This is a genomic window from Methylobacterium litchii, from assembly GCF_038442315.1.
Classification (GTDB): domain Bacteria; phylum Pseudomonadota; class Alphaproteobacteria; order Rhizobiales; family Beijerinckiaceae; genus Methylobacterium; species Methylobacterium litchii.
The window spans coordinates 167,599-221,803 of the sequence record NZ_JBBXMY010000005.1 but is presented as its reverse complement, the minus strand read 5'-3'; the positions used below and the strand labels follow the sequence as shown (position 1 = coordinate 221,803).

Annotated in this window: 58 protein-coding genes and 1 pseudogene (2 of these 59 running past the window's edge); 38 read left to right on the top strand and 21 right to left on the bottom strand. The window is 70.3% G+C overall.

The window, feature by feature from the left end; translation table 11 throughout:
- The 6 genes from cyoA to scpA all read left to right on the top strand — a co-directional run.
- Positions 1-1,103, top strand: partial view of a ubiquinol oxidase subunit II gene (cyoA, locus tag AAHF99_RS12145; RefSeq protein ID WP_342164708.1) — the 3' portion only. 28 nt of this gene lie to the left of the window's left edge; 1,103 of the gene's 1,131 nt are visible here — the last part of the coding sequence; the start codon falls outside the window, past its left edge; its stop codon occupies positions 1,101-1,103.
- Positions 1,104-1,209: 106 nt separating this feature from the next.
- On the top strand, positions 1,210-3,210 hold the full coding sequence (cyoB, locus tag AAHF99_RS12140; RefSeq protein ID WP_342164577.1) for a cytochrome o ubiquinol oxidase subunit I: 2,001 nt from the start codon (positions 1,210-1,212) through the stop codon (positions 3,208-3,210).
- A 4-nt stretch (positions 3,211-3,214) separates the two neighbouring features.
- Complete coding sequence (gene cyoC, locus AAHF99_RS12135) at positions 3,215-3,847, top strand: cytochrome o ubiquinol oxidase subunit III (protein ID WP_243952954.1); 633 nt, start codon at positions 3,215-3,217, stop codon at positions 3,845-3,847.
- The gene (gene cyoD, locus AAHF99_RS12130) at positions 3,844-4,239 is read left to right on the top strand and encodes a cytochrome o ubiquinol oxidase subunit IV (RefSeq protein ID WP_342164575.1); all 396 of its coding nucleotides are present in this window, start codon (positions 3,844-3,846) and stop codon (positions 4,237-4,239) included. Before cyoC ends, cyoD begins: the two co-directional genes overlap by 4 nt.
- 8 nt (positions 4,240-4,247) lie before the next feature.
- On the top strand, positions 4,248-5,012 hold the full coding sequence (locus tag AAHF99_RS12125) for an SURF1 family protein (RefSeq protein WP_412759876.1): 765 nt from the start codon (positions 4,248-4,250) through the stop codon (positions 5,010-5,012).
- 55 nt (positions 5,013-5,067) lie between these two features.
- On the top strand, positions 5,068-7,233 hold the full coding sequence (scpA, locus tag AAHF99_RS12120; protein WP_342164574.1) for a methylmalonyl-CoA mutase: 2,166 nt from the start codon (positions 5,068-5,070) through the stop codon (positions 7,231-7,233).
- Between the two features lie 42 nt (positions 7,234-7,275).
- Here the strand turns inward: scpA and AAHF99_RS12115 are convergent, their stop codons facing one another.
- A complete protein-coding gene (locus tag AAHF99_RS12115; RefSeq protein ID WP_342164573.1) occupies positions 7,276-8,379 on the bottom strand; it encodes an alpha/beta hydrolase in 1,104 nt (367 codons plus the stop codon).
- Between the two features lie 195 nt (positions 8,380-8,574).
- Between AAHF99_RS12115 and AAHF99_RS12110 the strand changes: the two genes are divergently transcribed.
- The 3 genes from AAHF99_RS12110 (at position 8,575) to rpsD (ending at position 12,368) form a co-directional block, all read left to right on the top strand.
- Entirely contained in the window at positions 8,575-10,206 is a 1,632-nt protein-coding gene (locus AAHF99_RS12110; protein ID WP_342164571.1) for an alpha-D-glucose phosphate-specific phosphoglucomutase, read from the top strand.
- Between the two features lie 128 nt (positions 10,207-10,334).
- The gene (locus AAHF99_RS12105) at positions 10,335-11,549 is read left to right on the top strand and encodes a DUF2252 family protein (protein ID WP_342164569.1); all 1,215 of its coding nucleotides are present in this window, start codon (positions 10,335-10,337) and stop codon (positions 11,547-11,549) included.
- A 201-nt stretch (positions 11,550-11,750) separates the two neighbouring features.
- The gene (rpsD, locus tag AAHF99_RS12100; protein WP_243952947.1) at positions 11,751-12,368 is read left to right on the top strand and encodes a 30S ribosomal protein S4; all 618 of its coding nucleotides are present in this window, start codon (positions 11,751-11,753) and stop codon (positions 12,366-12,368) included.
- 83 nt (positions 12,369-12,451) lie between these two features.
- Here the strand turns inward: rpsD and AAHF99_RS12095 are convergent, their stop codons facing one another.
- Positions 12,452-12,751, bottom strand: a complete 300-nt coding sequence (locus AAHF99_RS12095) for a hypothetical protein (RefSeq protein WP_342164567.1) — start codon at positions 12,749-12,751, stop codon at positions 12,452-12,454.
- An 80-nt stretch (positions 12,752-12,831) separates the two neighbouring features.
- Here AAHF99_RS12095 and AAHF99_RS12090 point away from each other — a divergent pair, with 80 nt between their 5' ends.
- The 8 genes and pseudogenes from AAHF99_RS12090 (at position 12,832) to AAHF99_RS12055 (ending at position 16,940) form a co-directional block, all read left to right on the top strand.
- Positions 12,832-13,185 carry a DUF2293 domain-containing protein gene (locus AAHF99_RS12090; RefSeq protein ID WP_342164565.1) on the top strand — a complete coding sequence of 118 codons (354 nt, stop codon included), beginning with the start codon at positions 12,832-12,834 and terminating at the stop codon, positions 13,183-13,185.
- A gap of 76 nt (positions 13,186-13,261) precedes the next feature.
- Positions 13,262-13,471 carry a TOBE domain-containing protein gene (locus AAHF99_RS12085; RefSeq protein ID WP_243952944.1) on the top strand — a complete coding sequence of 70 codons (210 nt, stop codon included), beginning with the start codon at positions 13,262-13,264 and terminating at the stop codon, positions 13,469-13,471.
- Between the two features lie 82 nt (positions 13,472-13,553).
- A complete protein-coding gene (gene tsaD, locus AAHF99_RS12080) occupies positions 13,554-14,609 on the top strand; it encodes a tRNA (adenosine(37)-N6)-threonylcarbamoyltransferase complex transferase subunit TsaD (RefSeq protein WP_342164563.1) in 1,056 nt (351 codons plus the stop codon).
- Positions 14,606-14,896: pseudogene (locus tag AAHF99_RS12075) on the top strand (GNAT family N-acetyltransferase); the annotation flags it as partial. The gene tsaD and the pseudogene AAHF99_RS12075, both read left to right, overlap by 4 nt.
- Before the next feature lie 11 nt (positions 14,897-14,907).
- The gene (locus tag AAHF99_RS12070; RefSeq protein ID WP_342164561.1) at positions 14,908-15,900 is read left to right on the top strand and encodes an NAD(P)H-dependent glycerol-3-phosphate dehydrogenase; all 993 of its coding nucleotides are present in this window, start codon (positions 14,908-14,910) and stop codon (positions 15,898-15,900) included.
- A gap of 27 nt (positions 15,901-15,927) precedes the next feature.
- Positions 15,928-16,344, top strand: coding sequence for an EVE domain-containing protein (locus tag AAHF99_RS12065; protein ID WP_342164560.1), 417 nt, complete (start codon positions 15,928-15,930; stop codon positions 16,342-16,344).
- 67 nt (positions 16,345-16,411) lie between these two features.
- Entirely contained in the window at positions 16,412-16,660 is a 249-nt protein-coding gene (locus AAHF99_RS12060; RefSeq protein WP_243952940.1) for a type II toxin-antitoxin system Phd/YefM family antitoxin, read from the top strand.
- On the top strand, positions 16,650-16,940 hold the full coding sequence (locus AAHF99_RS12055; RefSeq protein WP_342164558.1) for a type II toxin-antitoxin system RelE family toxin: 291 nt from the start codon (positions 16,650-16,652) through the stop codon (positions 16,938-16,940). The genes AAHF99_RS12060 and AAHF99_RS12055 overlap by 11 nt, the downstream gene beginning before the upstream one ends.
- A gap of 18 nt (positions 16,941-16,958) precedes the next feature.
- Here AAHF99_RS12055 and AAHF99_RS12050 read toward each other — a convergent pair whose 3' ends face one another.
- The 3 genes from AAHF99_RS12050 to AAHF99_RS12040 form a co-directional block, all read right to left on the bottom strand.
- On the bottom strand, positions 16,959-17,327 hold the full coding sequence (locus AAHF99_RS12050; protein WP_342164557.1) for a DUF6481 family protein: 369 nt from the start codon (positions 17,325-17,327) through the stop codon (positions 16,959-16,961).
- Between the two features lie 102 nt (positions 17,328-17,429).
- Entirely contained in the window at positions 17,430-17,639 is a 210-nt protein-coding gene (locus AAHF99_RS12045; protein WP_243952937.1) for a cold-shock protein, read from the bottom strand.
- A 230-nt stretch (positions 17,640-17,869) separates the two neighbouring features.
- Positions 17,870-19,426, bottom strand: a complete 1,557-nt coding sequence (locus AAHF99_RS12040; protein ID WP_342164555.1) for a sensor histidine kinase — start codon at positions 19,424-19,426, stop codon at positions 17,870-17,872.
- A 226-nt stretch (positions 19,427-19,652) separates the two neighbouring features.
- Here AAHF99_RS12040 and AAHF99_RS12035 point away from each other — a divergent pair, with 226 nt between their 5' ends.
- From AAHF99_RS12035 to AAHF99_RS12010, 6 genes are all read left to right on the top strand, one after another.
- Positions 19,653-20,111 (top strand): (2Fe-2S)-binding protein, encoded by a 459-nt coding sequence (locus tag AAHF99_RS12035; protein ID WP_342164554.1) that lies wholly within the window; start codon positions 19,653-19,655, stop codon positions 20,109-20,111.
- 59 nt (positions 20,112-20,170) lie between these two features.
- The gene (locus AAHF99_RS12030) at positions 20,171-22,366 is read left to right on the top strand and encodes a xanthine dehydrogenase family protein molybdopterin-binding subunit (RefSeq protein ID WP_342164553.1); all 2,196 of its coding nucleotides are present in this window, start codon (positions 20,171-20,173) and stop codon (positions 22,364-22,366) included.
- Positions 22,367-22,504: 138 nt separating this feature from the next.
- Positions 22,505-23,122: a uracil-DNA glycosylase family protein gene (locus tag AAHF99_RS12025; RefSeq protein ID WP_342164552.1), complete on the top strand. Its 618-nt coding sequence runs from the start codon at positions 22,505-22,507 to the stop codon at positions 23,120-23,122.
- Positions 23,123-23,163: 41 nt separating this feature from the next.
- Positions 23,164-23,952 carry a glutathione S-transferase family protein gene (locus tag AAHF99_RS12020; RefSeq protein ID WP_342164551.1) on the top strand — a complete coding sequence of 263 codons (789 nt, stop codon included), beginning with the start codon at positions 23,164-23,166 and terminating at the stop codon, positions 23,950-23,952.
- A 31-nt stretch (positions 23,953-23,983) separates the two neighbouring features.
- Positions 23,984-24,673, top strand: a complete 690-nt coding sequence (gene pyrF / locus AAHF99_RS12015) for an orotidine-5'-phosphate decarboxylase (protein ID WP_342164550.1) — start codon at positions 23,984-23,986, stop codon at positions 24,671-24,673.
- An 11-nt stretch (positions 24,674-24,684) separates the two neighbouring features.
- Positions 24,685-25,029, top strand: a complete 345-nt coding sequence (locus AAHF99_RS12010) for a DUF1330 domain-containing protein (protein ID WP_342164548.1) — start codon at positions 24,685-24,687, stop codon at positions 25,027-25,029.
- Here AAHF99_RS12010 and AAHF99_RS12005 read toward each other — a convergent pair.
- From AAHF99_RS12005 to AAHF99_RS11995, 3 genes are all read right to left on the bottom strand, one after another.
- A complete protein-coding gene (locus AAHF99_RS12005; protein ID WP_342164547.1) occupies positions 24,966-25,649 on the bottom strand; it encodes a TetR/AcrR family transcriptional regulator in 684 nt (227 codons plus the stop codon). The genes AAHF99_RS12010 and AAHF99_RS12005 overlap by 64 nt on opposite strands.
- Positions 25,650-25,723: 74 nt before the next feature.
- A complete protein-coding gene (locus AAHF99_RS12000; protein ID WP_243952929.1) occupies positions 25,724-25,921 on the bottom strand; it encodes a hypothetical protein in 198 nt (65 codons plus the stop codon).
- A 134-nt stretch (positions 25,922-26,055) separates the two neighbouring features.
- A complete protein-coding gene (locus AAHF99_RS11995; protein WP_342164546.1) occupies positions 26,056-27,165 on the bottom strand; it encodes a Gfo/Idh/MocA family protein in 1,110 nt (369 codons plus the stop codon).
- A 99-nt stretch (positions 27,166-27,264) separates the two neighbouring features.
- On the opposite strand from AAHF99_RS11995, the gene AAHF99_RS11990 reads away from it, so the two are divergent.
- From AAHF99_RS11990 to AAHF99_RS11980, 3 genes are all read left to right on the top strand, one after another.
- Positions 27,265-27,516 (top strand): DUF4926 domain-containing protein, encoded by a 252-nt coding sequence (locus AAHF99_RS11990; protein ID WP_342164545.1) that lies wholly within the window; start codon positions 27,265-27,267, stop codon positions 27,514-27,516.
- Positions 27,513-27,845 carry a DUF6883 domain-containing protein gene (locus tag AAHF99_RS11985; protein WP_342164544.1) on the top strand — a complete coding sequence of 111 codons (333 nt, stop codon included), beginning with the start codon at positions 27,513-27,515 and terminating at the stop codon, positions 27,843-27,845. Before AAHF99_RS11990 ends, AAHF99_RS11985 begins: the two co-directional genes overlap by 4 nt.
- Positions 27,846-27,962: 117 nt before the next feature.
- The gene (locus tag AAHF99_RS11980) at positions 27,963-28,184 is read left to right on the top strand and encodes a hypothetical protein (protein WP_342164543.1); all 222 of its coding nucleotides are present in this window, start codon (positions 27,963-27,965) and stop codon (positions 28,182-28,184) included.
- Positions 28,185-28,193: 9 nt separating this feature from the next.
- Here the strand turns inward: AAHF99_RS11980 and AAHF99_RS11975 are convergent, their stop codons facing one another.
- From AAHF99_RS11975 to AAHF99_RS11965, 3 genes are all read right to left on the bottom strand, one after another.
- Positions 28,194-29,993: an NADPH-dependent assimilatory sulfite reductase hemoprotein subunit gene (locus AAHF99_RS11975; protein ID WP_342164542.1), complete on the bottom strand. Its 1,800-nt coding sequence runs from the start codon at positions 29,991-29,993 to the stop codon at positions 28,194-28,196.
- Positions 29,994-30,047: 54 nt separating this feature from the next.
- Positions 30,048-31,817: a diflavin oxidoreductase gene (locus tag AAHF99_RS11970; RefSeq protein WP_342164540.1), complete on the bottom strand. Its 1,770-nt coding sequence runs from the start codon at positions 31,815-31,817 to the stop codon at positions 30,048-30,050.
- 110 nt (positions 31,818-31,927) lie between these two features.
- On the bottom strand, positions 31,928-32,443 hold the full coding sequence (locus tag AAHF99_RS11965; protein WP_342164539.1) for an Lrp/AsnC family transcriptional regulator: 516 nt from the start codon (positions 32,441-32,443) through the stop codon (positions 31,928-31,930).
- A gap of 267 nt (positions 32,444-32,710) precedes the next feature.
- Between AAHF99_RS11965 and AAHF99_RS11960 the strand changes: the two genes are divergently transcribed.
- The 3 genes from AAHF99_RS11960 to cysN are packed head-to-tail and all read left to right on the top strand — an operon-like array spanning position 32,711 to position 35,885.
- On the top strand, positions 32,711-33,529 hold the full coding sequence (locus AAHF99_RS11960; protein ID WP_342164537.1) for a phosphoadenylyl-sulfate reductase: 819 nt from the start codon (positions 32,711-32,713) through the stop codon (positions 33,527-33,529).
- On the top strand, positions 33,526-34,473 hold the full coding sequence (gene cysD / locus AAHF99_RS11955) for a sulfate adenylyltransferase subunit CysD (RefSeq protein ID WP_342164535.1): 948 nt from the start codon (positions 33,526-33,528) through the stop codon (positions 34,471-34,473). The genes AAHF99_RS11960 and cysD overlap by 4 nt, the downstream gene beginning before the upstream one ends.
- Entirely contained in the window at positions 34,473-35,885 is a 1,413-nt protein-coding gene (gene cysN, locus AAHF99_RS11950; protein WP_342164534.1) for a sulfate adenylyltransferase subunit CysN, read from the top strand. The genes cysD and cysN overlap by 1 nt, the downstream gene beginning before the upstream one ends.
- 73 nt (positions 35,886-35,958) lie before the next feature.
- Here cysN and AAHF99_RS11945 read toward each other — a convergent pair whose 3' ends face one another.
- Genes AAHF99_RS11945 through AAHF99_RS11935 form a run of 3 tightly spaced genes read right to left on the bottom strand, consistent with a single transcriptional unit; the run spans position 35,959 to position 37,612 of the window.
- The gene (locus tag AAHF99_RS11945; protein WP_342164533.1) at positions 35,959-36,951 is read right to left on the bottom strand and encodes an LLM class flavin-dependent oxidoreductase; all 993 of its coding nucleotides are present in this window, start codon (positions 36,949-36,951) and stop codon (positions 35,959-35,961) included.
- Between the two features lie 45 nt (positions 36,952-36,996).
- Positions 36,997-37,338 carry a type II toxin-antitoxin system RelE/ParE family toxin gene (locus AAHF99_RS11940; RefSeq protein WP_243952998.1) on the bottom strand — a complete coding sequence of 114 codons (342 nt, stop codon included), beginning with the start codon at positions 37,336-37,338 and terminating at the stop codon, positions 36,997-36,999.
- Entirely contained in the window at positions 37,331-37,612 is a 282-nt protein-coding gene (locus tag AAHF99_RS11935; RefSeq protein ID WP_342164532.1) for a ribbon-helix-helix domain-containing protein, read from the bottom strand. Before AAHF99_RS11935 ends, AAHF99_RS11940 begins: the two co-directional genes overlap by 8 nt.
- Positions 37,613-37,729: 117 nt before the next feature.
- On the opposite strand from AAHF99_RS11935, the gene AAHF99_RS11930 reads away from it, so the two are divergent.
- The 3 genes from AAHF99_RS11930 (at position 37,730) to AAHF99_RS11920 (ending at position 40,795) form a co-directional block, all read left to right on the top strand.
- Complete coding sequence (locus AAHF99_RS11930; protein WP_342164531.1) at positions 37,730-38,932, top strand: pyridoxal phosphate-dependent aminotransferase; 1,203 nt, start codon at positions 37,730-37,732, stop codon at positions 38,930-38,932.
- 434 nt (positions 38,933-39,366) lie between these two features.
- Entirely contained in the window at positions 39,367-39,705 is a 339-nt protein-coding gene (locus AAHF99_RS11925; RefSeq protein WP_342164530.1) for a hypothetical protein, read from the top strand.
- A 154-nt stretch (positions 39,706-39,859) separates the two neighbouring features.
- Complete coding sequence (locus AAHF99_RS11920) at positions 39,860-40,795, top strand: DMT family transporter (protein ID WP_412759875.1); 936 nt, start codon at positions 39,860-39,862, stop codon at positions 40,793-40,795.
- Between the two features lie 37 nt (positions 40,796-40,832).
- Here AAHF99_RS11920 and AAHF99_RS11915 read toward each other — a convergent pair whose 3' ends face one another.
- On the bottom strand, positions 40,833-41,129 hold the full coding sequence (locus AAHF99_RS11915) for a hypothetical protein (RefSeq protein ID WP_409564624.1): 297 nt from the start codon (positions 41,127-41,129) through the stop codon (positions 40,833-40,835).
- A gap of 294 nt (positions 41,130-41,423) precedes the next feature.
- On the opposite strand from AAHF99_RS11915, the gene ileS reads away from it, so the two are divergent.
- The 5 genes from ileS to AAHF99_RS11890 all read left to right on the top strand — a co-directional run bounded on the left by ileS (position 41,424) and on the right by AAHF99_RS11890 (position 48,654).
- Complete coding sequence (gene ileS, locus AAHF99_RS11910; protein WP_342164528.1) at positions 41,424-44,408, top strand: isoleucine--tRNA ligase; 2,985 nt, start codon at positions 41,424-41,426, stop codon at positions 44,406-44,408.
- A complete protein-coding gene (gene lspA, locus AAHF99_RS11905; protein ID WP_342164526.1) occupies positions 44,372-44,914 on the top strand; it encodes a signal peptidase II in 543 nt (180 codons plus the stop codon). The genes ileS and lspA overlap by 37 nt, the downstream gene beginning before the upstream one ends.
- Positions 44,915-45,074: 160 nt before the next feature.
- Positions 45,075-45,734 (top strand): hypothetical protein, encoded by a 660-nt coding sequence (locus tag AAHF99_RS11900; protein WP_342164524.1) that lies wholly within the window; start codon positions 45,075-45,077, stop codon positions 45,732-45,734.
- Positions 45,735-45,906: 172 nt separating this feature from the next.
- Entirely contained in the window at positions 45,907-47,316 is a 1,410-nt protein-coding gene (locus AAHF99_RS11895) for a M16 family metallopeptidase (RefSeq protein WP_412759874.1), read from the top strand.
- 54 nt (positions 47,317-47,370) lie between these two features.
- Positions 47,371-48,654 (top strand): M16 family metallopeptidase, encoded by a 1,284-nt coding sequence (locus AAHF99_RS11890; RefSeq protein WP_342164523.1) that lies wholly within the window; start codon positions 47,371-47,373, stop codon positions 48,652-48,654.
- Positions 48,655-48,661: 7 nt separating this feature from the next.
- Here the strand turns inward: AAHF99_RS11890 and AAHF99_RS11885 are convergent, their stop codons facing one another.
- The 6 genes from AAHF99_RS11885 to AAHF99_RS11860 form a co-directional block, all read right to left on the bottom strand.
- Positions 48,662-48,982 (bottom strand): HigA family addiction module antitoxin, encoded by a 321-nt coding sequence (locus AAHF99_RS11885; RefSeq protein WP_342164522.1) that lies wholly within the window; start codon positions 48,980-48,982, stop codon positions 48,662-48,664.
- A gap of 34 nt (positions 48,983-49,016) precedes the next feature.
- The gene (locus AAHF99_RS11880; RefSeq protein ID WP_342164521.1) at positions 49,017-49,301 is read right to left on the bottom strand and encodes a type II toxin-antitoxin system RelE/ParE family toxin; all 285 of its coding nucleotides are present in this window, start codon (positions 49,299-49,301) and stop codon (positions 49,017-49,019) included.
- A gap of 75 nt (positions 49,302-49,376) precedes the next feature.
- Positions 49,377-50,243 (bottom strand): DUF1206 domain-containing protein, encoded by an 867-nt coding sequence (locus AAHF99_RS11875; protein ID WP_342164520.1) that lies wholly within the window; start codon positions 50,241-50,243, stop codon positions 49,377-49,379.
- 50 nt (positions 50,244-50,293) lie between these two features.
- The gene (locus AAHF99_RS11870) at positions 50,294-50,635 is read right to left on the bottom strand and encodes a hypothetical protein (protein WP_243952912.1); all 342 of its coding nucleotides are present in this window, start codon (positions 50,633-50,635) and stop codon (positions 50,294-50,296) included.
- A 93-nt stretch (positions 50,636-50,728) separates the two neighbouring features.
- Positions 50,729-51,856, bottom strand: coding sequence for a M23 family metallopeptidase (locus tag AAHF99_RS11865; RefSeq protein WP_342164519.1), 1,128 nt, complete (start codon positions 51,854-51,856; stop codon positions 50,729-50,731).
- Positions 51,857-52,005: 149 nt separating this feature from the next.
- On the bottom strand, positions 52,006-52,473 hold the full coding sequence (locus AAHF99_RS11860; protein WP_243952910.1) for a peroxiredoxin: 468 nt from the start codon (positions 52,471-52,473) through the stop codon (positions 52,006-52,008).
- A 253-nt stretch (positions 52,474-52,726) separates the two neighbouring features.
- On the opposite strand from AAHF99_RS11860, the gene AAHF99_RS11855 reads away from it, so the two are divergent.
- On the top strand, positions 52,727-54,205 hold the start of the coding sequence (locus tag AAHF99_RS11855; RefSeq protein WP_342164518.1) for a YhdP family protein. 1,908 nt of this gene lie beyond the right edge of the window; 1,479 of the gene's 3,387 nt are visible here — the first part of the coding sequence; its start codon is at positions 52,727-52,729; the stop codon falls past the right edge of the window.

The following is a 54,205-nucleotide window of genomic DNA, read 5'->3' as shown; positions in this document are numbered from 1 at the left end:
TGGTGATGCAGCCGGCGGGCTTCATCGCCGAACAGCAGCGCAACCTCGTCCTGGCCTCCACCGGCCTGATGCTGCTCATCATCGTGCCGGTGATCGCCTGCACCCTGTTCTTCGCGTGGCACTTCCGGGCGTCGAACGAGGACGCGGTCTACGATCCCGACTGGCACCACTCGACCCAGCTCGAAGTGCTGATCTGGACGGCGCCGCTCCTCATCATCATCGCGCTGGGCGCCCTGACCTGGATCGGCACCCACACCCTCGATCCGTTCCGGCCGCTGACCCGCCTGGACGCCAAGCGCGAGCTGCCGGCCAATGTCGAGCCGCTGCAGGTCGAGGCGATCGCCATGGATTGGAAGTGGCTGTTCCTCTACCCGCAATACGGGATCGCCACGGTCAACGAGCTGGCCATCCCGGTGGACCGGCCGGTCACGTTCAAGATCACCGCGACGGACGTGATGAATACGTTCTACGTGCCGACGCTGGCCGGCATGATCTACGCCATGCCCGGCATGGAGACGAAGCTCCACGCGGTGGTCAACAAGGCCGTCGAGTCGGAGGGCCGCTCGGCGCATTACAGCGGCGCCGGCTTCTCCAACATGTTCTTCAAGTTCCGCGGCGTGGCGGACAAGGACTTCGACGCCTGGGTCGCGAAGACCAAGGCCGAGGGCTCCGACCTCAACCAGGACGCCTATCTGAAGCTCTCCGAGCCGACGGAGTCCGAGCCGGCCCGCTACTACAAGTCCTATGCCGAGGGCCTCTACGGCAAGATCGTCGGCCTGTGCACGCGGCCCGGCCAGATGTGCATGTCGGAGATGATGGCCATCGACGCCCGGGGCGGCCAGTCCGGCCCGGAGGGCGAGGAGAACTACAAGCGGCTGCAATACGACAACCATTTCGCCCGGGAAGGCCACGAGGCGCCGGGCGCGACGGGGCCGGCCTCCGGGACTGGGGCGCACGGGCAGACGCAGCCGGAGGGCATGAAGCCGCGCCCCGACATGGGCAACCCCGACTCGCGTAGCCCCGAGCCTGATAAAGCAAAGCCTGAGACCGGAAGCGGTTCGCCCAACGGCGGGCAGATCGCTCCCAAGCAAATCAGTCAGTGACGCCACTCAACCAGTGACGAAGTGAACCAGTGAGGCGGGCCGGCGCGAAGGATATCTAAGATCCAACGCGACGGTCGCCTTCGAACCTTCTGAACGGTCGGATTCAATGTTCGATAACGTCAATCTCCAGCAGCTAATCTTCGGTCGGTTTACGCTCGACCAGATTCCGTATCACGAGCCGATTCTCATCGGCACCTTCGCCGGCGTGGCGGTGGTGGGCTTGGCCGTGCTCGCCACGATCACCTATTTCCGCTTCTGGGGACCCCTGTGGCGGGATTGGGTGACGTCGATCGACCACAAGAAGATCGGCATCATGTACTGCATCTTCGCGCTGATCATGCTGCTGCGCGGCTTCGCCGACGCGCTGATGATGCGCGCGCAGCAATCCATCGCCTTCGGCGACCAGCAGGGCTTCCTGCCGCCCCACCACTACGATCAGATCTTCACCGCCCACGGGATGATCATGATCTTCTTCGTGGCGATGCCGTTCGTCACGGGGCTCATGAACTTCGCCGTGCCGCTGCAGATCGGCGCCCGCGACGTGGCCTTCCCGTTCCTGAACAACTTCAGCTTCTGGATGACCGTGTCCGGCGGCATGCTGGTGATGGTCTCGCTCTTCATCGGCGAGTTCTCCCGCGCCACCTGGCTCGCCTACCCGCCCCTGTCGGGGGCGGCGATGAGCCCCGGCGTCGGCGTCGATTACTACATCTGGGCGTTGCAGATCGCCGGTGTGGGCACGACGCTCTCGGGCATCAACCTGATCGCGACCATCGTGAAGATGCGCGCGCCGGGCCTGACCATGATGAAGCTGCCGATCTTCGTGTGGTCGTCGCTCTGCACGAACATCCTGATCGTGGCCGCCTTCCCGATCCTCACCGCCGTTCTCGTGCTCCTGTCCCTCGACCGCTACCTGGGGTTCCACTTCTTCACGAACGACCTCGGCGGCAACTCGATGTTGTACTTCAACCTCATCTGGATTTGGGGTCACCCGGAAGTCTACATCCTGATCCTGCCGGCCTTCGGCGTGTTCTCGGAGATCACCTCGACCTTCTGCGGCAAGCGGCTGTTCGGCTACACCTCGATGGTCTACGCGCTGGTGGTCATCACCATCCTCGCCTACCTCGTGTGGCTGCACCACTTCTTCACCATGGGCTCGGGCGCCGACGTGAACTCGTTCTTCGGGATCACGACGATGATCATCTCGATCCCGACGGGCGCGAAGATCTTCAACTGGATGTTCACGATGTACCGTGGCCGCATCCGGTTCGAGGTGCCGATGATGTGGGTGGTGGCGTTCATCGTCACCTTCGTCATCGGCGGCATGACCGGCGTGCTGCTCGCCGTGCCCCCGGCCGACTTCGTGCTCCACAACTCGCTGTTCCTGATCGCCCACTTCCACAACGTGATCATCGGCGGCGTGCTGTTCGGCATGTTCGCGGGCGTCACCTTCTGGTTCCCGAAGGCGTTCGGCTTCAAGCTGGACGAGTTCTGGGGGAAGATGTCCCTGGGCTTCTGGGTGACGGGCTTCTACGTCGCCTTCATGCCGCTCTACGTGCTCGGCCTGATGGGCGTGACCCGCAGGATGCAGCATTTCGACGATCCGTCGCTGCAGCCCTGGTTCATGGTCGCGGCCTTCGGCGCGGTGCTCATCGCCTGCGGCATCGGCAGCCAGATCATGATGTTCGTGGTCTCGATCCGCCGCCGCGAGGAGCTGCGCGACCTGACGGGCGATCCGTGGGGTGGCCGGACGCTCGAATGGTCGACCTCGTCGCCGCCGCCGGACTACAACTTCGCCTTCACGCCGGTGGTGCACGATTCCGACGCGTGGTGGGACATGAAGGCCCGCGGCTTCAGCCGGCCGACCGGCGGCTACCGGCCGATCCACATGCCCAAGAACACGGCGGCGGGGGCGATCCTGGCGGCGCTGAGCTTCATCTGCGGCTTCGCCATGGTCTGGTACATCTGGTGGCTCGCCGCCCTGTCCTTCGTGGCCCTGATCGTCACGGCCATCGTCCACACCTTCAACTACGACCGCGAGTACTACATCCCCGCCGAGACGGTCTCGCGGGAAGAGGCCAAGCGGATGCGCGAACTGGAGCTGGCGTAATCCGATGATGCACACCGACACCGCACCGCCCGGTACGGCTGCGCCGGTCTTCTACGTCACCGACGAGGAAGGCCACCACAGCGAAGGCTCGACGATGCTCGGGTTCTGGCTGTACCTGATGAGCGACTGCCTGATCTTCGCGACCCTGTTCGCGACGTACGGCGTGCTCGGGCGCAACTACGCGGCGGGGCCTTCGCAGAAGGACCTGTTCGACCTCACGGGCATCGCGGTGAACACCGCGATGCTGCTGTTCTCCTCCATCACCTATGGCTTCGCCATGCTGGAGATGGACAAGGACAACCAGCGCCGGACGCAGCTGTGGCTGGCCGTCACCGGCCTGTTCGGCGTCGCCTTCGTGGCGCTGGAAATCCGTGAGTTCGTCCACCTGTTCCACGAGGGCGCGCCCCCGTGGCGCAGTGCCTTCCTCTCCTCGTTCTACACCCTGGTCTCGACCCACGGGCTGCACGTCTCGTTCGGCATCCTCTGGCTCGTGACCCTGATGATCCAGGTCCAGAAGTACGGGCTGGTGGCGGCCAACAAGCGCCGCCTGATGTGCCTGTCGATGTTCTGGCACTTCCTCGACCTGATCTGGATCGGGGTGTTCACCGTCGTCTACCTGATAGGAGTGCTCGAATGAGCGCGGATTCCACCCACGCTCACGGCGCTCCCGACCACGGCCATGCCCACACCGAGGGCGGCCACGGCAGCGTGAAGGCCTACGTGACGGGCTTCGTCCTGTCCGTGATCCTGACGGTGATCCCGTTCTGGCTGGTGATGGGCAACACCCTCGACAACAGCCTCGTCACGACCCTGGTGGTGCTGGTCCTCGGCGGCGTGCAGATGGTCGTGCACCTCGTCTACTTCCTGCACATGAACACGAAGTCCGAGGGCGGCTGGACCTTCATGGCGATGATCTTCACCGTCACGCTGGTCGCCATCCTGCTCTCCGGCTCGGTGTGGGTCATGTACCATATGAACCGGAACATGATGCCGGCGGCCCACCACGAGTTGCTGCAAAAGATGCGGTGACGGGCCCCGTGCCACGTCCCGGGGGCGGCCGTGCCGCCCCCTCCTCCGTCCCCACGCCGCTCCGCCGGGTCGTCTTCGGCCTCGGGGCGGCGTTCGTGTTCCTGACCCTGCTCGGCCTCGGGACGTGGCAGGTCCAGCGCCGTGCCTGGAAGCTCGACCTGATCGCCCGGACGGAGGCGCGGGTCCACGCGCCCGCCGTGCCGGCGCCCTCCCCCGCCGCGTGGGCCCAGGTCGGCCCCGACGACGCCTACCGGCACGTTACCCTCTCCGGCCGGCTCCTCAACGACCGGGAAACCCGGGTCCAGGCGGTGACCGAGTACGGCGCCGGCTTCTGGGTGCTCACGCCCCTGCGGCGGGAGGACGGAAGCCTCGTCCTCGTGAACCGCGGCTTCGTGCCGGGGGACCGGAAGGATCCGGCGAGCCGACCCGAGGGGCAGGTCGCGGGGCCGGTGACGGTCACGGGCCTGCTGCGCCTCACCGAACCCGGCGGCGCCTTCCTGCGCGCGAACGATCCGGCGGCGAATCGCTGGTACTCGCGGGACGTGGCCGCCATCGCCGCCGCGCGGGGGCTCTCCGACGTCGCCCCCTATTTCGTGGATGCCGACGCCGCGCCGAATCCCGGCGGGCTTCCCCTCGGCGGGCTGACCGTGGTGTCCTTCCCGAACAGCCACCTCGTCTATGCGGTCACATGGTACGGGCTGGCGCTGATGCTCGGCGGCTTCTTCGTCTATCGGCGGGTCATGCGGCGCGAGAGCCCGTCTTTCGGGGAGTAGCCCGCGCCGAACGCCCGGCTATAATGGCCTGACAAGAACGGACACGAGTCACGCCATGACCTCCCGCATCCCGGATTTCGCCACGTTGCCCTTGTCCGGCGATCCGCTGGCCGTCGCGGCTCCCCCCGTGGGCGAGCCGTGGATGACCCCCGAGGGCATCCCGGTGAAGGGCCATTACGGGCCGCAGGACCGGGAGGGCATCGAGTTCCTGAACACCTGGCCCGGCCTCGCGCCGTTCCTGCGCGGCCCCTACCCGGCCATGTACGTCACCCAGCCCTGGACGATCCGGCAATATGCCGGCTTCTCCACGGCCGAGGATTCGAACGCCTTCTACCGGCGCAACCTCGCGGCCGGGCAGAAGGGCCTGTCGGTGGCCTTCGACCTCGCCACCCACCGGGGCTACGATTCCGACCATCCCCGCGTCTCCGGCGATGTCGGCATGGCGGGCGTGGCGATCGATTCGATCTACGACATGCGCACGCTCTTCTCGGGCATCCCGCTCGACGAGATGACCGTGTCGATGACGATGAACGGCGCGGTGCTGCCGATCCTCGCCCTCTACATCGTGGCAGCCGAGGAGCAGGGCGTGCCGCCCTCGAAGCTCGCGGGCACGATCCAGAACGATATCCTCAAGGAGTTCATGGTCCGCAACACCTACATCTATCCCCCCAAGGGATCGATGCGGATCATCTCGGACATCTTCGCCTACACGTCGAAGAACATGCCGAAGTTCAATTCGATCTCGATTTCCGGCTATCACATGCAGGAAGCCGGGGCGACGAACGACCTCGAACTGGCCTACACGCTGGCGGACGGCGTCGAGTACATCAAGGCCGGCCTCGCGGCCGGGCTGACCATCGATCAGTTCGCCCCGCGCCTGTCGTTCTTCTGGGCGATCTCGACCAACTTCTTCATGGAGGTCGCCAAGATGCGGGCGGCCCGCCTGATCTGGGCGAAGCTCGTGAAGGAATTCGATCCGAAGTCGGACAAGTCCCTGGCGCTGCGCACCCATTCGCAGACGTCGGGCTGGTCGCTCACCGCGCAGGACGTGTTCACCAACGTCACCCGCACCAACATCGAGGCGATGGCGGCCACCCAAGGCGGCACGCAATCGCTGCACACCAACGCGCTCGATGAGGCGCTGGCCCTGCCGACCGACTTCTCGGCGCGCATCGCCCGCAACACCCAGCTGTTCCTGCAGCAGGAGAGCGGCACCACCCGGATCGTGGATCCGTGGGGCGGCTCCTACTACGTCGAGAAGCTCACCGCCGACATGGTGGCCCGCGCCTGGGAGCACATCCGCGAGGTCGACGGGCTCGGCGGCATGGCCAAGGCGATCGAGGCCGGCATCCCGAAGCTGCGCATCGAGGAGGCCGCCGCCCGCGCCCAGGCGCGGATCGATTCCGGCCGCCAGACCATCGTCGGCGTGAACAAGTTCCGGGCCGACGACGAGATGGCGATCGAGCTGCTGCGGGTCGACAACGGGAATGTCCGCCGCCTGCAGATCGACAAGCTGAAGCGCCTGCGCTCCGAGCGCGACGAGGCGGATGTCGCGAGCCGGCTCGACGCCCTGACGACAGCCGCCGAGGGCAGCGGCAACCTGCTCGAACTCGCCGTGGACGCGGCCCGCGCCAAGGCGACGGTGGGCGAGATTTCCGAGGCGCTGGAGAAGGCCTGGGGCCGCCACCGGGCGGAGATCCGCTCGATCTCCGGGGTCTACAAGCGCGAGGTGGGACACATGTCGCCGGTGGTCGAGGAAGTGCGCACCCTGGTCGAGGCCTTCGAGGAATCGGATGGGCGCCGTCCGCGCATCCTCGTCGCCAAGATGGGCCAGGACGGGCACGACCGCGGCCAGAAGGTCATCGCCTCGGCCTTCGCCGACCTCGGCTTCGACGTGGATATCGGGCCGCTCTTCGCCACCCCGGCCGAGGCCGCGCGGCAGGCGGTGGAGAACGACGTGCACATCGTCGGCGTCTCGTCGCTGGCGGCGGGCCACCTCACCCTGGTGCCGGAGCTGAAGGCGGCGCTGGCCGAGCAGGGCCGGGACGACGTGATGATCGCGGTCGGCGGCGTGATCCCGCCGGGGGATTACGATGCGCTGCGCGCGGCCGGCGCCTCCGCGATCTTCCCGCCAGGCACGGTCATCGCCGAGGCGGCGGTGCACCTGATCCGCGAGCTGAACGCACGCCTCGGCTACGAGACGCGGGAAGCGGCGGAGTAAGGTACGCGCCCCGCCCGCCGAAGCGGGCGGGGCGTGGCCGGCTCAGTTCAGCGCCTGCGGGTCGCTCTCGGTGAGGAAGGCGGCGATCTCGCGGAGGAACTGCATGCGGTTCTTCTCCATCATCACCGTGTGCGTGCCCTCGCCGAGTTCCACGAACCTCTTGTAGGGGGCGTGGGTCAGCTTCGCGAAGTATTCCTGCGCCTGATAGCTCGGCAGGTCCGCGTCCCACTCGGCGTGGATGATCAGCACCGGCACCGTGATGGCGCCCGGATCGTACAGGGGCTTGCCCGCCGCCCAGTACGCGTCCTTGTCGGCCACCGTGCCGTTCGGCGCGCGCAGCACCGGCGGCGATTGCTTGGCCCCGACCGCGTCGGTGGCGAAGGTGGCGTCCGCCCATTGCTCGAACCAGCCCGGCGGGATCAGGTCGGCCTTCTTGTCCTCGGGCACGCCGGTCAGCCAGCGGGTCTTGGCGCTGTCGCGGCTGACGCTGCGATAGGCGGGGGTCGGGCCGCCGCCGCCGCCCGCCGCCATGAGCGCGGGCGTGCGCGCCAGCCATTGCGGGGCGTAGAGCACGAGGCGGTTCACCGCGTCGTTGTGGGTGCTCGTGTAGAGGCCCATGGTCGAGGTGCCCCAGGACCAGCCCATCAGGTCGATCTTGTCGACGCCGCGCCGCTTGCGGATGAAATCCACCACCTGACCGACGACGGCGGCCGCGTCCGGGGTGCGCATGAAGGCCGGGTTGTCGGCGGCCGGGGCGCTCATCTGCGCGGGGCGCCCGGATTGGCCGTAGCCGGGAAGGTCGACGAGATAGACGTCGAAGCCCTGAGCGGCGAGGTAATCCATGGCCGACATCCCCGCCAGCGGCAGGTCGAAGGCCGTGGAGGCGGGGTAGGTCGAACCGTGGACGAAGAGCAGGATGCGCTCGCCGGGGAAGGTGTTCTGCCCCGCCGGGTGCTTGTTGCGCACGTAGATGTCGACGCCCGCCTCGCCCGCCCACGGCAGGCGGAACTCCTCCCGGTCGAGGCGCCCGGCCGGCGCCGCGCCTGCGGCCGGGGCGATCGTCGCGGCGAGGCCGGCGGCCGCCAGGGTCCCGAACAGGCGGCGGCGCGGCATCGCCGGCCCCTGGCCGTCATGTGATCGATCCATGGAATCCTCCCATCCGCCTCTGCGGGCGGATGGGCGGGATCGAAGCCCGTCGGCGCCGGTAACGCAAGGAGAAGCCGGGGCGATACTTCGGCAGGAATGACCGCCTGTCACCACAGGAAGCGGGTGACAGGCGCCCCTCCGGGCTGGCACAAGCGCCCTACCTGAGCAGGTAGAGCGACCCGGAGGCCCGCACCGATGACGCCGACGACGATTGAGACGACGCCGTACGCGGACCAGAAGCCCGGCACCTCCGGATTGCGCAAGAAGGTGCCGGTGTTCCGGCAGCGGCACTACGTCGAGAACTTCGTCCAGGCGATCTTCGATTCGATCCCCGACAAGGCCGGCAAGACCCTGGTGCTGGGCGGCGACGGGCGCTTCCTCAACCGCGAGGTGGTGCAGACCATCCTGAAGCTCGCCGCCGGCAACGGGTTCGGGCGGGTGCTGGTCGGGCGCGGCGGGCTGCTCTCGACGCCCGCCGCCTCCTGCGTCATCCGCAAGCACAAGGCGATCGGCGGCATCATCCTCTCGGCGAGCCACAATCCCGGCGGGCCGGAGGGCGATTTCGGCATCAAGTTCAACGCCGCGAACGGCGGCCCCGCCCCGGAATCCCTGACCGACGCGATCTTCGCCCGCGCCAAGGCGATCACCCGCTTCACCCTGGTGGAGGCCCCGGACCTCGACCTCGACACGCTCGGCGAGACGAGCCTCGGCGCCATGGCGGTGGAGGTGATCGACCCGGTCGCCGACTATGCCGAATTGATGCGCGAGCTCATCGACTTCGAGGCGGTCTCCCGGATGTTCGCCTCCGGCTTCCGCATGCGCTTCGACGCGATGAGCGCCGTCACCGGCCCCTACGCGACGGCGATCCTGGAAGGGATGCTCGGCGCGCCGAAGGGCACGGTGGTCAACGCGGAGCCGAAGGAGGATTTCGGCGGCCACCACCCGGACCCGAACCCGGTCCATTGCCACGACCTCTACGACCTGATGCAGGGGCCGGACGCCCCCGATTTCGGCGCCGCCTCGGACGGCGACGGTGATCGCAACATGATCGTGGCCCCCGGCCTGTTCGTGACCCCGAGCGACAGCCTCGCGCTCCTCACCGCCCACGCCCACCGGGCGCCGGGCTACGCGGAGGGCCTGAAGGGCGTCGCGCGCTCGATGCCGACGAGCCGCGCCGCCGACCGGGTGGCGGCGTCCCTCGGCATCCCCGCCTACGAGACGCCCACCGGCTGGAAGTTCTTCGGCAACCTCCTCGATGCCGGGCTCATCACCCTGTGCGGCGAGGAGAGCGCGGGCACCGGCTCGAACCATGTCCGCGAGAAGGACGGGCTCTGGGCCGTGCTGCTCTGGCTCAACATCCTCGCCGCCACGGGCGAGCGCGCCGACGCCCTGGTGCGCGCCCACTGGCAGGCCTTCGGCCGCGACTACTACGCCCGCCACGATTACGAGGAGGTCGATGCCGACGCCGCCAACGGCCTGATGCAGGCGCTGCGCGACAAACTCGCGAGCCTGCCCGGCACGCGGATCGGCGATCTCACGATCTCCACGGCCGACGAGTTCGCCTATCGCGATCCGGTCGACGGCTCGCTGACCGAGCGCCAGGGCCTCCGCATTGCCTTCGCCGAGGATGCGCGGGTGGTGTTCCGCCTCTCCGGCACCGGCACCGCCGGGGCGACGCTGCGGGTCTATCTGGAGCGCTACGAGAACGATCCCGCCCGCCTCGACCGCCCCGTGGCGGAGGTGCTGGCCCCCGTCGTCGCCGCCGCGCGGGCCCTCGCCGAGATCGAACCGCGCACCGGCCGGGCCGAGCCGAGCGTCGTGACCTGAGGCGCCTGCGTCCTTTTAATCCCATCGCTGACAGGAAATTTAATGTCGCCGTCTAGGTTGAGTCCTACATGACGAAACCATGACACCTGCGCCCGATGCGGGTGTCGGGCACGGGGTGCAGGCGAGCGATGAACGTCCATGTCTGGCCGATCGAGGGGCGCGAGGCGGAGCTCCTGCGGACGCGGCGCCTGTGCAAGATCGCCGCGTCGCCCCTCTCCTACGTGAGGGGATCGACCGCCCGCTTCTACGAATGGCTCGCGGACTTCCCGCCCGACGCCCTCCCCGAGGGGCCGCCGGTCTGGATCTGCGGCGATTGCCACCTCGGCAACATCGGCGCCCTGGCCGACACCGAGGGACGGGTGCGGATGCTGATCCGCGATCTCGACCAGACCGTCGTCAGCAATCCCGCCTACGACCTCGTTCGGCTCACCCTCTCGCTGGTGACGGCCGGCCTCACCGCGCCGCTCTCCGGCATCGCCGTCGCGCGGATGATCGAAGCCATCGCCACGGGCTACAGCGCGGGCCTCGAGGATCCCGAGGGGGAGGACGAGGGGGACGAGGATTCCGCCATCGTCGAGACGACCCGGAACCGGGCCCTTGGCCGGCGCTGGCGCCACCTCTCGGACGAGCGCCTGCGGGGCAAGTCCGCGCGCCTGCCCCGGGGCAAGCGGTTCCTCGACCTGTCGCCCGACGAGGAGGCGGCCTTCGAGGCTCTCCTGAGCGAGCCCGGCTTCCGCACGCGGGTCCTCGGCCTGGAGCGCGGCGGCGACGAAGCGGTGTCGCTCATCGACGCCGCCTACTGGATCAAGGGCTGCTCGTCGCTGGGCAAGATGCGGCTCGCGGGCCTCGTGCGGATCGCCGGGGCCAAGGGCCGCTCCAAGGTGGCGCTGATCGACGTGAAGGAGGGCGTGCCGTTCCTCGCCCCGGCCGCGACCGGCGTGACGATCCCCGAGGACCCCGCCCGGCGCGTCGTCGAGGGGGCGCGCGCCCTGTCGCCGGCCCTGGGCGAGCGGATGATCGCCGCCTGCATCGGCGAGACCCCGGTGATCGTGCGCGAATTGCTGCCGCAGGATCTCAAGATCGTCGCCGAGCAGTTCTCGAAGGACGAGGGCGTGCGCGTGGCCCGCAGCCTCGCGGCGGTGGTCGGGCGGGCGCATGGGCGGCAATTGTCCCCCGAGGCGCGGCGGGCGTGGCGCAGCCGCGTCGAGGCCGATGGCTGGCACGAGCGCGCGCCGCACTGGCTCTGGACCTCCGTGACCGAGCTGATGGGGCTGCACCAGAGCGGCTACCTCGCCCATTGCCGGGACGTCGCCCGCGACAAGAGCCTCGCCGCCTACCTCTGAGCACCCCGCGCGGCGGCGGGCGGTTGACCGCGCCCGCCGTCTCCCGTATGGAACCGACCGTCGACGGGGCTCCTCAACGGGGCCCCGCGGCGTTTTACGCGCACCCGTGGGCCGGCTCCGGCCGCCCTGTCGTCCCGGACCTTCGGTGTCGGGAAGAGGAGGGCGCGTTCCTCAATTCTCATCCCGAGAGGACGCGAAGTCATGTCGAAGCGAATTCAGGCGAAGCACAAGCTCGACCGCCGCATGGGCCAGAACATCTGGGGCCGCCCGAAGAGCCCCGTGAACCGCCGCGAATACGGCCCCGGCCAGCACGGCCAGCGCCGTAAGGGCAAGATGAGCGACTTCGGCACGCAGCTGCGCGCCAAGCAGAAGCTCAAGGGCTATTACGGCAACATCACCGAGAAGCAGTTCCGCCGTTACTACGCCGAGGCGATCCGGCAGCGCGGCGATTCCGGCGAGAACCTGATCGGCCTGCTGGAGCGTCGTCTGGACGCGGTGGTGTACCGCTCGAAGTTCGTCGCCACCCCCTTCGCCGCCCGCCAGTTCGTGAACCACGGGCACATCAAGGTGAACGGCGTGCGCGTGAACATCCCGAGCTACCAGGTGAAGGCCGGCGACCTGATCGAGGTCAAGGAAGCCTCCCGCCAGCTCGAGATCGTCATCGTGGCGAGCCAGCTCGCCGAGCGCGACGTGCCGGACTACATCGAGGTGGACCACGCCAAGATGACCGCCCGCGTCACCCGCGTGCCGGGCCTCTCCGAGGTGCCCTACCCGGTGCAGATGGAACCGAACCTCGTGATCGAGTTCTACTCGCGCTGAGGTCCACCCGGATCGGACGGAACAGGGGGCTGCCTTCGGGCGGCCCCTTTTTCGTTGGGACCGGCCCCCTCAGCACCCGTCCCTCAGCATCCGTGGCAGATGGAACCCATCGTCCGGTGCATCTTGGTGTCCCAGGCCTTGGAGCGGGTTTCGGCGGCCTTCTGGGCCTTCAGCATCTCGGCCTCGCTGGCGGTGGGCTTGGCGGCGGCCTCCGCCGGGGCGTTGCGAGGCTTCGGCATGGTCCGGCCCGTTGCGGAGACGGAGCGGCCGGGCGCCGGGACGGCGGCGCCCGCGTCCGGCTTGGCGGCTTGGGCCTGCGCCAGGACCGGGCCGGCGGCGAGGAGCGCCACGAGGGCGAGGCTGGACGAGACGAACGTGCGCATGAGACCGTACCCTTGGCGGATCACCGTCTGTGATCGAGCCTGCGCCCGATGTTATCTGATCGCGCTGTGAAGGCCATGGCATGACGTGGACAAACCCACCCCCGGCGGAGGGGCCCCCGAACCGGCGCTCGGCCGTGGCGGGCGCCCTCCTCCGCCTCGCCCCGCGCCTGCCGTCCTTCGAATCCGGCGTCGTGATCGACCGGGCGCTGGCGAGCCCCGGCCTGCGCGGGGCCGCGCCGGAGACGGCCGCCCGCCTTGCCCTGATCGCCTATGCCCGCCACGTCTTCACCGAGTACGACGACCTCCTCGCGGAGGGCTACGACCGCGACAGCGCCCGGCACTTCGTGCTCGACGACCTTAATGAGGCGCTGTCCGGCTGGGGCGCGGCGCCCGTGCCGGAGGATGCGGAGGACGCAGCCGAGGGCGACGCGTGAGCCGGTCGCCACCCGGCCCGCGATGGGGTAGGAGCCCGCAGCGCCTCGCGGCGCGCCTGCAGGAGAGTTCGACCTCATGAAGATCAGCGCACGCAACGTCCTCAAGGGCACCGTCGTCTCGATCGACAAGGGTGCCACCACCGCGCATGTGAAGATCGAGATCAGCCCCGGTCAGGTCGTCACGGCCTCGATCACCAACGAATCCGTCGAGAGCCTGAAGCTCGTGACCGGCGGCCCGGCTTATGCCGTCGTCAAGGCGTCCGACGTCATGGTCGCCGTCGACTGAGCCGCATGACCGCGCAACCGTTCCCGCGCCCGGCGGGGGCGGTTCGCGCCGAAGGGGTTCGGGATCGCAGGGAGTCCGCCACGTGAAGACCGTACTCGGCATCGAGACCACCTGCGACGAGACCGCCGCCGCCGTGGTCTCGCTCGATCCCGATGGGGCGCCGGTGATCCGCGCCAACGAGGTGCTGAGCCAGATCGCCGAGCATGCGGCCTATGGCGGCGTCGTGCCGGAGATCGCCGCCCGCGCCCATGTGGAGGTGCTGGACCGGCTGATCGCCCGCGCCCTCGAACGGGCCGGGACGCGCCTTTCCGACCTCGACGGCATCGCCGTCGCGGCGGGGCCGGGTCTGATCGGCGGCGTGCTGGTCGGCCTCGTCACCGCCAAGACCCTGGCGCTGGTGGCGAACAAGCCGCTGCTGGCGGTCAACCATCTCGAAGCCCATGCCCTCACCGCTCGGCTGACGGACGGGCTCGACTTCCCCTACCTGCTGCTGCTCGCCTCCGGCGGGCACACGCAGCTCGTGGCCGTGCGCGGCGTCGGCGATTACGTGCGCCTCGGCGGCACCATCGACGACGCCATCGGCGAGGCCTTCGACAAGGCCGCCAAGCTCCTGGGCCTCGGCTATCCCGGCGGGCCGGAGGTGGAGCGCATGGCCGAGTCCGGCGATCCCGAACGCTTCGCCCTCCCCCGGCCGATGCTCGGGCGGCGGGAGGCCGACTTCTCCCTCTCCGGCCTCAAGACCGCCCTGCGGATCGAGGCCGAGCGCACCGCGCCCCTGGCCGAGCGCGACGTGGCCGACCTCTGCGCCGGCTTCCAGGCGGCGGTGGTCGATGTGGTGATCGACCGCACCCGCGTGGCCCTGCGCGGCTTCTCCGACCGGGCCGGGCGGCCGACCGCCCTGGTCGCGGCGGGGGGCGTCGCCGCCAATGGCGCGATCCGGCGGGCGCTGGCCGCGCTGGCGGGGGAAGCCGGACTCGCCTTCGTCGCCCCGCCGCTGCACCTGTGCGGCGACAACGGCGCGATGATCGCCTGGGCCGGGCTGGAGCGCCTGCGGCTCGGCCTCGTGGACGACATCACCGCCCCGGCCCGCCCGCGCTGGCCGCTGGCGGCCGAGCCCGCGCCGGTCACGGCGGCATGAATGCCCCCGACCGGCGCGCGCAGTGGCGCGACCTCGTGGAGCGCCGCCTGCCGGAGGCGGCGCGGACCCACCGGGACTGGCCGGTCCGCCTCGACCATTGCTTCGCCCGCATCCTCCTCGACCATGCCTGCGGCGGCCCCTGGCGCGATCACGTCGCGCCGCCGGCCCACGCGAACCTGCCTGCCGACCGGCTGGAGACCGCGATCGCGCTGGGCGAGGCGGTGCTCGCGGGCGAGGCCGACCTCCACGCCCTCAACCGGCGCTCGCTGGCGTGGCGGGGCAAGCTGAGGCAGACCGCATGAGCACATCCGTCAACGTCGTCGGCGGCGGGGCCTGGGGCACGGCGCTCGCCAACGCGGCCGCCGCCGCCGGCCATCCGGTGACCCTCTGGCTGCGCGATCCGCAGGCCGCCGCGCGGATGCAGGCCGAGCGCGAGAACCCGCGCTACCTGCCCGGCGTCCCCCTGCATCCGGCGGTGCGCGCCACGGCCGAGGCGGACGCGCTGGCGGGCGCGCGGGCGACCCTCCTCGTGGTGCCGGCGCAGACGGTACGCGGGGTGCTCGGGCACCTCGCCGCGCCACTGGCGGCGGCGGGGCCGGTGATCCTCTGCGCGAAGGGCATCGAGCGGGGCAGCGATAGCTTCATGAGCGCGGTCGCCGCCGAGGTGCTTCCCGTCGGCACGCCCGTCGCCGTGCTGTCCGGCCCGAGCTTCGCGGCGGACGTGGCCCGCGGCCTGCCGACCGCCGTGACACTGGCCAGCGCCGATGCCGGCCTCGCGGCCTCGCTCTCGGCGCTGATCTCGGGGCCGACCTTCCGGCTCTACCACACCGACGACGTGCGCGGCGTCGAGATCGGCGGGGCGGGCAAGAACGTGCTGGCCATCGCCTGCGGGATCGTCGCGGGACGGGGGCTCGGCGAGAGCGCGCGGGCCGCCCTCATCGCCCGCGCCTTCGCGGAGCTGATGCGGTTCGCGCGTGCCTTCGGCGGGCGGCCGGAGACGCTGATGGGGCTGTCGGGCCTCGGCGACCTCGTGCTCACGGCGGGCTCGCCGCAATCGCGCAACTTCGCCTTCGGCCAGCGCCTCGGCGCCGGGGCGAGCCCGGACGAGGCGTCGGGCGGCAAGCTCGCGGAGGGCGCCTTCACCGCCGCCGCGCTGACCGGCCTCGCCCGGGCGCGGGGCATCGAGATGCCGGTGGCCGAGGCGGTCGCCGCGCTGGTGGCGGGTGAGACCGATGTGGATACGGTCGCCGCCAAGCTTCTCTCCCGGCCCCTGCGGGGCGAGATGGATTGAGGCGTCAGGAATCCCGACGAGACGACGATGGCGTATTGGTTGTTCAAGTCCGAGCCCGCGACCTGGTCGTGGGCACAACAGGTCGCGGCCGGCGCGGAGGGCACGTTCTGGAACGGCGTGCGCAACCACCTCGCCAAGCAGCAACTGATGGCGATGCGGGTGGGCGAGCGGGGGTTCTTCTACCACTCGAACGAGGGCAAGGCCGTGGTCGGCGTGGTGGAGGTGATCCGCCCCTATTATCCCGACCACACCGACGAGACCGGCCGCTTCGGCATGGTCGACGTCCGCGCCGTCGAGCCGATGCGCGTGCCCGTCACCCTCGACGCGATCAAGGCCGAGGCGGCCCTGAAGGACATGGTCCTCGTCAACAACTCCCGGCTGTCGGTGCAGCCGGTCAGCGACGCGGAATGGGCGCTGGTGCGGGCGATGGGCGGATTGCCCTAGGGCGCGGCCGGTTCTTCCTCGCGACCGGTTCCGGGTGCTATGGAAGGCACGAACGGGAGCCCCTGTCATGCCCCATGCCGTCCACGCCGCCACCGTCGCCAGCATCTCCGATCTGAAGAAGAACCCGATGGGCACCGTCGCCGCCGGCGAGGGGTTTCCCGTCGCGATCCTCAACCGCAACGAGCCGGCGTTCTATTGCATCCCCGCCAGGGCCTACGAGGAGCTTCTGGAGCGTCTGGAGGATCTCGAACTGAACGCCCTCGCCGACGCGCGGGAGGGGCAGGCGATCCACCGCGTCTCCCTCGATGAGCTATGAGCTCGCCTTCCTCGACGCGGCGCTGAAGGAGTGGCACAAGCTCGATGCGAGCGTGCGGGATCACTTCAGGGCCAAGCTCGCGGAGCGGCTTCAGGCACCGAAGGTCGCGTCCGCGCGGCTGCATGGCGCCAAGGAGCGCTACAAGATCAAGCTGCGGAGTGCCGGCCACCGGCTGGTCTACGAGGTGCGAGACCGGGAACTGGTGGTGCTGGTCGTCGCGGTCGGCAAGCGCGAGCGCGACGAGGTCTACAGGAATGCGGCACGGCGGACGGGCGATTGAGCCCGTCCCGCGCGTTCCTTATCCGCGACGCTGGGCCTTGGCCTTGCGGGCGAGGTAGCGGGCGTCGCGCTGAGCCTTCATTTCGGCCTGCCGGGCGATGGCGCGCTCCTCGGCGGCGAGGCGCTCGGCTTCGACGCGCTCGGCTTCCGCCAGACGGGCGGCTTCCGCCGCGGCGGCGGCGCGGGCGACCTCGACCAGGCGCTCGGCCTCACGGGCGGCGGCGCGGGTCTCGCGGGCGTCGATGATGGCGCGGCGGGCCGAATCGCGCGCCAGCACGGCCGGATCGTCGGCCGGCGGCCGCGCCCGGAAGCGGGCCAGGGTCTCCGAACGCGCCTTCGAGGAGGCGGCGAGGCGGTCGGTCAGGGCTTGGCTGTTCTGGAAGCTCACGCAATCTCCGGATCGGGCGGCACGCACGCGCGCGGCCCCTTAGGGGTCGACATAAGGAAGCCGCCCCGGTGGGGGCGGCTCGGTCGTGAATCCTGGATAGGATCAGGCGGCGCGGAGCTGGCCGGCGGCCTTCTTGCCGCTGCGACGGTCGGTCTCCAGCTCGTAGGAGACGCGCTGACCTTCGTTCAGCGTGCCGAGGCCGGCGCGCTCGACGGCGGAGATGTGCACGAACACGTCCTGGCCCCCGTCCTCAGGCTGGATGAAGCCGAAGCCCTTGGTCGCGTTGAACCACTTCACGGTACCGGTAGACATGGATACGTCTCGATCTTCGCAGGGTCAGGAATAAACAACGCCCGTGTCGGGACACGGAACATCGGGTCGAACGATAACGATAGGAGTGAGAGAACCGCCCTGCGAAGGAAATACGGCCCAAAACATCCAAGAACGTACCGACAAATCGAGCCTATGCCCGTGAGCTAGCTTTTGCAAGGCCAAAGAAATTCTGAATAAACACTCTGGAAATTCAGTCGCTTCGACCTGTCTCAGGCTGCGCGGCTCACCGGCCGCGACGATTTCGCCTTGGGCTTCGGTTCCGGCTCGGGTTCCGGCTCGTCGAACGATTCGGCGGCGAGGGTGTCCATCACCCGCGCGGCGGGAAGCGTCACGATCACCTCGGTACCCTGCCGGGGGCGCGATTCCAATTGGAACTGGCCACCATGCAGTTCCACGAGGCCCTTCACGATGGGCAGGCCGAGGCCGGAGCCCTGCTCGGCGGTCTTGATCGCCAGGGCGCCCCGGCCGAACGAGGACATGACCGTGCCGAGTTCGTCCTCGGGGATGCCGGGGCCGCTGTCGCGCACGGAGAGGTACTGGCCGCCCCGCGCCGTCCAGCCGACCTTGAGCCAGATCTCCCCGCCCGGCGGCGTGAACTTCACCGCGTTGGACAGGAGGTTCAGCACGATCTGGCGGAGCGCCCGCTCGTCGGCCCAGAGGCGCGGCAAAGTCATGTCGACCATGTCGTGCACGGTCTGGCCCTTCGCCTTGGCCCGGAGCGCCATCATGTGGCGGCACTCCTCCACGACGCTGGAGAGCAGCACTGGCTCCTCGTTCAATTCGTAGCGCCCGGCCTCGATGCGCGAGAGGTCGAGGATCTCGTTGATGAGGTTGAGCAGGTGCATCCCGCTGTCGTGGATGTCGTTCGAATATTCGCGGTAGGCCGGCGCCGCGTGCTGGCCGAACACCTCGTTCTTCATCACCTCCGAGAAGCCGAGGATGGCGTTGAGTGGCGTGCGCAGCTCGTGGCTCATCGTGGCAAGGAAGCGCGACTTGGCGAGGTTTGCCTCCTCGGCCCGGCGGCGGGCCTCGTCGGAATTGGCCTTGGCCTGTTCCAGTTCGCCGAACACCGCATCCTTCTCGGCGCGGGAATGCAGGGCGCCCACCGTCGACGCGTAGAGGCGCCGCGACAGGCCGAGGAAGAAGATCTGCGTGCCCCCGGCCATGGCCACCAGCGCCAGCGCATCCATGCCGCTGGAGAAGGCCGTGAGCGAAACGGTGGCGATCGAGAGCGGCAGCAGGGCCGCCACCGCCGCCACCGGCACGGTCGCCGCGAGCATGGTCGTGACCGCCGAGGCGATGACGAGGGCGAACAGGGCGAAGGTCCAGCCCCCCGTGCCGCCGAGCGCCACCATCCCCGACCAGCACAGGCTCTGCAGCACCTCGCCGATCACGAAGCGGCGGCGCCAGCGGCCGAGGTCGATGTGCTCCGGCTCCGTCGCGAGGAAGGCGCGACTCATCATGGAGTTGAGCGTGATCATCATGAACACGCACAGCGCCCAGGCGGCGGCGATCACCAGGGGCACCCAGAAGGTCGCCGCCCCCGCGAGGGCGACGGCGAACAACCCCAGGGCGATGCCGGAGCCGGCCCGGTACTGGGCGTAGTGGCGCAGCAATTCCTGGTCGAAGGCGCGCTCCAGCCCGGTGCGCGAGGTCAGCCGCTCCCGCGCCGAGCGGATGTCGCGGGCGACACCGAGGCGCCGGGCGGCCTCCTCCGTCGAGGGACCACGCCCGCGCTGGACCATCTCGACGGTGAGATCGGACATGCGCTGCAGGTTAACCGGGCTATTCGGGATTTATTGACGAGAGACAGCCAGGATGTCGCCAAACTCTTAAGAAGGGACTGCCGGGAACCGTTCAATCGATTGCATTCGGGGGGCTGTCCCATTTACCGGGGGTTTGTGTGCGCTGGCGCACAGCCCGAGGGGCATTCCCGCGCGCAATGCTGGCATCTCGGGCCGGATTCGGTCCCCCCGCATTCCGAAGTCCGTCATGCCCCAGATCACGATCAACGGCGTGCCGCATGCGGTCGATGCCGATCCGGACACGCCGCTCCTCTGGGTGCTGCGCGACCACCTGACGATGACCGGCACCAAGTACGGATGCGGCATCGGCCAGTGCGGCGCCTGCACCGTGCATCTCGACGGGCAGCCCGTCCGCGCCTGCCAGACCCGCCTCGGCGATGTCGGCGCGGGGCAGCAGGTCGCCACGATCGAGGGCGTCTCGGGCCGCGTCGCGGAAGCGGTGCAGACCGCGTGGCGCAAGCTCGACGTGGTCCAGTGCGGCTATTGCCAATCCGGGCAGATCATGTCCGCCATCGGCCTCCTGTCGAGCAACGCCCGCCCGACCGATGCCGACATCGACGGCGCCATGGACGGCAACATCTGCCGCTGCGGCACCTACCAGCGCATCCGCGCGGCGATCCACGAGGCCGCGCGCTCCCTCGCCTGACCGCTCCGCTGCCCTGCGAAGCCGCCTCCTTTCACGGTCCTGACCGGAGCATCGCCGCCATGCTGAACGTCCGTCGGCCGATTCAGACACCGCCCTCCCCCCGTCCGAGCCGGCGGGGCTTCCTCGCCGGGGCGGGGGCCATCGTCGTGGCCTTCCGGCTCGATGCCGGCCCCGCCCGCGCCGCCGGGCTCGACCCCGCCGGCATCAAGGCCGACCCGAACGCGTTCGTGCGCATCGGCGCCGACGACACCGTGACCGTGGTGATCAAGCACCTCGACATGGGCCAGGGGAACACGACCGGGCTCGCCACCATCCTGGCGGACGAACTCGGCGCCGACTGGTCGCGGGTGCGCACCGAATTCGCCCCGGCCGACGCCTCGCGCTACGCCAACCTGCTGATGGGCCCGATCCAGGGCACCGGCGGCTCGACGGCGGTGGCCAATTCCTGGGTGCAATTGCGCAAGGCCGGCGCCGCCGCCCGCGAGATGCTGGTGGCGGCCGCCGCCTTCCAATGGCGGGTGCCGGTGGCCGAGATCACCGTGGCGGACGGCATCGTGCGCCACGCCGCCTCGAACCGGCAGGCGCGGTTCGGCGAGCTGGCGGCCTCCGCCGCCACCCTCCCCGTCCCGGCCGAGCCCCGGCTCAAGGACCCGAGCGAGTGGACGCTCATCGGGAAGAAGGTGTCGCGCCTCGATTCCACGGCCAAGACCGACGGCTCGGCCGTCTACGCCCTCGACATCCGCCGGCCTGGCCAAGTGACGGCGGTGATCGCCCGCGCCCCGTGCTTCGGCGGCACCGTGAAGGGCTTCGACGCCGCCGACGCCCGCAAGGTGCCGGGCGTCCTCGACGTCGTGCAGGTGCCCTCCGGCGTGGCGGTGATCGCGAAGGACACGTGGTCCGCGATGCAGGGCCGCAAGGCGCTGAAGGTGACGTGGGACGAGTCCGCCGCTGAGACGCGCTCCTCGGACGCGATTCTCGCCGAGTACCGGGAGAAGGCCGCCAAGCCCGGCCTCACCGCCTCCAAGCGCGGCGAGCCGGAGGCGGCCCTGAAGGGCGCGGCCAAGGTGATCGAGGCCGAGTTCACCTTCCCCTACCTCGCCCACGCGGCGATGGAGCCCCTGAACGCCACGATCGAGAAGGCAGGTGACGGCAGCTACGACGTCTATGCCGGCTTCCAGTTCCAGACCGTGGAACAGGCGACCATGGCCGCCCTGCTCGGCGTGACGCCGGACAAGGTCCGCCTGCACACGACCTGGGCCGGCGGCTCGTTCGGGCGCCGGGCGACCCCCACGGCGGATTACGCCGCCGAGACCGCCGCCGTGTTCAAGGCGAGCGGCGAGGCGGCGCCGGTCCACCTCGTCTGGACCCGCGAGGACGACATGACCGGCGGCTATTACCGCCCGAGCGTGTTCCACAAGGTCCGCGCCGGCCTCGACGCCAAGGGCGCCATCGTCGGCTGGGACCATGTGATGGTCGGCAAGTCGATCATGATCGGCTCGCCCTTCGAGGCGATGATCGTCAAGGACGGCATCGACGCCACCACCGTGGAGGGCGCCTCGGACACGCCCTACGCGCTCGCCGCCTACCGCTTCGGCGTCCATAACGGCCGCGAGGGCGTGCCGGTCCTGTGGTGGCGCTCGGTCGGCCACAGCCACACCGCCCATGTGATGGAGGTGATGATCGACGACCTCGCCCATGCGGCGGGGGCCGATCCGGTCGCCTACCGGCTGGGGCTGCTCGGCAACGCGCCGCGCCTCGCAGGCGTCCTGCGGCTCGCCGCCGACAAGGCCGGCTGGGGCGCCGCGCAACAGAAGGGCAGCGGGCTCGGCGTCGCCGTGCACGAATCCTTCGGCTCCTACGTCGCCATGGTGGCGCAGGTGAGCGCCGCCGAGGGCCACGTGAAGGTCGAGCGCATCGTCGCCGCCGTGGATGTCGGCGTCGCCGTCAACCCGGACGTGATCCGCGCGCAGGTCGAGGGCGCGGTGGGCTTCGCCCTGTCCTCGGTGCTGCGCAACCGCATCACCCTGAAGGACGGACAGGTGCAGGAAGCGAATTTCGACGCCTACGAGCCCACCCGGATCAGCGAGATGCCCAAGGTCGAGGTCCACATCGTGTCGAACGCCGCCGCGCCGACCGGCATCGGCGAGCCCGGCGTGCCGGTCCTCGCGCCGGCCATCGCCAACGCGGTGTTCGCGGCGACGGGGCAGCGGCTGCGCTCGCTGCCCCTCGACCTGTCGGGCACGAAGGGCGCGTGAGGAAACGCACAATATTTCAGCGTGGGGGAGCGTAGACCGAAGAGGCCTTCCCCCAAGGCACGAGACTCCACTCAAACGGCGCGGCGCGACCCGCGCCGTTTCTTTATGGGCGGTCGCCTTGGGCCCTATATCCGCCCGATGCCGCCCTTCGAAGACACCGCCGCGCGGTTGCGCGCCTGCCGCCTCTGTCGGGACAGTCCCCTTTACGGGCCGCCCCTGCCGCAGGAACCCCGGCCGATCATCCAGGGCTCGACCGGCGCGCGGCTCTGCGTGGCGAGCCAAGCGCCGGGCACGCGGGCTCACCGCACCGGCATGCCGTTCATGGACCCCTCCGGCGTGCGCCTGCGCTCCTGGCTCGGCCTAAACGAGGCGCAGTTCTACAACCCGGAAAAAATCGCCATCGTGCCGATGGGCTCGTGCTTCCCCGGCCTCGACGCCAAGGGCGGCGACAAGCCGCCCCGCCGGGAATGCGCCGAGCGCTGGCGGGAGGAGCTGTTCGCCGGCCTGCCGAACCTCGACCTGATCCTCGTGATCGGGTCCTACGCGCAGGCGTGGCATCTCGGGAAGCTGGAGGGCGGCCTCACCGGCACCGTCCGCCGCTGGCGGGCGATCCTCGACGAGCCGCGCCGCCCGCGCGTCCTGCCCCTGCCCCACCCGTCCTGGCGCAACAACGGCTGGCTCAAGCGCGAGCCGTGGTTCGAGGCCGAGTTGCTGCCGGTCCTGCGGGACGAGGTGGCGCGGGTGCTGGCCGTGTGAGCGCCGCGCGTCATCTATCCTGCGCGAACCCGGAGACGCCCATGCTGCTCTACGAGCACCCGCTCTCGTCCTATGCGCAGAAGGTCAAGATCGCGCTGCGCGAGAAGGGCGTGGCCTTCACCGCCGAACTGCCGGAGAGCTTCGGCACCGGCAGCCAGGACGGCCCCTTCGCCACCGCCAACCCGCGCACCGAGGTGCCGGTGCTGATCGACGGCGCCGTGACGCTCTTCGAATCGACCGTCATCCTCGAATACATCGAGGAACGCTTTCCCGATCCGCCCCTGCTTCCGCGCGAGCCGGCCGAGCGTGCCTTCGCCCGGATCACCGAGGAGGTCTGCGACACCCAGTACGAGGCCGTGAACTGGGGCTTCGGCGAGATCCTGTGGTTCCGCCGGGCGGAGGGCGACCTCGCCGCGCATCTGCGCGCCCAGGCCGCCGCGCAGACGCGGGTGCTGCAAGACTGGCTCACCGGGCGCCTCGGGGCGGCCGCATGGTTCGGCGGACAGGACTTCGGCTGGGCGGACGCGGCCGTTGCGCCGATGGTCAACCGCTCGGTCCATTACGGCCTCGGCCCGGAGGCCGGCAGCCCGCTCGCCCTGTGGCACGCGCGGGTGCGGGAGCGCCCCTCGGTGGCGCAGACCTTCGCGGAGTTCCACGCGGCCGCCGCGAAGATGGCCGCCGCTTCCGACCTCTACACGACCGGCGGGCGCCGCCGGGAATACCGCGACCACCGCCTCGAATGGATGGTGAAGTCCGGCGGGGTCGAGGTGGTGCTGGCAGGGCTGCGGGACGGGAACATCCGTTTCCCCTGGCCCGGCGGCGCGCATTGACAGCCCGCCCGCCCCCGTGATCGGTGCCCCCATGACCGTGACCGACCCGCGAGACCGCCTCATCGTCGCCCTGGACGTGCCGGGCGTGCCCGACGCCGAGGCGCTGATCGACCGCCTGGGCGACGCGGCGACCTTCTACAAGATCGGCTACCGGCTGGCCTATGCCGGCGGGCTGGCGCTGGCCGAGCGCCTCGTCGCGCGGGGCAGCAAGGTCTTCCTCGATCTCAAGCTGCACGATATCGGCAACACCATCGAGGAGGGGGTCCGCGCGGTCTCAGGGATCGGCGCGACCTTCCTGACGGTCCACGCCTACCCGCAGACCATGCGGGCGGCGGTGAGGGGCCGGGGCGAGAGCCTGAAGATCCTCGCCGTCACGGTGCTCACCTCCTACGACGACGCGGACGCGGTGGAGGCGGGCTATGCTCTGCCCGTGGCGGAGCTTGTCGCCCAGCGCGCCGCACAGGCCGCCGCGATCGGCATCGACGGGCTGGTCTGCTCGGCGGCGGAGGCGGCCGGCGTGCGCGCCATCGTTGGGCCGGACCGTCTGATCGTCACCCCCGGCATCCGCCCGGCGGGCGCCGACGCGGGCGACCAGAAGCGGGTGATGACGCCGGGCGACGCGCGCCGGGCGGGGATCGACCATGTGGTCGTCGGGCGGCCGATCACCGGCGCCGCCGACCCCAGGGCGGTGGCCCAGGCCATCGTCGCCGAGATGGCATGAGAGGATCAGGGATGACCAAGGGCTATTGGATCGCGCGGATCGATGTCCGCGATGCCGAGGCGTACAAGGAGTACGTGGCGGCCAACGGCGCGGCCTTCGCGAAATTCGGCGGGCGCTTCCTGATCCGGGGCGGTCGCTACGAGGCGGTGATGGGGCAGGCCCGCAGCCGCAACGTCGTCATCGAGTTCCCGACCTACGAGGACGCCCTCGCCTGCTGGAACTCTGACCTCTACCAGGAGGCCAAGGCCAAGCAGCGCGGCGGCGTCGAGGCCGAAATCCTCGTGATCGAGGGCTACGAGGGCGCACAGCCCTCGGCCTCGGAGCCGGCTCCGCCCTCGACGCCCGCCTCGGAATAGGGGCGGGCCGGCGCCAATCCGCGCAGGAGGAAGCCGATCATCGCGTCGAGCGGCGGCACCGGCGGCAGGATCGGCTGGCAGACGAGGAGGGGGTGGGTGTAGCGCGCGATGGCGACGTGGATGCACCCGGCCGCGATGGCGGGGTCGGGGGTCTCGAAATCCCCGGTCCGCACCCCCTCACGGATGATGCGCTCCAAGACGCCGGTGACACCCGCCAGATGGTGCCGGCAGACCTCCCAGCTCTCGCCCATCGCCGCCTCCACCATCTCATGGATGCGGGGATAGCGCTCGTAGCGATCCATGCTGTAGCGGTGCAGAGCCTCGATGGCGGTGACGAGCCGCGCCGTGGGCGAGAGGCCGGGGCGGTTCGCGATGCCCGCGAGCAGGGCCTCGACCTCGCCGATCAGGCGCTCCAGCACCGCCTCGTTGATCGCCTTCTTCGAATCGAAGAACCGGTAGACGTTCGCCGGGCTCATCTTCAGGGCCCGCGCGATGTCCGCGACGGTGGTCTTCTGGTAGCCGATCTCGTGGAAGAACGTGCTGGCGGTCGCCATGATGCGGCAGCGCGTGGTCGGCGCGCTGTCCTCCGCCACGATCTGCAGGGGCTCGTCGGGTTGCATGACCCCTAGTAGGGCGGGCCGGGGAGACCGTCAAAGCCGGTCATCGCATCCCCGCGCCGCGCCCTTGGTTTGCCTCAGGATCCGAACTGCGAGCCCAGGCGCTCCAGATACTCGGCGAGGTCCACGCCGCCGATCCGCTTGCCGTAATCGAAGCGCATGCCCTGGCGGATGTCGACGCTGGCATTCGGCGTGGTGAGGGTGAACGGCCTCACGCACACCCAGGCGCCGTCGCGGCGGTGCTCGAAGAAACCCAGGATATCGTGCTTGGCCATGATCCCCTCCCCTCGCCCCTCCGGAGCGCTCTCGGGCGCGGCGGAGGGGGCGATTCCGTTGTCTCACAAAAACAACTGTCTCGCTTTTAATTGGTTCTCCACATGCGACGCATTGTTGCGGATGTTTGTCGGAGTCAGGCGTCGGGGCGGGCGGCGTTCACCATCTCCGGCGGCTCGACCGCCGGCAGATCCGTCGCCTGCGACGGATCAGGCCGCCGGCTGCGGGTCATCGGGTCGAGGCTCTGCGTCCGGCCGGTGGCCAGCGCCCGCTCCACGGCTTCGAGCACCCGCAGGTCGCATAGGCCCTCCTCGCCGTCCGGCTCGGGCGCCCGGTCGTTCAGGATGCACTCCGAGAAATAGCGGGTCTGCCCGCCGAACTGATCGACGCTCGGATAGGTCAGGCGTTCCGTCTCCCCGCCCCGCGTGAGGGTGGCGGCGAGACCGGTGCCGAACAGGAAGCCCGGCTGCATGTGGAGGTCGCCCTCCGTGCCGGTGATCCGGTAGGCATCGACGCCCTCGGTCTCGTAGGAGACGGTGAACTGCGCGAGCCGTCCGCTGGGGAAGCGCAGGGTGACGGCGACGGTGCCGTCGAAGGCGTAGGGGCTGTCCGGCCGGCGGCTGCCGAGGGCCGAGACCTCCACGGGCTCCTCCCCGAACAGGTTGCGCGCGGCGTTGATCGGGTAGGTGCCCATGTCGGGCACCGGACCGGCCCAGAAGCCCTGCTTCGCCCGGTGGTTGCCGGCGCCGACCGTCTGGCCGAAGGTCGCGGTGAACATGCGCGGCTCGCCAATGGCGCCGGCCCGCACGCGGGCGATGGCATCGAGCGTCCCCGGCTCGAAATGCAGCCGGTAGGCGAGCATCAGCTTGGCGCCCGAGGCCTGCGCCGCCGCGTTGATCGCCTCGCATTCCGCGACGCTCACCGCCATCGGCTTTTCGAGGAGCACGTGGCACCCGGCCTCCAGCGCCGGCACGGCGTAGTCCCGGTGCATCCCGTTGGGCAGGGCGAGGTAGACCGCGTCGAACAGGTCGGAGGCCAGCGCGTCCGGGTACTGATCGTAGGTGAAGGCGGTGAGGCCGTAGCTTTTCGCCAGGGCGTCCGCCTTCTGCGGATCGCCCGTGACGATGGCCGTCATCTCGGAATTGCCGGTCTGCGCCACCCCCGGCATGAAGGCGGCCTGCGAGATCCAGCCGCCGCCCACCACCGCGTAGCGCACCTTGCGCCCGACCACCCGCTTCGCCCGCATACCCGTCTCCGTTGCACTGCGAAGGCGGAACGCGGAACGGGGGCGGTTGATCCGCAGCACTCCCTTGCGGACCTTGGGGTTTCCGGCGATCCTGTGCCGATGCCGATCGAACTCGTCTATCACGTTCGGAAGGAAGAGCCCGCTGCCGTCCTTCGGGAGCTGGATGAGGTGCGCGTTCTCGTGGACGTCATCACCCTGGACGGTGCCACGATTCGGGTTGGCGCGGAGGGGACGGTCGTCGCGGTCTGGAACGGCGGCGAGGCCTACGAGATCGAGTTCCCCGAGCCGATGGGCGCTTTGGCGACGGTCGAGGCCGCCGACCTCGTCAGGACCGGTCGCGCGGTGCCGTGAGCGACGAAACCGGGAATCCGACCTTCGAGATTCCAATCGCCAAGATCGTCGATTACCTGCTCAACGTGGATCACCCCAAGGGCGGTTCGAAGGCGCGATTCTTCCTGTCCTTCGGCTTCGATCCCGGCGAGCCCACCATCTTCGCGCGGGCCATCGTCGCGGTGCCGCAGGCCGAGGAAAGCCGGAGCCGCGCGCTTGAGATCGGCGACCGGCGCCGGCTGGTGGTCGAGGGGTCGATCGAGGCGCCCGACGGGCGCCGGCCACGGATTCGGATCGTCTGGCAGGGCGAGACGAATGGCTGGCGGCTGATCACCGCTTATCCGCTTTGACCGCGAAGTTCCCGGCGCCCACCGCCGCTTTCGGTCGCGTCCCCGACCGCAGGTGCGAGCCTATGTGTGCGGCGCAACGGACGATCCGTCCGACCGCCCCTCGCACGAAAGCACGTCATGGCTCTGTTTCACTGGATCGGTCGCGTCATCGCCGGCGTCTGGCGCCTCGCCATGGCGGCGTTCATCGGGGTCGTGACCCTGTTCGGCGCGACCCTCGACTTCGCCCTCGGCCTCGTCAGCCGTCTGTACGACAGGTTCGACGCAGGGTTCTCCGACCTCGCGGCGGAGTCGCGCCAGCGCAGGGCGGCCAAGACTCGGGTGGCCGCCCCCGCCGAGTAACGGGCGCGCCTACTTCAGCGCGCCGATCCGCTCGTGGAAGTCCGGCCCGTTGGTCGTCTTGGCCACGTGGCCGGCGCGGATCAGGTAATCGCCGAAATGCTCACCGGCCTGCTTGGCCGTCGCGAATTCGGCGAAGAGCGGATCCAGCGTCGAGACCACCTCGGACGGCGAAGCGTCCTCGCGGTAGAGCTTGCTCAGCCGCGAGCCGTCGAAGGCCGCGCCGAGATAGAGGTGGTAGCGCTCGGGCCCCCGGCCCACGAGGCCGATCTCGGCGATGAAGGGCCGGGCGCAGCCGTTGGGGCAGCCGGTCGAGCGGATCGTGATCTCCTCGTCCTGCAGCCCGTGCTTGGCGAGGCTCGCCTCCAGGTCGTCCATCAGGCCCGGCAGGAAGCGCTCGCTCTCGGCCAGCGCCAGCCCGCAGGTCGGCATGGCCACGCAGGCGATGGAGTTCCGCCGCAGGGCGCCCGCGCCCTTCGTCAGCCCGTACTCGTCGACCAGCGCCTCGATGGCCGCGCGCTGGGCCTCCGGCACGTTGGCGATGATGACGTTCTGGTTGGCCGTCAGGCGGAAATCGCCCTTGTGCACCTCGGCGATGCGGCGCAGGCCGGAGAGGAACTGCGCCCCGTTCTCGATGTCCTTGATCCGGCCGGAGGGGACGTAGAGCGTCAGGTGGTGGCGCCCGTCGTCGCCCTCGGTCCAGCCGAAGCGGTCGCCGTTGCTGGTGAAGGTGAACGGCTTGGCGGCCTCGAGCGGCTTGCCCGCCCGCGCCTCGACCTCGGCCCGGAAGGCGTCGAGGCCGTAGCGCTCGATCGTGTACTTCAGGCGGGCGTTCTTGCGGTTCTTGCGGTTGCCCCAGTCCCGCTGGACGGTCATCACCGCTTCGGCATAGCGCAGGGCGTCCTGCGCCTTGCAGAAGCCCATCACGTCGGCGGTGCGGGGGAAGGTGTCCGGCTCGCCATGGGTCATGCCCATGCCGCCGCCCACCGTGATGTTCCAGCCGGTGACGGCGTTCTTCTTGTCGAGGATGGCGATGAAGCCGAGATCGTGGGCGAAGACGTCGACCTCGTTCGAGGGCGGCACGGCGATCACGGTCTTGAACTTCCGGGGCAGGTAGGTCCTGCCGTAGATCGGCTCGACCTCCTGCACCTCGTCCTCGCCGCCGACCACGCGCTCGCCGTCGAGCCAGATCTCCCGCCACGCCCGGGTGCGCGGCAGCAGGGAGTTCGAGATGTCCTTGGCGAGCTGATAGGCGGCGGCATGCGCCTTCGCCTGGGCCGGGTTGGTCGAGGCCATGACGTTGCGGTTCACGTCGCCGCAGGCGGCGATGGTGTCGAGCAGGGCCGCATCGATGGCGGCCATGGTCCGCTTCAGGTTCGACTTGATGATGCCGTGGAACTGGAAGGTCTGCCGCGTCGTCGCGCGCATCGCGTCGCCGCCATAGGTGCGGGCGATGTCGTCGAGCACCAGCCATTGCTGGGGCGTCACCACGCCGCCCGAGATGCGCAGGCGGATCATGAAGCCGTAGGCCTTCTCGAGCTTCTTCTTGGTCCGCTCGGGGCGCAGGTCGCGGTCGTCCTGCAGGTACATCCCGTGGAACTTCACGAGCTGCCCGTCATCCTCGGAGATGGCCCCCGTGGCATGCGCCAGGAGCCCGTCCGCGAGGGTGCCGCGCAGGTAGCCGCTGGCGATCTTGATGTGCTCGTTGGCGGCGAGCTTCGCCTCCCGCGCGGCCTCGGCCTCCGTGATCGGACGCGAGGTCGGCGGGGTCTCGTAGACGCGCTTGGCGGCGGGGGACGGGGCGTCGGTCATGGTGGTCTCGGTTGCTTTGTCGGACGACGGTCGCGGGGGGACGGTCGGTCCTGCTCAGTAAACGTCCTGCTGGTACTTCCTGGCCCGCTCCAGCCCGGCGACATGCGCCTCGGCGTCGGCGGTGGACAGGCCCTTCACGGTCTCGAAGGCCCGCACCACCGAAGCGCGGACATCCTTGGCCATCTGCTTGGCATCGCCACAGACGTAGAAGTGGGCGCCCCCGTCCAGCCATTCCACCAGTTCGGCGGCGTGCTGGTCGATCCGGTTCTGGACGTAGATCTTCTCCGGCTGGTCCCGCGAGAAGGCCACGTCGATCTTGGTGAGCGACTTGTCCTCCAGGGCCTCCTGCCATTCGAGCTGGTAGAGGAAGTCGTGGGTGAAGTGCCGGTCGCCGAAGAACAGCCAGGAGCGGCCGGGGGCCTCGGTGGCGCGGCGCTCCTGCACGAAGGCGCGGAACGGGGCGACGCCGGTGCCGGGGCCGACCATGATGATGTCGGTGGCCGGGTCGGCGGGCAGGCGGAAATGCTTGTTCGGCTTCAGCCGCACCCGCAGCTTGGCGCCGTCGCGGATCCGGTCCGCCACGTGGACCGAGGCCACGCCGGAGCGCTTGCGGCCGAAGGTCTGGTAGCGCACGGCGGCGATGGCGAGGTGGACCTCGTCGCCGACCTCCTTGCGGGAGGAGGCGATGGAATAGGCCCGCGGCGGCAGCGGCCGGGTGATGCTGCCGAAATGCTCGGCGGTGAGCTTGGCCGGGAAGCGCTCGATCAGGTCGATGAGGTTGCGGCCCTCGAGCCAGGCGCGGACCTCGCCGCTCTCCACGAACGCCTTGGCGTCCTCCGAGCCCGTCGCCTTGGCGAAGCGCTCGATCGTCGCCGCGGACAGCGTGGTGATGTCGCGCTCGGCGAGCAGCGCCTTGCGCAGGGCCTCGTCGCCCGAGAGGCCCGTGGCGGCCAGGATCTCGTCCACCAGCTGCGGGTCGTTCTCCGGGTAGATCTCCAGGGAATCGCCCGGCTCGTAGGCCGGCGCCCCGTCCTCGAAGGCGAGCGCGAGGTGGATCGTCTCCTTGTCGGAGCGCGAGGAGTTGAGGTTCACGTGCTCGACCACCTCGACCACGACCGGGTCGCGGCTCGGCTCGGACTCCTCATCCCCGTCCCCGCCCGCGCGGGCGAAATCCACCGCGACGACGTTGTCGGGGGCGGCGGCCGGGGCGAGCGCCTTGAGGGTGCCCTTGATCCAGTCGGCGGCCGGGGTCTCGAAATCGAGGTCGAGATCGGCGCGCTCGGCGGCGCGCTTGCCGCCCAGGGCCTCGAACCGCGCGTCGAGCGCCTTCCCGATGGCGCAGAACTCCACGTAGGACGTGTCGCCCAGGGAGAGCACGGCAAATTCCACGCCGTCCAGGCGCGGGGCGCCCTCGCCCATCAGCTCGCCATAGGCCCGCACCGCGCGGGCCGGGGGCTCACCCTCGCCCCAGGTGGCGGCGATGGCGACCAGCTTGCCGGCCTTCGGCAGGGTCGCGAGGTCGAGGTCGGCGAAGTCCACTACCTTCGGCTTGAAGCCCTGCTTGCGCGCGAGCTTGGCGACGTCGCCCGCGAGCTTTTCGGAATTGCCCGACTCGCTCGCGTAGATGACCGTCAGCGGCTCGCTGGCCTTGGGCGCCTGGGCGGGCGCCGCCTGGGCCTGACCCCCGGCGGCGTCGAGCCCGGCGAGAAAGCCCGCGAGCCATGCGCGTTGGACCGGGCTCGCATTGACGAGAACGGCATCGAGGCTGGCGCGCTCGCCGTCCCCGAAGGGAGCGGTGCGCGGGAGAAGAGCGGAGCGAGACATCACCGGACCATGTCGTCGGGCGCGGGGCCCATGTCAACCAGGAACGTTCTTTTTGCAGAACGGCACGAAATGAGGAGATCGCCTTCGCCGCGTGCGGCGAAGGGAGAAGATCATTCTCCGACCGCGACGAGCGCCGGAGCCATTTCCGGCAGATGCCGCGTCGCCTTCGGCGGAGCCGGCAGCGGCAGGGCGGTGGTGGATTTCACCTTTTCCATGGCGAAGCGCGAGGTCACGTTCTTCAACGGAAGGACGGAGATGAGGCGCTTATAGAACGCATCGTAGGCCTGCATGTCTGCGACCACGACGCGCAGCATATAGTCGACATCGCCGGCCATCCGGTAGAATTCCAGCACTTCCGGCATGGCCGATACCGTGTCGGCGAAGCGCTGGAGCCAATCCTGCGAGTGGTCGGCGGTCTCGATCGAGACGAACACCGTCAGCCCCAGCCCGAGCTTCACGGGATCGAGCACCGCCACGCGCCGGTCGATCACCCCATCCGCCTCCAGGCGCTGGATGCGCTTCCAGCACGGCGTCTGCGACAGGCCGACCTTCTCGCCGATGGCGGCGATGGAGAGGGTGGCGTCCCGCTGCAGCAGGGCCAGGATCTTCAGGTCGATGGCGTCCAAAAGGAACCTCCGCCGTTTCGGCGCCCCTTTGAGGGAAGAAGGAACTTCCCGCTCTATAGGGGTTAGATGGCGTTTGTGAGAATAATTTTTTACAAACGAAGAGGCGTTGCCCTCGTTCCGTGTGCGTTGACGCACCCGCCGCAGGCATTTTCAGGGGTGCGAATCGGCCCCGTCGCCTTGACTTCGTTCGGTATAGCGAACATTTCGACTCCTCGACAACCGGCGCGGCCCACCACGTCCACAGGGCCGGCGCAGGAGCAGACCATCATGTCCCTCACGGATTCCGGGGCGGCCGAGGCGCGGGCCGGCGCACTCGCCACCCGCCTCGCCGCCCTCGATCTTCCCGCCCGCCTCGACCTGATCGCCCGCGAAGTGCCGGGGCGGCTGGTCTTCACCACGAGCCTCGGCATCGAGGATCAGGTGCTCACCCACGCCATCGCCATGGCGAAGCTCGCGGGCGGGCGGATCGAGATCGCGACCCTCGACACCGGCCGGCTGTTTCCCGAGACCTACGAGACCTGGGTCGAGACCGAGGCCGCCTACGGCCTCCGCATCCTCGCCTACGTGCCCGAGCGCGCGGCCGAGGAAGCCTTCGTGCGTGACGAGGGCATCAACGGCTTCCGCCGCTCGGTCGCTGCGCGGCAGGCCTGCTGCGGCTTCCGCAAGGTCGAGCCGCTGGGCCGGGCGCTCGACGGCGCCGCCGGCTGGCTGACCGGCCTGCGCGCCGGGCAATCGGCCAACCGCGCCGCGACGCCGCTGGCGGCCTACGATGCCGAACGGGGCCTCATGAAGCTGAACCCGCTGGCCGACTGGACGCGGGAGCGCATCGACCTGTTCGTGCGCGAGAACTTCGTTCCCTACAACACCCTGCACGACCGGGGCTTCCCCTCGATCGGCTGCGCCCCCTGCACCCGCGCGGTGAAGGTCGGCGAGCCGGAGCGTGCCGGCCGCTGGTGGTGGGAGCAGGAAGACAAGAAGGAATGCGGGCTGCATGTCGGCCGCCCCGGCGCCTCGGTGCAGCCGGGTCAGGAAGCCGCCGCATTCGAGCCCACCCCCGAAACCCGTGAGCCGGAGTTCGCCCGATGAGCGCCGCCCAGACCGCCTTGCGGCCTGAAACCGCCCCCTCCCCGGCCCGCCTGAGCCATCTCAAGCGCCTGGAGGCCGAGGCCATCCACATCTTCCGGGAGACGGTCGCCGAGACCGAGAACCCGGTGATGCTCTATTCCATCGGCAAGGACTCGTCCGTCCTGCTGCATCTGGCGCTGAAGGCCTTCGCGCCGGGCAAGCTGCCCTTCCCGCTGCTCCATGTCGACACGACGTGGAAGTTCAAGGAGATGATCGCGTTTCGCGATTCACGGGCGAAGGAGCTCGGCCTCGACCTGCTGGTCCACACCAACCAGGACGGGCTGGCGCGCGGCGTCGGGCCGGTGAGCCACGGCTCCGAGGTCCATACCGACGTGATGAAGACGCAGGCCCTGCGTCAGGCCCTCGACCTGCACAAGTTCGATGCGGCCTTCGGCGGCGCCCGCCGGGACGAGGAGGCGAGCCGCGCCAAGGAGCGCATCGTCTCCCTGCGCACGGCCCAGCACCGCTGGGACCCGAAGCGCCAGCGGGCCGAGCCCTGGCACCTGTACAATCTCCGCAAGAAGCGCGGCGAGTCGCTGCGGGTCTTCCCGCTGTCCAATTGGACCGAGCTCGATATCTGGCTCTACATCGAGCAGGAGAACATCCCGATCGTGCCGCTCTACTTCGCGGCGCCGCGCCCCGTCGTGGAGCGCGAGGGCCAGCTCATCATGGTCGATGACGAGCGCCTGCCCCTCAACCCCGGCGAGACCCCGCAGGAGCGGGTCGTCCGCTTCCGCACGCTCGGCTGCTACCCGCTGACCGGGGCGGTCGAGAGCGAGGCCGCGAGCCTGCCCGAGATCATCGCCGAGACGCTCGCCGCCCGCACCTCGGAGCGGCAGGGCCGGGTGATCGACAAGGACGGCGCCGGCGCCATGGAACGCAAGAAGCAGGAGGGCTACTTCTGATGACCATCCACCCGCCCAAGACTGCGTTCCAGGCGTCCTCGGTCGCGCAGGATTACGCCGCCTTCCTCGAAACGCACCGCGACAAGGAAGTGCTGCGCTTCATCGCCTGCGGCTCGGTGGACGACGGCAAGTCGACCCTGATCGGCCGGCTGCTGCACGACACCAAGCAGATCTTCGACGACCAGATCACCGCACTGCGCCGGGATTCCCGCAAGCACGGCACGCAAGGCCAGGAGATGGACCTCGCCCTGCTGGTCGACGGCCTGCAGGCCGAGCGCGAGCAGGGCATCACCATCGACGTCGCCTACCGCTTCTTCTCCACGGACAAGCGCTCGTTCATCGTCGCCGACACCCCCGGCCACGAGCAGTACACCCGCAACATGGCGACCGGCGCCTCCACCGCCGACGTGGCGGTGATCCTGGTCGATGCCCGCCAGGGCCTCACCCGCCAGACCCGCCGCCACGCCCTGCTGGTGTCGAACCTCGGCATCCGCCGCGTGGTCCTGGCCGTCAACAAGATGGACATGATCGGCTGGGCCCAGGACCGCTTCGCCGAGATCGTGAAGGGGTTTTCGGAGTTCGCCGCGGGCCTGAACTTCGCCGAGATCCGGGCGATCCCCCTCTCGGCCAAGAACGGCGACAACGTCGTGGATCCGGGCGTGAACGCCCCCTGGTACAATGGCGGCACGCTGCTCACCTTCCTCGAAACCGTGCCCGTGCGCGAGGAGGCCCTGAACGCCCCGTTCCGCATGGCCGTCCAGTGGGTGAACCGGCCGAACTCGGAGTTCCGGGGCTATAGCGGGCGCATCGCCAGCGGCACCGTGCGGCCGGGCGACCGGGTGAGCGTGCAGCCGGGCGGCCGCGCCGCCACGGTGGAGCGCATCTACACCGCCGATGGCGATCTGCCGGAGGCCGGCGCCGACCTCTCGGTGACGCTGGTGCTCGCTGAGCAGATCGACGCCTCGCGCGGCCAGGTGATCGCCGCCGAGGGCGCGCCGCTCCTGGCCCTCGACACCCTCGACGCCCGCCTGTTCTGGGCCGCCGAGACCGATCTCGCCCCGGGCGCGAGCCTCCTCGCCAAGGTCGGCACCGCCACGGTGACGGCGACGGTGCAGGCCATCGTCTCGCGCATCGATCCCGAGACCGGCAAGCCCGGCCCAGCCGAGCGCCTGTCGGCCAACGACATCGCCGACGTGCGCCTCACCCTCGACCGGCCGGTCGCGGTGGATGCCTATGCCGACAACCGCGAGACCGGGAGCTTCATCCTGATCGACCGCGAGACCACGGACACGGCCGCCCTCGGCCTCATCCTGGCCCCGCGCAAGGAGGCGGCCTCCGCGCCCCGGCGGCAGGAAGCCGAAGCCTCTTCGGGCGGCATCCTCGGCGGCCTGAAGCGCCTGTTCGGTCGCTGACGCGTTCTCGGCCGCCTGCAACGGTCCGGCCGACACTCCGCCGAAGGGCGCCACGCCCTTCGGTATCCCCGGATCAGTCCGCCAGCAGGCGATACGAGGCGTGCCTCGCCGTCTGGTCGGGGATGGCCGTGACGATCATCAACTCGTCGGCCTGGACCGACTCGGCCAATGCCGCGAGGTGCGGGCGCAGGGTCGCCGGCGAGCCGACATGCAGCCGGTCGCGGCCCCGCTCGATCCTCGCCTGCTCCGAGGGGGAGTAGGGATACTCCAGCGCCTCCGCGAGGCTCGGCAGGGGGCGGTACTCGCCCCGCTCCCGCCGCAGGGTCGAGAGGCGGGCGCTCGAGGCCAGCCGCTCGGCCTCCGCATCCGTTTCCGCGCAGATCGCCGCCACCGCGAGGATCGCGTGGGGCTCGGCCCCGAGCCGCGACGGCTTGAACATCTGCCGGTAGGCGCGCATCGGCCCCTCGGCGGGAATACCGGAAAAATGCTGCGCGAAGGCAAAGCCGGCGCCGATCTGCGCGGCGAGCTGCGCGCTGTAATCCGACGAGCCGAGCAGGAAGAGCGGCGGCAGCGCCACGCCCGCCGGGGTCGCCTGGATCTGGCCGAACGGGTGGCCCTCCGGGAAGCCGCCGTCCCAGAACAGCAATTCCTGCAGCCGGTCGAGGAAGTCGTCGCCGCCGTTGCCCGAGGGCGCCTCCCGCCGCCGCAGGGCGCGGGCGGTGACGCCGTCGGTGCCGGGCGCCCGGCCGATGCCGAGGTCGATCCGGCCGGGGAACAGCGCCTCCAGAACCCGGAAGCGTTCGGCGACCATCAGCGGCGCGTGGTTCGGCAGCATGATCCCGCCCGATCCAACCCGGAGGTTCCGGGTCGCGGCGGCGATCTGGCCGATCATGATCTCCGGCGCCGGGCTCGCCACGTTCGGCAGGGCGTGGTGCTCGGCGAGCCAGTAGCGCCGGTAGCCGAGGGTATCGACATGCCGGGCCAGCGCCAGGGTGTCGTGCAGCGCCTGCGCCGGGGTCGAGTCGGACGAGACGAAGGAGAGGTCGAGGACGGAAAGGGGGATCATGCCCGTGAGATGGGGGTTCGGGCGGTGATGTGGGAGGGCGGGGCTTCAGTGCTGCTTCGCGAGGGCGATCCTTTGTTCGCCAGCGAGGTAAAACGCTTCGATGTCGCGTCCACCATAGAAGATGTTCGTAATCCTCACGCAGTCGGGTTCGACCCGATAGGCGATCACGGCGCTACCCTCGAACGGAACCGTTCTCAGATTGGGGATCAGATCGTCTCGCAGTCGACCGCCGAAGGGAGCGTCGCCGATACGTCGGCACCGCGCGATGATCCGGCGGGTGAACCGCTCTGCGGTGATATCGTCCCGGCTCGCCCGCAAGACGACATCGAAGATATCGGCGAGATCGGCTCTGGCCTCGCGCCGGAATCTGACGGGAAGCCTACGCACGACGTGCTGCACGCGCCTGCGCGAACAGCACCTCCATATCCGCTTCGACCTCTTCGATGGTCAGGTCCGGCCGGGGATCGTCCAACGAGCGCTGGATCCGCGCGCGGATCGATTCGAGATGGTCCGTCTTCTCCCGGCGCTGGCGCTGGAGGGCACGCACCGCCTCGTCCAGGGCTGCATCGACCGATTCGTATTCCCCCGCTTCGACGCTCTCGCGCACGGCGCGCAAGGTCTCCGGCGCCATGGTCACGCTGATCGTCTCGCCCCTGGGCATGTCCGTCTCCCGATCACCGGGCCATCTTATCAAGAATTCCGTGAGTCGCGCGATGCTTGCCGGCTCCCGGCCGCGGGACTAGGGTCCGCGCCGTTTTCCACCGGAGCACGCAACCCCATGGCCTTCCTCGCCGACGTCCTTTCGCGGGTGAAGCCCTCCGCGACCATCCTGATGACGCAGAAGGCCCGCGAGCTGAAGGCGTCGGGCGTCGACGTCATCTCCCTCTCGGTCGGCGAGCCCGATTTCGATACGCCCGCCCACATCAAGCAGGCCGGCATCGATGCGATCCAGCGCAACGAGACCCGCTACCCGCCGGTCTCCGGCATCGTGCCCCTGCGCGAGGCCATCGCGAAGAAGTTCAAGCGCGAGAACGGGCTCGACTACAAGCCGTCGCAGACCATCGTCGCCACGGGCGGCAAGCACATCCTCTACAACGCGCTGCTCGCCACCCTGAACCCTGGCGACGAGGTGGTGATCCCCCGCCCCTACTGGGTCTCCTACCCGGAGATGGTCGGCCTGTGCGGCGGCACGGCGGTGTTCGCCGAGACGCGGATGGAGGACGGGTTCAAGCTCCAGGCGGCCGAGCTGGAGCGCGTGCTCACGCCCAAGACCAAGTGGATCATCCTGAACTCGCCCTCGAACCCCTCCGGCGCCGCCTATTCGCGCACCGAGATGAAGGCGCTCACCGACGTGCTGCTCCGCTATCCGGACGTGCACGTCCTGACCGACGACATCTACGAGCACCTGACCTACGGCGATTTCGAGTTCGTGACCCCGGCCCAGGTCGAGCCCGCCCTCTACGAGCGGACGCTCACCATGAACGGCGTCTCGAAGGGTTACGCCATGACCGGCTGGCGCATCGGCTACGCGGCAGGCCCCGAGAAGCTCATCAAGGCCATGGACTTCGTGCAGGGCCAGCAGACCTCCGGCGCCACCACCATCGCCCAATGGGCGGCGGTGGCCGCCCTCGAGGGGCCGCAGGACCACCTCGCCACCTTCCGGGCCGCCTTCCAGAAGCGCCGGGACCTCGTGGTCTCGATGCTCAACCAGACCCGGGGCCTGACCTGCCCGACGCCGGAGGGCGCCTTCTACGTCTACCCGTCCTGCGCGGAGACGATCGGCAAGCGCACCGAGGGCGGCAAGGTGATCGAGACGGACGAGGATTTCGTCACCGAGCTGCTGATGGCCGAGGGCGTGGCGGCGGTGCACGGCTCGGCCTTCGGGCTCGGCCCGAACCTGCGCATCTCCTACGCCACCTCGGACGCGGTGCTGGAAGAGGCCTGCCGCCGCATCCAGCGCTTCTGCGGCTCGCTCCGCTGAGGTCGAAGTCCCGGCGCCCCCCATGGGGCGCCCCATGCGGCGCCGGGTCACCGCCCGGCTTCGGTTGCCGGCTCGCGTGCGACCCCTTACACGGGCCTTCCCCGTGGCCGATGCGCCTGACGGTTTCGCGAGCCCTCTCGGGCCTGCATGGTAGCGGGGTCGGCAGTGACGGGGCGGTCCGGACCAGTTCTCTGGGCCGCGCCTGTGAGGCTTAGTGGGCCGAGCGGCTGCAGGGGTGTCGGAGGCGCGGGGAACAGGAACCGCGGATCAGGCGCAAGGCCCACTCACTTTCTCTCCCCGGTTGAGACGCCTGTGTCCCGAAGCGGAGCAGGGAGCACCCCTCCGTCTTCCCGCTTTCTTCACGCTCCGGTGCGAAGGTCGTGATGGGCCGGGATCCGGTCCATTGTTCGGGCGTTCACTCGGGTTTCGATTGCATGCGTTCCCTGCTCACAAGCGGGATCAAGGCCATCCTGGCCGTCGCCGCCCTCTCCACCGGGATCCACTGGGCCCTGCGCCTGCAGCGGGATTCGGACGGGCTGACCACCCCCGCCATCGCCAGCATCGCCGATCCCGAGACGACGGGCTCGATCTCGCCCCGCGCCAGCGCGCCGCCGCCGGCCGCCGAGATTCGTCAGGCCGTGGCGCCGGCCCCCGCCGCGCCGCGCCCGGCCGTGGCCCGCGCGCCGCAGCCCTCCGAGCTCGACCAGTCGCACCTCGCCGCCCTGATGGCGAACGCCAGCGCGCCGGCGCCGAAGAAGGCCGCGAAGCGCTGACGCGCCGACGCGTTAACGAACGGTAAGCGGCGCCCGCGCGGCCCGCGCCCTCGCCGCATGGTTCGGTTGCGCCACCGCGCCTACCTGCGCCGTGGCGCGCATGGCATCGTGCCTCCAGCGTCGCGGTTTCCCGCGCCCCTCGCGATTCGCATCGATGGCCAGTTCCGCCTCCACCGTTCCGGCACCGGCCGGGATCGCCACCGCCAGTGAGGCCGAGGCCGCCCGGCGCCGCCGGATGGTGGGCATCGCGCTCATGTGCGGCGCGGTCGCCTTCTTCGCGAGCCTGGATGCCTGCGGCAAGACCCTGGCGCGGGCGGGGGTCGATCCCCTGGTCACCACCTTCATGCGCTACGCCGCCAGCGTCGCGATGATCTCGCTCTTCGTGAACCCGGTGCGCACGCCGAGCGTGGTGCGCAGCCGCCGGCTCGGCCTGCAGGTGGTGCGCTCCCTGCTGCTCTTCGCCTCCACGGCCCTGAACTTCATGGCCCTGCGCTACCTGCAGATGGCCGAGACGATCTCGATCCAGTTCGCCGCGCCGCTCACCGTCGCCCTGCTCGCCGGCCCGCTGCTGGGGGAATGGTCGTCCCGCGCCCGGCTCACCGCCATCGGCATCGGCTTCCTCGGCGTGCTGGTGATCGTGCGCCCCGGCGTCGGCACCATGCATCCGGCCGCCCTGCTCAGCGTGGCGAACGTGCTAGTCTATGCCCTCTACGCCATCGTGACGCGCAAGCTCGCGTCCTACGATTCCACCGCCACGACCATGTTTTACACCGGGCTGGCGGGCGTCGCCCTGATGGCGCCGTTGCTGCCCTGGATCTGGTCGAGCCCCACGCAGTGGAGCCATTGGGCGCTGCTACTGGCGGTGGCCCTGTTCGGCACGATCGGCCACTGGCTCCTCGTGCTGGCCCATGCGCGGGCGCCGGCCAACGTCCTCGCGCCGTTCATCTACACGCAGCTGCTCTGGTCGGTGACCCTCGGCTTCCTGCTGTTCGGGGACCTGCCCGGGCGCTGGACCATCGTCGGCGCGATGATCGTCATCGGCTCGGGGCTGTATCTCCTGGCGCAGGACACCCTTCGCCGGGCGGCGTGAGCGGCCGGGGCGCCCAGAGCCCCGGCCCTCCCCGCTCTCAGCGGTGATGACGGCGGTGATGGGCGCGGCGGTAGGCCCGGCGCGAGCGCATGTCGGTGCGGTAGGCGCGCCGGCCCGGATCGATGCCGAGCGCCCCGTTCACGGTGCCGACCGCGCCGCCCACGGCGCCACCGACCACGCCGCCGATGGGGCCGCCGACGCGATCACCCTCGGCCGCGCCGCGCTGCACGCCACCGACCAGACCCTGGGCCTGCGCCGGCATCGCGGCGGTGAGGGAGCCGGCGGCGAGCGCGGCTGCGACGAGGGCGGTTCTGAGGGAGAGTCTCACGGGCATTCCTCCTGAAGCGTAGCCGGACATCGGCTCCTCAGCGAACGGCCGGAGCCGCGAATCGTTGCAGGGCCGCTCCGCCCTCCCGCTGGCATCCGCCGGGGCCGGCTGCTAGAGAGGCGGAATGGTCCCTCCCCGCGCATCGCGCCCCGCTCCCGGCGGACGGCGAATTACGAGCCCGGCCGCCGCCTGAGGGCCCGCGCGCGTGGTGCGGCAGGGCTTTCGCGGACGGCCGGGATCCGCCGCCTGTCCCCAGCGCCCCCTTATGGCCGCCCGATCGGCCCGACCTTGCGAGACCCGATGACCGCCCCCGACACGAACGCGCCCGCCGCGCCGGCCCGCGACTATTCCAAGACCCTGTTCCTGCCGAGCACCGAGTTCCCGATGCGCGCCGGGCTCCCGACCCGTGAGCCGCTGCTACTGGAGCGCTGGGCGCGGATCGGCCTCTACGAGAAGATCCGGCAGGCGGCGGCGGGGCGGCCGAAATTCGTGCTGCACGACGGCCCCCCCTATGCCAACGGCAACATCCACATCGGCACGGCGCTGAACAAGATCCTGAAGGACGTGATCGTCCGCAGCCAGGGGACGCTGGGCAAGGACGCCAACTACGTCCCCGGCTGGGACTGCCACGGCCTGCCGATCGAGTGGAAGATCGAGGAGCAGTACCGCGCCAAGGGCCGCAACAAGGACGACGTGCCGGTGATCGAGTTCCGGCAGGAATGCCGGACCTTCGCCGCGCACTGGCTCGACGTGCAGCGCGAGGAGTTCAAGCGGCTGGGCGTCACCGGCGATTGGGACCATCCCTACGCGACCATGGCCTTCCCGGCGGAAGCGGCCATCGCCGACGAGCTGATGAAGTTCGCCGTCACCGGCCAGCTCTATCGCGGCTCGAAGCCGGTGATGTGGTCGGTGGTGGAGAAGACCGCGCTCGCCGAGGCCGAGGTCGAGTATGAGGAGCACGTCTCCGACACGATCTTTGCCGCCTTCCCGATCACCAAGGGCGGCGACGCCTTCCCCGAGGCGCGGGTCGTGATCTGGACGACGACCCCCTGGACGATGCCGGGCAACCGCGCCGTCGCCTATTCGAAGAAAATCGCCTACGGGCTCTACAAGGTCACGGCGGCGCCGGAGGACAACTGGGCCAAGCCCGGCGAGACCTATGTGCTCGCGGATTCCCTGGCGGCGACGGTGTTCAAGGCCGCCCGCGTCGAGGCGTTCGAGCGAGTCTCGGACGTCCCCGCCGACGCGCTCGCGGGCCTGACCCTCGCCCATCCCCTGGCGGGCCTCGGCTACGGCTTCGACGTGCCGCTCCTCGACGGCGACCACGTCACCGACGAATCCGGCACGGGCTTCGTCCACACCGCGCCGAGCCACGGCCGCGAGGATTTCGAGCTCTGGATGGCCTCCGGCCGGCGCCTCGCCGAGCGGGGCATCGACACCACGATCCCCTACACGGTCGATGCCGACGGCACGCTCACCAAGGCGGCGCCGGGCTTCGAGGGGCGCCGCGTCTACACCGAGAAGGGCGAGAAGGGCGACGCCAACAAGGCGGTGATCGCGGCGCTGACCGAGGCCGGGGCGCTGGTCGCGCGTGGGGTGCTGCGCCACCAGTATCCGCATTCCTGGCGCTCGAAGAAGCCGGTCATCTTCCGCAACACGCCGCAATGGTTCATCGCCATGGACCGGCCGGTCGATGCCCTCGGCAACCGGACGCTGCGCGAGGTCGCCGTGCAGGCGATCAACGACACGCAATGGGTGCCGCCGCAGGGCAAGAACCGCATCGACGGGATGGTCGGCAACCGGCCGGATTGGGTGGTCTCGCGCCAGCGCGCCTGGGGCGTGCCGATCACCGTCTTCGTCCACAAGGAGAGCGGCGAGGTCCTAAAGGACGAGGCCGTCAACGTCCGCATCCACGCGGCCTTCGCTTCCGAGGGCGCCGACGCGTGGTTCGCCCCCGGCGCGGCGTCCCGCTTCCTTGCGCCCGAGCACGATCCCGCCGCCTACGAGCAGGTGATGGACGTGCTCGACGTGTGGTTCGATTCCGGCTCGACCCACGCCTTCGTGCTGAACGATCCTGAAGCCTTCCCCGGCCTCTCGGGCGTGACGCGCGTTCGCGACGGCGGGCAGGACACGGTGATGTATCTCGAAGGGTCGGACCAGCATCGCGGCTGGTTCCAGTCCTCGCTGCTCGAATCCTCCGGCACCCGCGGCCGGGCGCCCTACGACGTGGTGCTGACCCACGGTTTCGTCCTCGACGGCAAGGGCCTGAAGATGTCGAAGTCGAAGGGCAACGTCGTCGCGCCGCAGAGCGTCATCAAGGATTCGGGCGCCGACATCCTGCGCCTGTGGGTGGCGGCCTCCGACTACACCGACGACCTGCGCATCGGACCGGAGATCATCAAGACTTTCGCCGAGACCTACCGGAAGCTGCGCAACAGCTTGCGCTGGATGCTGGGCTCGCTGGCGCACCGCGTCCCCGGCGATGACGTCGCTTTCCAGGACATGCCGGAACTGGAGCGGCTGATCCTGCACCGGCTCGCCGAGTTGGACGGCGAGATCCGCGAGGCCTACGCCACCTACGACACCAAGCGGATCGTGGCCCTGCTCAACGGGTTCATGACGGGCGACCTGTCGTCCTTCTACTTCGACGTGCGCAAGGACGCGCTCTACTGCGATCCGATCTCCTCGCCGACGCGGCGGGCGGCGTTGCAGGTGATCGACGAGACCTTCAAGCGGGTCGTGGTGTGGCTCGCGCCCGTCCTGGCTTTCACGGCGGAGGAGGCGTGGCTCGACCGCACCCCGTCCGAGGACGGCTCGGTCCACCTCCAGACCCTGCCGAAGACGCCCGCCTCCTGGCGTGATCCGGCGCTCGCGGAGAAATGGCAAAAAATCCGCCGGGTGCGCCGGGTCGTGACCGGGGCGCTCGAGATCGAGCGCGCCGCCAAGCGCATCGGCGCGAGCCTGGAGGCCGCGCCCAAGGTCTTCATCGCGGATGCCGACCTGCGCGCGGCGGTGGAGTCTCTGGGCCTGACCGCCTTCGCGGACACCTGCATCACCTCCGCCATCGCGGTGGAGGCGGGCGAGGGGCCGGCGGAGGCCTTCCGCCTCGATGAGGTGAAGGGCGTCGCCGTGGTCCCGGCCCCGGCGCAGGGCCGCAAATGCGCCCGCTCCTGGCGGGTCAGCCCCGATGTCGGCACCGACGCGGACTTCCCCGAGGTGACGCCGCGCGACGCGCAGGCCCTGCGGGAATGGGATGCGGCCCACCCGGAGGCCAGCGCGGCGTGAGGCTCACCCCTCCCCGCGCGGGCCTCCTGGCCCTCGCCCTCACCTTCGTCGCCGATCAGGCGACGAAGCTCGGGCTGTATTTCGGCACGGACCTCGTGCTCACCCAGCCCTGGCGCTACGGGCCCTATGCGGACCTCGTGGTGGTGTGGAACAGGGGCGTCTCCTACGGGATGTTCCAGCAGGACGGCGCCTTCGGCCGCTGGCTGCTGGTGGCGCTCTCCCTCGTCGCCGCCCTGGGGCTCGGCCTCTGGATGATGCGGGCCGGCTCCCGGCTGCTGGCCGTGGCGCTCGGGCTCATCGTCGGCGGGGCGCTGGGCAACGCCGTCGACCGGGCTGTCTACGGGGCGGTGTTCGATTTCGTCCACCTCCATGCGGGCGGGTGGTCGTGGTACGTGTTCAACGTCGCCGACGCGGCCATCGTGGCGGGCGTGATCGGGCTGATCCTCGACAGCCTCATCCCGGCCACCGCCGGGCGGGCGCGCGACAACGCCGCGCCACGGCCGTGATACGCAGAACACACAGGGCTTCCCAGTACGTCTGGACTGGTCGAGCGTGGTCAAGGCGCCATACGATCGCCGGAAACCGGTTTCACCCCGGTCTCCGTCGGATCAGGCCGCGTGGCGGCCGTCCCCGCGCCGAATCCTCGGCCGGCACCCGTGAGGTAGCATGAGCGCGCAACGCAGGCTTCGACTCCTCCTCTCCGTGGCGGCCCTCTTTCCGGTCGTCGCGGCGGGCTCGGCCCAGGCGCAGCAGAGCGGCGAGCTGATGCGCGACGCCCTCTCCGGCATCGGCCTCCTCGAAAAGCCGCAGGCGCCGATCGACTATCACGAGCGCGCGCCGCTGGTGATGCCGCCGAAGCTCGACGGCAACGCCCTCCCCGCGCCCCGTGCCCGCGCCAAGAACGCGGCCTGGCCGAAGGATCCCGAGATCGTCGCCCGCGAGCGCGAGGTCGAGGAGCGCCGGGTGCCCAAGGGCAACCAGACCGCCGGCCGCTACAACGACAACAACGCGACCATGTCGGTCGATGAGATGCGTGCCGGCCGCCGCGCCGGGGCGAACCTCACCACCGAGGCCGAGGACAAGCCCGGCGACAACGCCCGCCGCGCCTCGTGGCTCGACCCGCTCGAACTGTTCAAGGGCAAGAGCGAGGACAAGCAGGCTTCGGATGTCGAGCCGACCCGCGAGACGCTGGTCGAGCCGCCGAAGGGCTACCGGCAGGCGCCGAAGAAGCTCGTGCGCACCGAGGGCGAGCCGGTGAAGAACGCCAGCGCCGAGCGCGAGGAGGCCGATCCGGGCGCCTACCTCCGGTCGCAGCAGCGGCGCTGAGGCCGGGCGCGTCCGTGCGGGATACCGTGGCGCAGTTGCGACACGGGCCGACGACGGCAACATAGGGACTTTCCCGGTACGGCTCTTGCCGCCGGGAATCGCAAAGGCTCCGCGTTCCGGCCCCCCGTCAGGGAAGGGTCGCCGAGGGCGGAGCCGGGTAAGGACAAGCTTGATGCACCTCTTCAGGACGGGCACGCCGACCCTCTTCCCCCCGATGCGGGGCGCCCGCTTCGCGGCCACCGCCGGGCGGGGGGAGGCCGCCGCCTTCGGGGGCTCCGAGGCGGGCGGGCCGGAGGTCTCGTCCTTCACCCTCGACAACAACCTCGACGTGGTGGTGGTGCCCGATCACCGGGCGCCCGTGGCGACCCACATGATCTGGTACCGCAACGGGTCGGCGGACGATCCGCTCGGCCAGTCCGGCATCGCTCACTTCCTCGAACACCTGATGTTCAAGGGCACCGAGAAGCACCCCGTGGGCGCCTTCTCGAAGGCCGTCTCCGGCCTCGGCGGCCAGGAGAACGCCTTCACCAGCTACGATTACACCGCCTATTTCCAGCGGGTCGCCCGTGACCATCTCGGCACGATGATGGCCTTCGAAGCGGACCGGATGCACGGCCTCGTCCTCGACGACGCGGTGGTGGCGCCCGAGCGCGATGTGGTGCTGGAGGAGCGCCGGATGCGGGTCGAGACCGACCCCTCCGCCCAGCTCTCCGAGGCGATGGCGGCCTCGCTCTTCGTGCACCACCCCTACGGCATCCCGATCATCGGCTGGATGCACGAGATCGAGGGGCTGAACCGCGAGCACGCCCTCGACTACTACAACCGCTTCTACACGCCCGAGAACGCGATCCTGATCGTGGCCGGCGACGTGACCCCGGACGAGGTGCGGCGGCTGGCCGACGACACCTACGGCCGCGTCGCCCCGCGCGGCGCCCGCCCGGAGCGCCGCCGCCCCCGCGAGCCGGAGCCCCGCGCCCTGCGCCGGGTCTCGGTGGCCGACCCGAAGGTCGAGCAGCCGACCCTGCAGCGGCTCTATCTGGCCCCGTCCTGCATCACCGCCACGGATGGCGGCTGCCACGACCTCGAATTGCTGGCCGAGGTGCTGGGCGGCGGCTCGACCTCCTACCTCTACCGCAAGCTGGTACTGGAGCAGGGCATCGCGGTGAATGCCGGCGCCTGGTACATGGGCTCGGCCATCGACGACACCCGCTTCTCCGTCTACGCCGTGCCCGCCGAGGGCGTGAGCCTGGAGCAGTTGGAAGCCGCCCTCGACCGGGTGCTGGCCCGCGCCCCCTCGGACGCGCTGGCCCCCGACGCGATCGAGCGGGCCAAGACCCGCCTCGTGGCGGAGACCGTCTACTCGTCGGACAGCCAGTCCTCCCTCGCCCGCATCTACGGCTCGGCGCTGGCCATCGGCGAATCCATCGAGGACGTCCGCCGCTGGCCGACGGACATCGAGGCGGTGTCGCGGGAGCGCCTTCAGGCGGCCTGCGAGCGCTGGCTCTCCCCCGCCCGTTCCGTGACCGGCTACCTCACCAAGGCCCGGGACCCCGACGCCCCGGTCGCGCTGGCCGCCGAGTAGGTTCGTCCGAACCGCCTCCCGCCCGCGACCGCAACGAGAACACACGAGGCTGCCATGAACCTGGCCGACACCGACACGCAGAACGCCACGAGCCCCACGACGGCCTTGCCGGTCGTGGCCGTTCCCGGCGTCGAGGCGTGGCACGTCGAGTCCAACGTCGTGCCGATGATCGCCCTGTCCTTCACCTTCGAGGGCGGCGCCGCCCAGGACCCCGAGGGCAAGGCCGGCTGCGCGCAGATGCTGGCCCGTCTCCTCGACGAGGGCGCGGGCGACCTGACCTCCGATGCCTTCCAGGAGCGGCTGGCCGCGCGGGCCATCGAGCTCTCCTTCCATGCCGGCCCCGATGCGTTGGGCGGCTCGCTGAAGATGCTGCTCAAGCACGCGGACGAGGCCATCGACCTCCTCGCCCTGGCGCTGGCCAAGCCCCGCCTCGACCCGGACGCCATCGAGCGCGTGCGGGCGCAGGTGATGGCGGGTTTGCGCTACCAGCAGAACGATCCGGGCGTGATGGCCTCCCGCCGGTTCTTCAAGGAAGCCTTCGACGGGCATCCCTATGCCCGGCCCTCGTCGGGCACGATCGAGAGCGTCGCGGCGATCACCCGCGAGGACATCCTCGCCATGCATGCGCGCCTGATCGGGCGCGGGCGGATCAAGGTCGCGGCGGTGGGCGCCATCGGGGCCGAGGCCCTGGCGGAAGCTCTCACCCGCGCCTTCGGCACCCTGCCCGAGGCCGGCGCCCTGACCGCCGTGCCGCGCACGCAGATCAAGGAACTCGACCGCAAGATCGTGGTCGATCTCGACGTGCCGCAATCGGTCATCCGCTTCGGCATGGCCGGCATCCCGTGGCGCGACCCGGACTTCATCCCGGCCTACGTGCTGAACCATGTGCTCGGCGGCGGCGCCTTCACCTCGCGCCTGTTCCAGGAGGTGCGCGAGAAGCGCGGCCTCGCCTATTCGGTCGGGACGTCGCTGGTCAGCCACCGCTCGGCGGCGATGATCTGGGGCTACACCGCCACCAAGAACGAGCGCGTCGGCGAGGCCCTGTCGGTGATCGGCGACGAGATCGGCCGGCTCATCACGGAAGGCCCCTCCGACGAGGAGTTGCAGAAGGCCAAGGACTACCTCACCGGGTCCTACGCTTTGGGCTTCGACACCTCGACCAAGATCGCGCACCAGCTGGTGCAGATCGCCTTTGAGGATCTGGGCATGGACTACATCGCCCGCCGCAACGCGATGGTGGAGTCCGTGACCCAGGCCGACATCCGCCGCGCCGCCGCCCGCACCTTCGCCGACGGCAAGATGCTCGTCGTCGCCGCCGGCCGCCCCGTGGGGCTCTGAGGCCGGGTCAGGCCGCTTCGCGGCTCAGGGGGGCGATCTGCGCGATCTCTGAGCCGACGCTGCGGGTCAGCGTCTCGACCTCATACTGGCGTTGCAGATTGAGCCAGAAATCCGGGCTCGTGCCGAAGTACCGGCCGAGCCGGAGGGCCGTGTCCGTCGAGATGCCGATCTGCTCGGCGGCGATCCGTTCGATGCGGGTCCGCGGCACATGGCAGGCGCGCGCCACCTCCCCTGCCGACAGGCCGAGCGGGATCAGGAACTCCTCGCGCAGCACCTCACCGGGGTGGAGTGGCGGAAGGACCGTATCGGTTTCGTATGCGATAGCCATCAGTATCTCCTCGCGGAGTGGGGCGATGCCCCGCTTAGTGATAATCGACGATCTCGACCTCTGCCGGACCTCTCTCGGTCCACCGTAAGCAGATCCGAAACTGATCGTTGATTCGGATCGCATGTTGGCCTGCCCGCTCCCTGGTGAGCGGGTGCAACCTGTTGCCAGGGGGCGCCCTCAGATCGTTGAGCGAGGCGGCGGCATGGATCTGACGGAGCTTGCGCCGCGCCGTCACGAGAATCGAAGCCGGTAGTCCTTTGGGATGCCGGCCATCGAAGACTGCCTCCGTCGTTTCGTTCGCAAAGCTGAGAATCGCCACCGTACGTCCCACCCGTCACGTTTTGTATCACTCAGTGATACAAAACGGTCAAGGGTGATCCCAGTGTTGTCCCGTTCAGGCCAGCCGGCGCACCGCCGCCACCGCCTCGTCGTCGACTCTGTCGACGTCAGGGGCGTCGATGTGGCGGTAGCGGGCCTGGATGAGGCCGAAGGCGCCGAAGGCCATATGGCCGGCGGCGACCAGGGCGAGGAGCGCCGTGCCGTAGGGCTGACGCCGCAGCAGCACGAAGGCGTCGCCGAGGCCCTTCGCCTCGGCCGAACTCTGGTACCACGCGGCGGCGGCGACGAAGCCGCCGATGATCAGGAACGCCACCCCCCGCGCCGCATAGCCGAACCGGCCGGTCGGCTCGGCCCAGCGCCGCCGCGCCTCCCCGTCGAGGGCGAGGCGGGCCGTCGTGTCGCCCTTCCAGGCGCGGGCGAGGTAGCCGATCGCCGTGCCCGCCACGGCGAGGCCGACCAGGGCCACCAGCCACCGGCCCATCGGCTTGGCCAGCAGCCACGCCGTGCCGTCATGCACGCCGTCGCCCCCGCCGAAGCCGAGCCCCAGGCAGAGCGAGGCCGCCGTGCCGGCCAACCCGAGATAGAGCAGCGCGCTCACGAGGTGGGCGCCGCGCGTCACGAGGCCCTTCAGGGAGGTGCCGCGCCGGTCGGCATCCGTCACCGCCTCCACCGCGCGCCACAGGGCGAAGGCGAGGAGCCCCAGCGCGATCAGCCCGACGAGCACGGCGCCGAACGGCCCGACGAGGACGGTGCGCAGGGCGTCATGGCTGTCCCCCGGCCGCCCGCCGCCGAAGGCCGCCAGCAGGGCGAGGCCGCCCACGAGGACGTAGACGGTGCCCCGCGCGCCGTAGCCGTAGCGGGCGAGGCGTTCGAGGGCGTTGCGCCCGCCGGGGATGGTCTTCGCAGACGGGACGCTGGGCATGGGACCGGGGCTATGTGGACCCCGCTCAACGCGCGAGCGCGGCCATCCGTTCAGGCCCCCGCCTTCTCGGCCCGGCCGGTGAGGGCGACGTAGAAGCCGAGCCCGTCCTGGGCCGGCAAGGTCTGCAGGCGCTCCACGAGGCCCCGGCGCTTGGCGTCGAGGAGAAGCCGTCCGGCCGGCTGGAACAGGGTCTCGCCGCCGCCCTCCGGCGGGGGGTCGAGCCGCACGGCGACGGTCTTGCCCTTCGCGAAGCGGCTGCGCTCGATCATCTCCCGCAGGGACGCCTCGGCCGTCGCCTTGTTGGCCCCGCGCAGGTCGAGCACCGATTCGGCGTCCGTGACGCCCAGCGAGCCGCGCAGCTTGGCGGCGTAGAAGTCATCGAAGTGGGGCAAGGGCACTGCGCTCGCGCGTTGGAGAATCCGCTATCCCGCCAGATGTCGCGCAAAGGCGTGCCGCCGTCGAGTTCTCCGTGGCCGGAGGGGCGATCAGCCGCCGCCCAGGCGCAGGCCGTCGAGGGAGCGGCCGGCTTCCAGGAAGCGCTGCGGATCCACCGGCTCGCCGTCGATCCGGGTCTCGTAATGCAGGTGCGCGCCGGTGGAGCGGCCGGTGGAGCCGACATAGCCGATCACGTCGCCCGCCGCGACGCGCTGGCCCGGCCGCACCACGATGCGGGCGAGGTGGCCGAAGCGGGTGGCGAGGCCGTGGCCATGGGTGAGCTCGACCATGTTGCCGTAGCCGCCGGCCCATTCGGCCTCGGTGACGACGCCCGGCGCCGTGGCCCGCGCCGGCTCGCCGTACTCGGCTTTGAAGTCGAGGCCGGTATGCAGGGCGAGGCCCCGGGTGAACGGGTCGAGCCGGGGCCCGAACGGGCTCGACAGGCTGGATTCGCCGGAGAGCGGCTTGCGCAGGGGTAGGTCCCCGACGGCCTGCCGCAGGCGCTGGCCGTTGCCGATCAGCCGGCCGACGAGGCTCAGGCCGCCGTCGAAGCCCTGCTGCTGGATGGCCGTCGCGTCGAGGGGCACGAGGGGGCCGCCGACCCGCTCGCCCGGCGCGGGCGGCAGCAGGCGCGACGGATCGATCCCGGCGCGGGCGACGACGGCGCGCAGGCGCGCGATGCCGGTCTCGGCGCCCCGCGCGAGGCGCCCGAGATGGGCGCCCTGTGCCTCCTCCAGCCCGCCGAGGCGGGCTTCGAGGCGGATCAGCCCATCTTCGGTCTCCAGGGCGCTGCGGCGGTCGGGCAAAGGGGCAGGCCAGGGTGCTGGGGTAGCCTCGGCGGCGGAGTCCTGCCGCAATTCGAACCCGGTCAGGGGGGCGGCGTAGGCCCTTGCCGGGCTGGGAAGGGATCCGGTGGCGGCGGTGTCGATCAGGCCCGAGAGGGCGGCCTGGCGGCGCTCCAGCTCGGCCTGCCGGTCGAGGGCGCCCTGCACCCGCGCGGCGAGGCTCGCCCGGGCCTCGGCGCCCTCCTGCCGGGCGCCGTCGACGCGCTCCTGCAGCCCGGCGATCCGCGCCTCGTAGGCGTTGCGCATCGCCACCTGCCCGGCCACGATCCGGCCGAGCGCCTCGTCCCGGAACAGGACGAGGTAGGTCGCGGTGCCCGACCAGAGCAGGCTCACCGCGAGTCCCGCGCCGAGCCACGGCCTGAGGCGCCGGGGCGCCCCATCCTGTATGTGCGCGGAAGTCGTTCGAATCATTCGGGAGGCTCGAAGGCGTTCCCCGTATTCAGACCCGATCAGGGTTAAGGATCCGTGCGGACCCTATTCCTCTACGGCAGGGCGCGGGCAGCCTCGAGCACCTCCTCGGCATGGCCCGGCACCTTCACCTTCGGCCAGATGCGCGCGACCGTGCCCTCCCGGTCGATCAGGACGGTGGTCCGCTCCACGCCCATGTACTTGCGCCCGTACATGCTCTTCTCGACCCAGACGCCGTAGGCGCCGAGCACCGCCTTGTCCTCGTCCGAGGCGAGGGGGAAGGCGAGCCCGTACTTGCCGCAGAACCTGTCGTGGCTCTTCACCGGATCGGGCGACATTCCAATGATTCGCGCTCCAGCCGTCTCGAAAGCCGGCAGAAGGGCGTTGAATCCCTGCGCTTCCAGAGTACAACCGCTCGTGTCGTCCTTAGGATAGAAGTACAACACGATCTTGTGTCCCTTGAGCGCAGCCAGTGCGATGCGCCCTCCTCCCGAGGCGGGCAGGTCGAAATCCGGGGCGGCAGCCCCCTCGCTCAAGGCCATCGTGCCTTCCTTTCGGCCGATTGATGGTGTGGGTGAACGCCAGTTCCGGCGCCCCGCCCGGACAGCCAAGCCCGGCGCGCCGCCGCTGTAAAGGCCGCATGCGCACCGATTCACCGCAAGCGGGAATCCCGTCCCGCCCTGCGATCACCGAACGAGAACACCCGGACCAAGGGGCTCGATGGCGGATCTGAAGATCACGAGTCGCCCGACGAGGCAGGGACAACGGCATTGGGGCTGGCGTTGCCTTCTGGGCATGGTCGGCACCGTGACGCTGCTCGGCCTCGTGATCGGGGTCGCGGCGATCCGCCTGTCCAACGGCCCGATGCGGATCGACGGCCTGTCGGCCGCCGTGGCCAAGGCGGTGGCCGAGCGGATCGGCCCCGGCTGGTCGATCGCGCTCCGCGGCAGCAGCCTCGAACTCGACCGCGAGAACGCGCTCGCCCTGCGCTTCACCGGGCTCGACATCCGCAACCCGCAGGGGGCGCTGGTGGTGCGCGCGCCGCTGGCCCTGGTCAGCCTCGACCCCTGGGGCCTGCTGACGCTGAGCCTGAAGCCGCGCTCCATCGAGTTCCGCGACACCCAGACCACGGCCCTCGTCCACAAGGACGGCTCCATCGCCTTCGCCGCCTCCGAGGCGACCCAGCCCGTCGACATCGAGCCGCACACGCCCCCGAGCGTCGATGCGGCCCGGGGCAACGTCTCGCCCCTCTCGGCGGCCCTCGCCTCGATCTTCGGCGTGGTGCTCGATCCCGGCGGCGTGGTCGGCGCCCTCGACCGGGCGCGGATCACCGACGCGCGGATGCGCCTCATCGACGACGATGGCCGGGAGCGGGCGGTCTTCGCCCGGGTCAACGGCCTGTTCGGGCGCGATCCGGTGAACGGCACCCGCAGCTTCGAACTGCGCCTCGACGGCCCGCACGGCGAGTGGCGCTTCGGCGGCAGCCTGCACGAGAACGGCGACGGCGCCCGCTCCGGCCGCATCAGCCTGGACGACCTGCCCGTCACCGATCTCCTGCTGCTCGCGGGCCAGTCCGGCCTGCCGCTCACCACGGACCTGAAGCTCTCGGCCCGCGCCGACGTGGCCCTGAAGAACGGCGCCATCACCACGATGAGCGCCAAGGTTCATACCGGCGAGGGTACGTTCCTCATCGAGGAGAAGGATTTCAACCCGGTCACGATCGACGACCTGAGCGCCACCCTCGATTGGGACGAGGCCGCCCGGACCATGGCCCTCAGCGCCCTCGACTACGTGGGCGGCGGCAACACGCTCCATCTCACCGGCAACTGGGCCCAGAGCCCGCCCGGCGCCGACTCCGCCTGGACGGCCTCGCTCTCCGGCCGCGACGGCACCCTGCGCGGGGCGACGTCGAAGGACGTGCCGGTGCGGATCGACAGCCTCGACACCCGCCTCACGGGCCGCAACGGCGGCATCGTCATCGACGATTTCGCCCTCTCCGGCCCCGGCGTGAAGGGGCACATCACCGGCACGGTCGGCACCGAGGCCGACGACGGCGGCATCAACCTGCACATCCTCGCGAGCGAAGGCGAGGTGCGGACCTTCCTGCGCCTCTGGCCCGAACACATCGCCCCGGCCGTGCGCTACTACCTCGCGGACCAGCTCCGCGGCGGCCATGTCGACAATGCCGACATGAAGGTCGTGATGACCGGCACGGAGATCGCGGAGGCGACCAAGGGCGCGCCCCTTCCCGACAAGGGGTTGAACATCGCCTTC

Bases quoted from the DNA above. Each gene is read 5' to 3' on its own strand.
- AAHF99_RS11945 (WP_342164533.1), bottom strand. From the start codon at position 36,951: ATGATCCCCCTTTCCGTCCTCGACCTCTCCTTCGTCTCGTCCGACTCG.
- cysD (WP_342164535.1), top strand. From the start codon at position 33,526: ATGAGCGCCGCCCAGACCGCCTTGCGGCCTGAAACCGCCCCCTCCCCG.
- AAHF99_RS11995 (WP_342164546.1), bottom strand. From the start codon at position 27,165: ATGCGGGCGAAGCGGGTGGTCGGGCGCAAGGTGCGCTACGCGGTGGTG.
- AAHF99_RS12095 (WP_342164567.1), bottom strand. From the start codon at position 12,751: ATGCGCACGTTCGTCTCGTCCAGCCTCGCCCTCGTGGCGCTCCTCGCC.
- AAHF99_RS11970 (WP_342164540.1), bottom strand. From the start codon at position 31,817: ATGTCTCGCTCCGCTCTTCTCCCGCGCACCGCTCCCTTCGGGGACGGC.
- AAHF99_RS12060 (WP_243952940.1), top strand. From the start codon at position 16,412: ATGCCCCATGCCGTCCACGCCGCCACCGTCGCCAGCATCTCCGATCTG.
- AAHF99_RS12025 (WP_342164552.1), top strand. From the start codon at position 22,505: ATGCCGCCCTTCGAAGACACCGCCGCGCGGTTGCGCGCCTGCCGCCTC.
- AAHF99_RS12070 (WP_342164561.1), top strand. From the start codon at position 14,908: ATGAGCACATCCGTCAACGTCGTCGGCGGCGGGGCCTGGGGCACGGCG.
- AAHF99_RS11885 (WP_342164522.1), bottom strand. From the start codon at position 48,982: ATGGCTATCGCATACGAAACCGATACGGTCCTTCCGCCACTCCACCCC.
- AAHF99_RS12085 (WP_243952944.1), top strand. From the start codon at position 13,262: ATGAAGATCAGCGCACGCAACGTCCTCAAGGGCACCGTCGTCTCGATC.
- AAHF99_RS12030 (WP_342164553.1), top strand. From the start codon at position 20,171: ATGCTGAACGTCCGTCGGCCGATTCAGACACCGCCCTCCCCCCGTCCG.
- AAHF99_RS11935 (WP_342164532.1), bottom strand. From the start codon at position 37,612: ATGCCCAGGGGCGAGACGATCAGCGTGACCATGGCGCCGGAGACCTTG.
- ileS (WP_342164528.1), top strand. From the start codon at position 41,424: ATGACCGCCCCCGACACGAACGCGCCCGCCGCGCCGGCCCGCGACTAT.
- AAHF99_RS12110 (WP_342164571.1), top strand. From the start codon at position 8,575: ATGACGCCGACGACGATTGAGACGACGCCGTACGCGGACCAGAAGCCC.
- AAHF99_RS11875 (WP_342164520.1), bottom strand. From the start codon at position 50,243: ATGCCCAGCGTCCCGTCTGCGAAGACCATCCCCGGCGGGCGCAACGCC.
- AAHF99_RS11980 (WP_342164543.1), top strand. From the start codon at position 27,963: ATGGCTCTGTTTCACTGGATCGGTCGCGTCATCGCCGGCGTCTGGCGC.
- cyoB (WP_342164577.1), top strand. From the start codon at position 1,210: ATGTTCGATAACGTCAATCTCCAGCAGCTAATCTTCGGTCGGTTTACG.
- AAHF99_RS12065 (WP_342164560.1), top strand. From the start codon at position 15,928: ATGGCGTATTGGTTGTTCAAGTCCGAGCCCGCGACCTGGTCGTGGGCA.
- pyrF (WP_342164550.1), top strand. From the start codon at position 23,984: ATGACCGTGACCGACCCGCGAGACCGCCTCATCGTCGCCCTGGACGTG.
- AAHF99_RS12115 (WP_342164573.1), bottom strand. From the start codon at position 8,379: ATGGATCGATCACATGACGGCCAGGGGCCGGCGATGCCGCGCCGCCGC.
- AAHF99_RS12055 (WP_342164558.1), top strand. From the start codon at position 16,650: ATGAGCTATGAGCTCGCCTTCCTCGACGCGGCGCTGAAGGAGTGGCAC.
- AAHF99_RS11990 (WP_342164545.1), top strand. From the start codon at position 27,265: ATGCCGATCGAACTCGTCTATCACGTTCGGAAGGAAGAGCCCGCTGCC.
- AAHF99_RS11895 (WP_412759874.1), top strand. From the start codon at position 45,907: ATGCACCTCTTCAGGACGGGCACGCCGACCCTCTTCCCCCCGATGCGG.
- cysN (WP_342164534.1), top strand. From the start codon at position 34,473: ATGACCATCCACCCGCCCAAGACTGCGTTCCAGGCGTCCTCGGTCGCG.
- AAHF99_RS11975 (WP_342164542.1), bottom strand. From the start codon at position 29,993: ATGACCGACGCCCCGTCCCCCGCCGCCAAGCGCGTCTACGAGACCCCG.
- cyoC (WP_243952954.1), top strand. From the start codon at position 3,215: ATGATGCACACCGACACCGCACCGCCCGGTACGGCTGCGCCGGTCTTC.
- AAHF99_RS11900 (WP_342164524.1), top strand. From the start codon at position 45,075: ATGAGCGCGCAACGCAGGCTTCGACTCCTCCTCTCCGTGGCGGCCCTC.
- scpA (WP_342164574.1), top strand. From the start codon at position 5,068: ATGACCTCCCGCATCCCGGATTTCGCCACGTTGCCCTTGTCCGGCGAT.
- AAHF99_RS11960 (WP_342164537.1), top strand. From the start codon at position 32,711: ATGTCCCTCACGGATTCCGGGGCGGCCGAGGCGCGGGCCGGCGCACTC.
- AAHF99_RS12105 (WP_342164569.1), top strand. From the start codon at position 10,335: ATGAACGTCCATGTCTGGCCGATCGAGGGGCGCGAGGCGGAGCTCCTG.
- AAHF99_RS12090 (WP_342164565.1), top strand. From the start codon at position 12,832: ATGACGTGGACAAACCCACCCCCGGCGGAGGGGCCCCCGAACCGGCGC.
- AAHF99_RS11860 (WP_243952910.1), bottom strand. From the start codon at position 52,473: ATGGCCTTGAGCGAGGGGGCTGCCGCCCCGGATTTCGACCTGCCCGCC.
- AAHF99_RS12020 (WP_342164551.1), top strand. From the start codon at position 23,164: ATGCTGCTCTACGAGCACCCGCTCTCGTCCTATGCGCAGAAGGTCAAG.
- AAHF99_RS11915 (WP_409564624.1), bottom strand. From the start codon at position 41,129: ATGCCCGTGAGACTCTCCCTCAGAACCGCCCTCGTCGCAGCCGCGCTC.
- AAHF99_RS11925 (WP_342164530.1), top strand. From the start codon at position 39,367: ATGCGTTCCCTGCTCACAAGCGGGATCAAGGCCATCCTGGCCGTCGCC.
- AAHF99_RS12045 (WP_243952937.1), bottom strand. From the start codon at position 17,639: ATGTCTACCGGTACCGTGAAGTGGTTCAACGCGACCAAGGGCTTCGGC.
- AAHF99_RS12035 (WP_342164554.1), top strand. From the start codon at position 19,653: ATGCCCCAGATCACGATCAACGGCGTGCCGCATGCGGTCGATGCCGAT.
- rpsD (WP_243952947.1), top strand. From the start codon at position 11,751: ATGTCGAAGCGAATTCAGGCGAAGCACAAGCTCGACCGCCGCATGGGC.
- AAHF99_RS12000 (WP_243952929.1), bottom strand. From the start codon at position 25,921: ATGGCCAAGCACGATATCCTGGGTTTCTTCGAGCACCGCCGCGACGGC.
- AAHF99_RS12010 (WP_342164548.1), top strand. From the start codon at position 24,685: ATGACCAAGGGCTATTGGATCGCGCGGATCGATGTCCGCGATGCCGAG.
- lspA (WP_342164526.1), top strand. From the start codon at position 44,372: ATGGGATGCGGCCCACCCGGAGGCCAGCGCGGCGTGAGGCTCACCCCT.
- AAHF99_RS11920 (WP_412759875.1), top strand. From the start codon at position 39,860: ATGGCCAGTTCCGCCTCCACCGTTCCGGCACCGGCCGGGATCGCCACC.
- AAHF99_RS12040 (WP_342164555.1), bottom strand. From the start codon at position 19,426: ATGTCCGATCTCACCGTCGAGATGGTCCAGCGCGGGCGTGGTCCCTCG.
- AAHF99_RS11890 (WP_342164523.1), top strand. From the start codon at position 47,371: ATGAACCTGGCCGACACCGACACGCAGAACGCCACGAGCCCCACGACG.
- AAHF99_RS11930 (WP_342164531.1), top strand. From the start codon at position 37,730: ATGGCCTTCCTCGCCGACGTCCTTTCGCGGGTGAAGCCCTCCGCGACC.
- cyoD (WP_342164575.1), top strand. From the start codon at position 3,844: ATGAGCGCGGATTCCACCCACGCTCACGGCGCTCCCGACCACGGCCAT.
- AAHF99_RS12005 (WP_342164547.1), bottom strand. From the start codon at position 25,649: ATGCAACCCGACGAGCCCCTGCAGATCGTGGCGGAGGACAGCGCGCCG.